Genomic DNA, 57,399 nt, shown 5'->3' with positions numbered 1-57,399 from the left:
GGCTGGCACGCGACCAGAGCCATATTCAGGAGAAGACACACATGATCAACGTATTTTCTGCCTCTTTCGGCACACGCCGTAAAAAACTGACCGGCACGGCCATGCTGGGTGCGGCCATGCTGGCACTGGCCGCGTGCCAGACGGCCCCCGCCACAGCCGGAGAGCCTGCAAACGGTTCCACCTCCGGCACCGCTCTGCCACAGGGCGTGACCACACAGACAGCCCCTGCCACAGGCACCACGACCACGCCCGCCGCGACCTCCCCGCAACGCAGCAAGCTGATTGGCATGGCAAACCCGGCCTCCGTCCACTGCATCAACGCAGGCGGCAAGCTGGAAATCCGCACCGGGGCCTCTGGCGGGCAGTATGGCATCTGCCACATGCCTGATGGCAACAGTTGCGAGGAATGGTCCTTCTTCCGTACGGGCAAATGCACGGCTGAAACCCTGAAAAACCGATAACATTCTGCACCGGGAGATATTGAAAAAATCTCCCGTTCATCTCATTTCTTAGTTCATGCAGGAGGTGGCAGCGTTTGGCCTGATGGCAAAGGCTGCTGCGCTCATGATGCAGTATGACGCATGAATGCGGGGAATGAGATGACTGAAACAGCCACGGGCGCCACGCCCGCACAGGGCAGCGAAACACGGGAATTCAGCGCGGAAGTCGGGCGGCTGCTCGACCTTGTTGTGCATTCGCTCTATTCTGAACGGGAAATTTTTCTGCGTGAACTGGTTGCCAACGCAGCCGATGCCACAGACCGCCGCCGTTTTGAGGCTCTGACCGATGGCGCCCGCGCGCTGCCGGAAGATGCCAAAATCCGCATCAACCCGGAAAAAGACGCCCGCCTGCTGACCATCAGCGATGATGGCGCGGGGATGAGCAAGGAAGAGCTGGTCTCCAATCTGGGCACAATCGCCAAATCCGGCACGCGGGCCTTTGGCCAGAAGCTGGAAAGTGCAAAGCCGGAAGACCGCCCGAACCTGATCGGCCAGTTTGGCGTGGGCTTTTACGCCGCGTTTATGGTGGCGGACAAGGTTGACGTCGTCTCCCGTCGCGCAGGTTCGGACGAGGCCTGGCGCTGGACGTCCGACGGCAAAGGCTCCTACACGCTGGCCCCCGCCACGCGGGAAAAAGCCGGGACGGACATTACGCTGCATATCAAGGAAGACGCAGACGAGTTCCTTGATAGCTGGCGTCTGGAAGCTGTTATCCGCAAATGGTCTGACCATATTGCATGGCCTGTCACCATTACAAAAGACGGCAAGGAAGAAGCCGCGAACGAGGGTACAGCCCTGTGGCGCAAGCCGCGCAGCGAAATTACGGACGATCAGCTCAACGAATTCTATCGTCACCTGACCCATAATTTCGATACGCCGTGGGATACGCTGCACTGGCGCGCTGAAGGCACCATTGAATTCTCCGCCCTGCTGTTTGTACCGGGCAGCCGCCCGTTTGAATTTGCCGAGCAGACGCGCGAAAGCCGCGTCCGGCTGCATGTCCGCCGCATGTTCATCACGGATGAAGCCGAGATCCTGCCCACATGGCTGCGCTTTGTGCAGGGCGTTGTGGATACGGAAGACCTGCCGCTGAACGTCTCGCGTGAAATGCTTCAGGCCACCCCGGTTCTGGCCCGTATCCGCAAGGCCGTGACCAACAAGGTGATGGGCGAACTCAAAACCCGCGCCAAGGATGAAGAGGCCTATGCCAGCTTCTGGGAAAACTTCGGCCCGGTGCTGAAGGAAGGCATGTGGGATGACCCGGCACACCGCACGGAGGTTGCAGCCCTCAGCCGCTTCCGCTCCAGTGCTGTCGAAGGGCTGATCTCTCTGGATGCCTATATCAGCCGCATGAAGCCCGAGCAGGACGCAATTTATTATCTGACGGGCGACAACGCGGAAACACTGGCGGCGTCCCCGCAGATTGAAGGCTTCAGGGCGCGTGGCGTGGAAGTCCTGCTGCTGTCTGACGCGGTGGATTCCTTCTGGCCGGAACGTCTGGGCACGTATGAAGGCAAAGCCCTGCGCAATGTGGCACAGGGCCAGACGGACCTTGAAAAATTCGGTGCGCCAGCAGAAAGCGATGCAGAAAAAGCCGACATGGAAACACTGGTCCCTGCGCTGAAAACCGCGCTGGGTGAAACCGTGTCCGACATTCGCGCCACAGACCGTCTGGTCAACAGCGCCATGGTGCTGACAGCACCAGAAGGCGGCCCGGACCTGCAACTGCAAAAGCTCATGCAGCGCAGCGGCCAGAGCCTTCCGCCTGTCACGCCGGTGCTGGAACTCAACCCGGCCCATCCGATCATCCACCATCTGGCGGGACTGGTTAAAGACGGAAAATCTGTGGACACACTGGCCCATATCCTGCTGGATGTTGCCAGCATCCAGAATGGTGAGCCGCCGAAAGACGTGAATGCGTTCTCCCGCAGGCTGATGGACTATCTGGCTGGCGGCGTCGAAACCGCAAGCACGGAAGCGCCGTCCAAAGACTGATCAGCCCACCCTCTGTTCACATGCTAAAAACCGGCTCCTTCCGCAGAGGGGGCCGGTTTTTTACATTTTAAATCCCCTGTTCAGCCTTCACGCTTTTTAACGCGGTCCCAGACATCATCCAGATATGCCACCGGTTCATCCTGCATGGACCGGCCTTCTGCCGCCAGTTCCGCCTCCACCGCCTGAAAGCGGCGGGTAAACTTGTCACACGCCTGACGCAGGCAGGCCTCCGGGTCCAGCTTCAGCCGTCTGGCCAGACTGGCGAGCGAGAACAGGACATCCCCCAGTTCATCCTGCATTCTGGCGCGGTCATTTGCCTCCATTTCCACGGCAAACTCTTCCATTTCCTCATGCACCTTGGCCACAACGCCCTGCACATCCGGCCAGTCAAACCCGACGCGGGCCGCCCGAGACGCAATTTTTGAGGCCCGCAGCAAGGCGGGTAAGGCGGGTGGAATACCGGCCAGCGCGCTGGACTTCTGGCCCGGCGCACTCAGCGTCTGTCGCTCTTTTTCTTTAAGCTGCTCCCACTGTCCCGGCATCGCGTCGGCCGTTGTCCGGACGGCAGCTGCCTGCTGCCCGGAACCCAGCACATCCGGCCCGAACGTCACATGCGGGTGGCGACGGATCATTTTCTCGGTAATCAGGCGGGCAACAGTCGCAAAATCAAAATGCCCTTCCTCTTCCGCCAGACGCGCCTGATAGACCACCTGCAACAGCAGATCCCCCAGTTCATCCGGAAAGGCGTTCCAGTCCTGCTTCTGGATGGCATCCAGAACCTCATACGCCTCTTCAATGGCGTAGGGGGCTATGGTTTCATGCGTCTGTTCTTTATCCCACGGACAGCCATGCTCCGGGTCCCGCAGGCGGGCCATCAGCGCCACAAGGCGCGTCAGCTCACGGGCGGCATCCGTCTGGCCGACTGTTTCAGGCAAAACAGCCCCTGAACTGGCAATATTTTTTGCGACCATGCCCCCCTGCGCTCCCTTCAATTCTGTGTGTTTTCCCGCATATCAGCCCTGCACCGGCAAGGTGTTTTTCACGCATCCCCCTTCCGCCACAAGGGACTTACCCCGTATATGCGGAAGCAGAGAGACCGAACAGCCCGCACGCCACAACTCCGTGGACAGGGCGGAGACAGGGAGCCTCCCGGTATCAGGGTGGAGGATAAAGGCATGACACAGCAGCCCGTTATTTTTATCGATGGGGAAGCAGGCACCACCGGTCTGGGTATCCGGGACCGTCTGTCTGCCCTGCCCGTGCGCATCCACTCCATTGACCACACCCGCCGCAAAGATCCGGCCGCCCGTAAGGACGCCATGGCAGCGGCGGATCTGGTTGTGCTGTGCCTGCCGGATGATGCATCCCGTGAGGCCGTGACAATAGCCGAAACGCTCGGGGAAAACGCCCCCCGTATTCTGGACGCCAGCACGGCGTTCCGTACAGCGCCGGGCTGGGTCTATGGTTTTCCGGAGCTTTCTGCCGCACAGAGCGAGGCCATTCAGGCTGCCCCCCGCGTTTCAAACCCCGGCTGCTATCCTACGGGAGCCATAGCACTTCTGCGCCCGCTGATTGAGGCGGGCATTATGGAGCCGCATTATCCGGTGTGTGTAAATGCGGTCAGCGGCTATTCCGGCGGTGGCCGCGCGATGATTGAAGCGCATACGCGGGACGGTGGACCGGCGTTTGAGCTCTATGGCCTCGGGCTGGAGCACAAGCATGTGCCGGAAATCCACCTGCATGCCGGTCTGACGCGCCGCCCGGTTTTTGTGCCCTCTGTCGGGCATTTTGCACAAGGAATGATTGTTTCCATCCCCCTGCATCTGGATGACCTGAATGGCGGCGTGACGGTGGAGGACCTGCACACCGCACTGGCGGCCCGTTATGCGGGGCAGGACCGCGTGCATGTGCTGGCCGCGGAGCCAAAACTCTCGGCAGAGGCTCTGGCGGGGCGTGACACAATGGAACTGCGGGTGCATGGCGCCCCCCATTCCCGTCAGGCAGTGCTGACAGCGCGGCTGGATAACCTTGGTAAAGGGGCCTCCGGCGCGGCGTTGCAGAATATTGCCCTCATGCTCGGCCTCCCGCAGGCCTGAGCGTTCATCCCCTTCTTTTTTTCAAACAGGAGTTCTGAGCATGACACAACGTGTAGCACTGATCACTGGTGGTAGCCGCGGCATCGGGGCCGGTATTGCGGAAGCTCTGGCTAAAGACGGGTTTGATATCGCCCTGACCTATGCCCGTAACGCAGACGCCGCCGAAGCCACGGCCGCGAAGGTCCGCGCGCAGGGGCGTAAAGCCCTGTGTATTCAGGCTGACGGCACCACAGTGAAGGGCAACCAGACAGGCGTTGCTGAAACGGTTAAGGACTTTGGCCGTATTGATACGCTGGTCTGCAACGCCGGGACGTATCCGTATGGCCCGATTGGCGAAATGAGCGTTGAGCAGATTGAGCATGTGCTGAACCTGAACGTGCGCGCCGTGATGGTGGAAACCATGGAAGCGGTGAAGCACATGAAGGAAGGCGGGCGCATTATTTTCATCGGGTCCGCTTTTGGCGCACGCGCGCCCTTCCCCGGTATTTCTCTCTATGCCGCTACCAAGGCAGCCCTGCGCGGCTTTGCACAGGGCGTTGCGCGGGACCTTGGCCCCAAAGGCATTACCGCCAACGTGGTGGAACCCGGTCCGATTGATACGGACATGAACCCCGCAACAGGGGACGTTGCCAAGCTGATCAGCAGTTTTGTGGCAACTGGCAAATACGGCTCGGTGCAGGATATTGCCAGCATGGTCTCCTTCCTCGCCAGCCCGCAGGCTGGATACATCACCGGTGCAGCCCTGCCGGTGGATGGTGGTCTGGAAGCCTGATTTCCAGCACTGACGTTTTTAGACGATCAGTTGAGAATACCGGGGAAGCAAAAGCCGCTTTCCCGGTATTTTTTTATGTCTGCCTTGCGCGCCCTTACCCGGCGTTTTCAGGGGCAGCCAGTCTGACCAGAATGCGGCCTCTGATTTTGCCGTCCAGAAGATCCGCCGCCGCCTGCTTCACGTCCGGCAGCGTGATTTCTGTCAGAATACCGTTCAGCTTTTCCGGGTCGATCAGCTCGGCCAGTTGCTGCCATGCGGCGAGACGCTCTTCCTTCGGGCAATAGACGCTATCAATCCCTACCAGCGTGACCCCACGCAGGATGAAGGGCGCAACCGTCGCGGGAAAATCCATGCCCGCCGCAAGACCACAGGCCGTCACCACACCCTGATATTTCATGGACGCACAGATGGCCGCCAGCACGGCTCCCCCGGCCACATCGACCGCACCGGCCCATTGTGCTTTTTCCAGAGGGCGTGTCATCCGCAGCAGCGTCTGACGCGGCAGAATATCCGAGGCCCCGAGCTTCCGCAGCACCGGTTCTTCTTCCGGGTGGCCGGTTACGGCCGTCACTTCATACCCCAGCTTGCTCAGCAGCATCAGCGCAACACTGCCGACACCACCGGACGCGCCCGTCACGACAATCGGGCCGCTTTTGGGCGTCACGCCTTCACGGATCAGGGCGCGTACGCACAGCATGGCGGTATACCCCGCCGTCCCGAGCGCCATGGCCTGCCGGGCACTCAGCGCGGAGGGAAGCGGAATCAGCCAGTCTCCCGGCACGCGCACCCGCTCAGCCAGACCGCCCCAGTGACTTTCCCCGGCCCCCCAGCCATTCAGCACAACACGCTGGCCAGCCACCAGACCGGGATGGGAGGACGTCTCAACCGTTCCCGCACAGTCAATGCCCGGCACCATCGGGTAAGACCGCACAATCGGCCCCTTGCCGGTAATGGCGAGGGCATCCTTGTAGTTCAGGGTAGACCACTCGACCCGTACCGTAACATCCCCCTCGGGCAACTGAGCGTCTGACAGAGACTGCTCTCTGACATTCTGGGCACCTTCGGACATTTTTTCGATGAGCAAGGCTGGGAACATGGTCTATCTCCTTCAAAACGCTCAACGCCCTTTTTGCGTTGAAGATCACCCCACTACGCTCTTTTTTAGAAAAGGGTGATCACAAAGCCGCTGGGCGCTCAGGGCTGCTCGGCCAAATCTGGGAAAATAAATTAGGATTTTAAAAAGGCCGAAGGTATAACCTTGCCCAATAAGCTGTTTCTTATTGAACCCCGAGCGTGTCTTGATCCTTTTTCTTTCCGGTTTTCTCGCCCTCTTCCTGCTGATTGCTGTCAGTATCCTGATTTCTCTCTCCGAGATTTCCTTTGCCGCCGCCCGGGACGTCCGTCTCCGGTCCCGGGCAGAAGCGGGTGATAAGCGGGCACAGGCCTTTCTGGCCCTGCGCCGGAATAGTGGTCAGGTTATTACTGTTCTCCAGATCTGCCTGAACGGGGTGGGGATTCTGGGCGGTATTGTCAGCTCGGAAATGCTCTCCCCGCCCTGTGGTGCGCTGCTGCGCTACTGGGGCCTGCCGGACGGACTGGCGGAAAAAACCGGCTCAGCCGTCAGCTTTATTATGGTCACGGGCCTGTTCGTGCTGTTTGCCGATCTGCTGCCCAAACGCGTCGCCATGAACGCGCCGGATAAAGTCGCGCTGTCCATCGGCTGGTTCCCCAAGCTGGCCCTGCGGGTGCTGTATCCGTTTGTATGGATCTTCTCCAAAGTCTCGGATGCTGTTCTGCGGGCCATGAAAATCCCCGCGGCATCCGCTGTGGAGCCCGTCACTCCGGAAGACCTGCGCGCCATTCTGGCGGCTGGCACGGCCTCGGGCGTGCTGCTGGAGCAGGAACACCAGATGATCCAGAACGTACTGGGTTTGCAGGACCGTTCCGTCACATCCGCCATGACCCCGCGTGATGAAATTGTCTATCTGGACGTGCAGGACAGCGCGGAAAACAACCATGAAAAAGTGCGGGCCAAACCCTATTCCCGCTACCCGCTGTGTGACGGCGGGCTGGACAAGGTTATTGGCTCCATCCGTGCGGAAGACGTTCTGGCTTCTGTGGTGGACCCGGCCAGCATTCCGGAAGGCCCGGCCCTGCGCGGCAACCCGATTTTCCGGATGCGGCGGGATGTGCTGTCCGTGCCGGAAACGCTCAACCTGTGGGATACGCTGGCCCAGTTTGATACGCATGGCGTGGGCTTTGCCCTGATTGTGAATGAATACGGGCTGGTTGTTGGGCTGATTACGTTCAAGGACATCATGGGCGCGCTCATGGATGGTCTGGCCAACCCGTTTGAGGAACAGGCCATTGTGCGGCGTGATGAAAACTCCTGGCTGATTGACGGCGCCGCCCCGATCGGGGACGTCATGCGGGAACTGCATGTGATTGAACTGCCAGACAGCGCCCAGTTTGATACCGTTGGCGGGTTTGTCATGCACCGCCTGCGCCGCATGGCCCGCAAGGCGGACCGCGTGGATGCGGGCGGTTTCCGGTTTGAGGTGGTGGACGTGGAAGGCTTCCGCATCAACCAGCTTCTGGTCACCCGCCTGACCTGAGCAACCCTGTCCGGGGACAGCCGGACCTGAACCATCAGTGCGGCCCCTTATGCGTGCAAAAACGGAAAGTCGGGCCAGCGTCCCCTGATGCACTCAGTCTGTGCTATGCAGACTTATGCTTTCTGTCCGCTTTCTGTCCTGCCTGATCCTTGCAAGCTGCGCCGTCAGCCTCACCGCGCCGTTCAGCGCCCATGCCGAGCCTGCCCGGGCTGCGGCCCCCTCTTCCGGCGCAGTGCTGGAAAAAGTCCTGCTGGTTTCCCGGCATGGCATCCGCAGCCCGACCAAACCCCTTAGCACGCTGGAAAAGCAGACAGGCCGGGTCTGGTCTGTCTGGCCCGTTCCGCCGGGTGAACTGACGGACCATGGTCGCGCCAATCTGGCCGTGATGGGCACGTTTCTGCACCACTGGTACGCGCCTCTGATCACGCAGTCTTCCACACCCTGCGCCTCTGCCGCCGCCATTTTTGTGTGGGCGGATGCCGCAGACAACCGCACCCGCCAGAGCGGCGATATTCTGAGCCATGCCCTGACGCAAGGCTGCACCAGCACGGCGCACAGCCTGCCTGCTGGCCAGCATGACCCGCTGTTCAATGCTCTCGCCGCCGGGCAGGCACGCCTTGAGCTGCAGGACGTCATGCCGCCCCTCGCCCAGGCATTCCAGCAGGCCACCACACCGGGCAGCCCAGAAGCAAACGCTGAGGCAGCCCTTCAGGCGGTCTTTGCGCCCGCCGGGTGCCAGCAGCGCACCGGCCCCTGTTTTTCAGCCCCGGCTGTACTGTCATGGAAAAAGGATCAGCCGCACACCACTGGCGGCCTCACTCTCAGCAGTTCCACGGCGGAAAATCTGTTGCTGGAATATGTGGAGGGCCTCCCCTCCACAGCCTTTGCCAACGCGGCTTTAACACCAGAGGACAAGGACGCCAGAACGCGCCAGCTTCTCGCCACTGTTCTGCCTGCTCATGCCCTGCTGAGTGACAGACTCAGGCGGCTCCCGGCCATTGTCGTGCCCCGCGGGCATGTTCTGGCTGAAGGCCTGCTTAAAAGCCTCGCTGACGAGCCTGTGCCATTGCCAGACGGCTCGGCTCTGCCACCCTCTGCCCGCCTGATCCTGTTTGCCGGGCACGATACAACGCTGGACATGCTGGCTACGCTTTTTGGGCTGGACTGGTCCTTTACGGACCAGCCGGACCGGACCGCCCCGGATACCACGCTGGCCTTTGAACTGTGGCGGTTACCGGATGGGCAGAAAGATGTGCGCTTCCGGGTCTTCCATCAGTCTCTGGAACAGTTACGGCTGGCCCGGCCCATACGCCCGCAGGCGGGAGAAGGTGCGCCACTCCTGCTGCACAGCCGGTTCTGCTCTGCCGCTGCACAGACGCCGTGCAGCCCGGAGGCACTGGCCCTCAGCCAGAAAAGCCTTACGGAACAAGCGTGCAGGCCGTCCCCCGCGCGCCACAGACAAGCTGCTGCGGCTGCTCATTAAATGATTTGCCTGTGCTCAAAAAAATGCCAGAATCTGGTGTTTAACACGTGTCCAATTTCAACAAGAGTGTGTGTCATGAGCTTCAAAAAAGCGTCTCTCGTTCTTCTTCCGGCGCTTCTGCTGACTGCCTGCGCAGAAACACCGATGGGCCCGACCGCCATGGTGCTGCCCGGCCCGGGCAAGAATTACGCCACGTTCCAGCAGGAGCAGAATTTCTGCCGCTCTCAGGCTAGTGCCGCTGTGCAGGGGCAGGCCGGCAGCCAGAACCGTAAGGCTCTTTACGGCGGTCTGGCCGCAACGGCTCTGGGTGCTGGTCTGGGCGCTGCTGCGGGCGGCGGGGCTGGCGCCGGTATTGGTGCCGGTGCGGGTGCTCTGGGCGGCGCGCTGGGCGGTGGGGCGTATTCCCGCAGCCAGCAGGGCGACATCCAGACCCAGTACAACAATGCCTATGTGCAGTGCATGGTGGCATATAAGAACGTCCTGCCCCGCTAAAACCCGGCCAGCGTCCGGTTTATTGGGCTTTACGGTCAGGTGGCTCGCGTCAAGCGGGCCACCTTTTTTATGCGGCGGAAAAGCCCTTGCCTCCCCAAAGCAACAGGCCGATGCTCCGCACTATGAGCGCCTCTCTCCCTCTCTCCCGCATTGCGGCCCTTGTGCTGGCAGGTGGTTCCGGCTCCCGCCTTGGCGGATGTGATAAGCCCCTTCTCCCCCTTTCCAGGACTCAAACGGTGCTGGATTACGTGCTGACAGCACTCCGCCCCCAGTGCAGCGCGCTGGCCATCAGCGCCAATGGGGATGCCGCGCGTTTTGCACCGTGGAACCTGCCTGTTTTGCCAGACACCGAGGCTGACATGGGGCCACTGGCAGGTATTCTGGAAGGCCTGCGCTGGGCAGAGACCTTAAACTGTTCCGTGCTGATCACGGTCCCCGGAGACACGCCGTTTATTCCGGCGGACCTGCCCCACAAATTGCTACCTGCCCCGGCTGTTGCCGTCACACAGACCCGGCGGCATCATCTGGTGGCAAGCTGGCCCGTGGCGTGCCGGCCTGCTCTGGAACACTGGCTTGAGCAACCGGACAGTCCGGACAAACGCCGCATCCGCTGTTTTGCCGCATCGCTGGGGGTGCAGGACGTTGTGTTTCCTGACCACACTCCGGATCTGTTTTTCAATATCAACACACCCGATGATTACGCCTATGCCCGCGCACTGGCCCATGGAGGCCTGACCCGTGTCTGACTTTGTCATGACCCACTGGCCTGTCACCCGTTTTACCGAGACGGAAACAGAGACGACCACACTGGCCATTGCGGAAGAAACCCCGGTCAGCTTTGTGTTTAACAGTGTGCCCTACGCGGTGATGATGGCAAGCCTTCAGGATCTTGAAGACTACGCCTATGGGTTTTCCATTACAGAGCGCCTTGTCTCGCACCCCTCCTCCATCAAAGCTGTCAGAACAGAGATCGGGGAAGATGGCGTAACCCTCTTTCTTGATATTGCCGGGGAGGACTTCCGGCGGCTGTTACAGTCGCGCCGCGCCATGACGGGCCGGACAGGCTGCGGTGTTTGCGGGAGCGAGGATCTGAAAAGTCTGCACACGGCCCTGCCGACTGTGCCCGCCATGCCCCCCATCCCTCTTGCCGCTATCCGGCACGCCGTCAACACTCTGGCCGGGCATCAGACGCTGAACGCACAGGTGCATATGGTACATGGTGCCGCATGGTGCGCGGCAGATGGCAACCTGCGCATGATCCGTGAGGATGTGGGCCGCCACAACGCACTGGATAAACTGATTGGTGCAGGCCTTCGTCAAAATGTCTGTTTTTCTGAAGGATTTTGTCTGATTACCAGCCGCTGCTCTTTTGAAATGGTGCAGAAAGCCATTCTGGCGGGTTTTTCAACGCTGGTCGCTATTTCCGCGCCAACCACCCGCGCTTTGCGGCTGGCGGAACAGGCTGGTCTGACTATTGTGGCGCTCGCACGGCGGTCCTCCCAGTCTCTGTTTACAGGGACTGTTAGATAAAGCCTTTTTCCAAAATACTATTTTCAACAAGATCATTCTAAAAAACAGACCATAAAAAACCCCCTTCAGGCGGCCCTGAAGGGGGTTTTTATCATTCGGTCAGGACAATCGTGCTGAAAGAGCCCCGGTCAGGCCTCTTTCAGACCGTGTTTTAGAAACCTGCCTGAATACGGGCAGCAACGGAGTTACCCGTGCGGCCGTAGATGTTTGTGGCCTGCATGCTGCGGGACACGATGAAGTGGCTGTAATCAAGCATGATGCGGAAGTGGCGGTTGGGATACCAGTTCAGGCCACCCGTCCAGACCGTCTGCTGACCACCACGCACAACGTTCTTCGCGTTGGCATCGTTCAGGCGGCTGTTGAGGTCGATCACACTGTAATGGCCGACAACTTCCAGCGCACCCCAGTGGTTACGGGCGGGGTCAAATTCCTGAGCTTCCGGCACACCCGGAGCACCGAAAGCACCTTCTTTTTCATTATACAGACGCGGGTTGCCGAACAGCGTGTAAGCCGCAGAGCCATACCAGCCCTGGAAACCAGCAGATTTCAGGCCCGGCGCGTCACGCTGAACACCCACGTGATAGTATTCACCCTTCACAATCAGGCGCTTCCAGCGAACACCCAGTTCCGGACCAGCAGCCCAGACCTGTGCGGCATTGCTGATGCCACCGGTTGCAGCCAGGTTGGCTTCACCAATGTCAAACTCAGGACGCTGGCCGAAAGATGTGGAGCGTGAGCAGTGATAGGCATCCGTGGAGTTACAGGCCAGACGGAAGGCAGAAATCCCGGAAGCGCCCATATGCACATCCCAGTTTTTCGTCGCAACCGGACGCCCGGCAACACGCAGGGTTGCACCCGTCTGGCTGTCCACCGTAGAGCCGCTGCCACCACCGTAATACGTGCTGCTCATGTCAGATGCGTTGCGGTGACCCCATTCCTGACCGGTGAAATAGCCTGCAATCCACCAGCGTTTTTCATAGTGCAGACCACCAACGCTAAAGCGGGCGTCACCCGCGGCGATGTTACGCACCATGTCGGTAATGCTGGGACGCTCAAGCGTGAAGAAGTCGTTGGAGCTTTCGGAATCTTCTTCCGTCACGCGCGGCTGGAAGTAGCCTACCGTCAGGATGGTGTTGTGCAGGCCGGTATAGTTCAGGTTGCCTTCATACAGGCCGACATATCCGTCATTATGGTTTGCGCCAAAGTCAGGTGTCACAGCCGCAACAAAGTTTTTGTAGCGGAAGGTGAACGGGATACGCAGGCGGCGCATGTTGCTGGTAAAGCTGTTGAACGCGCCACGCGCTTCGTTCCCGCGCGGTCCGGAATTAAAGAAGCCGCCGAAATCTTCATGGAACGCAAGACCGATGGACAGGCCGTAAGCACCATCTTCAGACGCAACCGTGAAACGACCTTTCGGGAAGCCGACGATCATGCCGCCGACATGCACGTTTTCATCACTCTTGGTGGCAGCGCGGAAAGATTTCCAGGACATGACGTCCCCGCGGTCAGACGTCGGGGTGCCGGCATTGGCCAGATGAATGCGGTTTGCAAAGGGAGCGGGTTCATTGAACTGCACGCTCGGGTCAACCGGTCCGGAGGCAATCTCACGATGAGCACGACCGCCATGAGCTGATGCGGTGCTCATGTGGTCCTGTTTGTGAGAGACGCTTTCTGTGCGGGCGAGACGGGATTTCAGCGTTGTGATCTGCCCCATCATCTCTTTGCGCATTTGCGCCATTTCAAGGCGAAGAGCGCGGATCTGCGCATCATCAGAGGAGGATGCCATTGCGACGGGGGCTGCGCCACCCATCAGAAAAGAAGCAAACGCAAGAGATGAAATAACCGGTTTACAGCGCATCATTGCCATTCCAGAGGAGAGAAGATGAACGCTGAATATCCCGGCGAACGCACTTTGTGCGTGATGGTTTCGTGATGCTTTCGTTACAGTTGTATGACAAAAAAGGCGGGCTGAATAATTCAGCCCGCCTTCACATATCAAAAGACTTTATGAACAGGATTTTTTATAAAGTCTTCTAAAAAGTATTTATAAAATAAGGGAAGGATTATTTTGCGCTTTTCCATGCGGACAGGATGCTGGTTTTAACAGCCTGCGGCAGAGCAACATAATCCAGCTTCTGTGCTGTTGCATCACCCTTTTCAAACGCCCAGGTGAAGAACGTGCGAACGGCTTCACCGCGTGCAGCATTTTTCGGAGCGATCGGAGTCAGCACATAAGTTGCGGAAACAATCGGCCAGGCCCCTTTACCCTGCGTATCGAGCAGGTTGACCGCAAAGTGAGACGCATGCTGCCAGTCGGCGGCTTCTGCTGCGTGGGCAAAACTTGCCTGATTTGCAGCAACATCTTCACCCGCACGGTTGTGCAGCTTGACAGTCGTCAGATGGTTGCGGCTGGCATAGGCATATTCAACATACCCGATAGCGCCTTCCGTGTTCTGCACAGTTGCAGCAACACCATCATTCCCACGGGCACCCAGACCACCGGGCCATGAGATGGAGGTGCTGGCACCCAGAGAATCGTGCCATGAGGCAGAAGCCCCGGCCAGATAGGACGTGAAGACAAACGTGGTGCCAGACCCGTCCGCACGGTGCACAGGGGCAACCGGCATATCAGGCAGTTTTACACCCGGGTTGAGGGCTGCAATTTTCGGGTCATTCCATTCCGTGATTTCACCGGAATAAATGCCAGCCAGCACAGCACCGCTCAGGCGCAGCGCATCAGCCTTGATGCCCGGGATGTTAATGACGGGCACAATGCCGCCCATAACCGTGGGGAACTGAAAGAGACCGGCGGATTCAATCTTTTTTGCATCCATCGGCGCATCGGAGGCACCGAAATCAACCGTTCCTGCCAGAACCTGATTCTGTCCGGCGCTGGAGCCAACGCTCTGGTAGTTTACCGTCACGCCAGCGGCGGTCTTGGCGGTCTCACCCCAGGCTTCATAAATCGGGGCGGCAAAGCTGGAACCCGCGCCAGTGACGCTTTCAGCCCGGGAGATGCTCGGCAGTGCAGCGGTCAAGCACGTTGCAGCAAGCAGACACAGAGCAGGCCTGAAGGAAAGACGCATTTCGGTTTTATCCCTGGACATCATAAATAACGACGCAAATCGTTACGTCGGGGACAAGCCTTAGCGGGTTTAGCTTCGCCACGGCATGACATGTTCAAGACTATTTTATGAAGGTTTTGTGACAGCGGACGCAGCCGCAAGCGGCAGCCAGATTTTGCATGTTGTGCCCTTGCCCACCGTGCTTTCCACCGCAAAGCGACCGCCATGCCGCGTGACCACATGCTGCACAATGGCGAGCCCGAGTCCGCTGCCCTGCACGGAGGCGGCTGTCTTGGGCACACGATAAAAATGCTCCGTCAGCCGGGGCAGATGCCGTGCGGCAATGCCCGGCCCGTTATCCGTCACACTCAGCACAACCCCCGGCCCGGCTGGCCAGCGTGAATCGGGCGGAGCAAGCGTGCAGGAGACTGTTACGTGCAGGGCGGGCGATGCGCCGCCATCATGCGGCAAGGAGCCATATTTGACGGCGTTTTCAATCAGGTTGATCAGCACCTGCACAAGCTGGCTGGTATCTGCGGCAACGCACCATGCCGGGTCTGGCACAGACTCAATGGTCAGCCTGACTTTTTTTAGCCGGAACAGCGCCTGAGACTCGGCCTTCAGGCGGGCCAGCAGATCCGCCAGCGCCACAGACCCGCGCGGGCGCTGATGCTCTACACGCTGTACGCGGGACAGATAGAGCAGATCATCCAGCAGATGCTGCATCCGCTTGCCCTGTGCGGCCATGATCCCCAGAAATTCCTGCTGGGCTTCCGGGTCATCCGCCGCCGGACCTTGCAGCGTTTCCACAAACCCCATGAGGGCAGCAAGCGGCGTGCGCAGTTCATGGCTGGCATAAGCGACAAAATCCGTATGCTGGCGCTCGGTATTATCGGCTTCCGTTTCATCACACAGCGCGACAAAAACCAGTGCGTTGTGCGCGCGTTCTGTCGAGGCGCTCATACCCCGCGCACCAGTAAACAGCACAGCAGGCAGAACATGCTGCTGGAAACGGGCCTGTATGACCCTGTGATGCGGGACATCCAGCACAATACGGGCCGTTTCCGACGTGACAGCAGCCTCTGTGCTTCGCTCAGCCAGCCGGTCCAGCGCCGTCTGGAAAGCGGGGTGCCGTTTGATACTGCCCAGCGTATCCGCAAAAATCCGGTGTGCCTCTGGTGAGGCATAATGCAGCCGACGCTCCTCATCCAGCACCATCGTCGCCGCGGGCACACAGGCCATGACCTGTTCCACCCCTTCCGGCACGGCGGTTCTGGAAAACTGAAGCGTATCGTCCTGAGTGTAGCGGGGCGTTTCTGTTTTTTCCGGCCGGAGCCGGGCTGCCAGCAGGCTTGCGGTCAGCCCGCTGCCAACCAGCACGCCTGCAACAGCAACGAGTGCCTCATGCATGATCAGGCACTCCGCTGCGTCAGAACGCTCTTAGTCCTGTGGCATATCAAGTGCATATCCCCGGGCGCGGACAGTTCTGATCAGGTCTTTCTCATCCCCTGCGTTCAGCGTCTGCCGCAGCCGTCTGATATGCACGTCCACAGTGCGCAGTTCCACACAGGAGCTGCGCTCCCATGCCTGTTCCAGCAGTTCCTCGCGCGAGAAAACCTGACCGGGATGCGTCATCAGGAATTCCAGCAGTCTGTATTCCGTCGGCCCCAGAGGCAGGAGACGCCCGTTGCGCTCCACCTTGTGCGCCACGCGGTCCAGCACCAGAGACTCAAACTTGAGCACATTGCCTGAAGGGGGCAGCCGCCGCAGCATGGCTTTAACGCGCGCAAAAAGCGTTTCCATGCCAAATGGCTTGATCAGATAATCATCCGCGCCAATTTCCAGCCCGCGCACGCTGTCCGTCTCCTGCCCGCGCGCACTGAGCATGATAATGGGGATGGACTTTGTTTTGGGCTGCTCTCTCAACTGCCGGCAGACTTCCAGCCCGGAAATATTGGGGAGCATCCAGTCCAGCAAAATCAGGTCCGGCGCACGGCGGCTGATCTGGTCAAGAGCTGTATGGCCATCCCCCGCCAACCGCACGTCATAGCCCTGCTTTTCCAGATTATAGCAGATCAGCCGGGAGAGTGCCGGGTCATCCTCAACAACGAGAACACTTGCATTGTGTGTCATGAACACCCCATAGCGATTCGCGCGCAGAATAAGCCGGGGGACTGAGGAAAAACAACCGGTGTCACAAAAGTTACACACTTTACGACCTCTGCCGGGAAAGCTCTGCTGGGGTGCAAAATCATTCTATGCAAGCTCCGGAATTCTGGATTATGGAGCGCTCAGGAGCCGGACCGGCAATTGTGCCGGATGCGCCTCCAGGAAACGCTCGCATGAGTATTTTTCGCACATTTCTGCCGCAGCGCTGCAGAACCTTTTTCCAGACCCTGCAAAACCAGATCTCCCGCTCCTTTTCTGAACGCGGACTGCTCGAACTGGGGATGCTGGAAGGCATCTGCACCACGCTGGAAAACAAAGCCCAGCAGGAGCGTATCCGGGCACTGTATCCGGCGTCTGGTCTCTTCGGGGCGTTTGCAGACGCGGATACCGCGACGGCCATGCAGCAAAACCCGATGCACCCTACGCCCTGACGGCGGCGCTGGCTCCAGACAACACGGCGTCTGGCACCGTTCAGGAACATTTACGGGTTTTGCCCGGTTACAAGGTTTGCCGGTTGCACGGGTTCAGGTGGCAGGTGCTTGCGTAACCTGCCTGTAAGCCCCGCATCCTGCCCCCTCACTCCTGCTTGCCCGAACTGACTCTCCGCTTTTAAGCTGACAAAGAGCCGCGTGCTGCTTCGTCCGGCACGGCGCAGACAGGGGGAGAGCAGGATGGCGCATATCAATTTTGTTGAATTACCAGCCCGGAATCTGAAAGAAGCCAAAGCGTTTTACGAGAGCGTTTTTGGCTGGAGCCTGACAGACTTTGGCCCGGACTATGCCTGCACCATGACAGGTAACGTAGATCTGGGCTTACAGGGCGACGCAACAGAAGCCCCTGCGGCACCCCTGCCTGTTGTGTGTGTCGAAAATCTGGAGGCCGCACAAAAGGCCGTCATTCAGGCCGGAGGCACTCTGAGCAAAGCGCCGTTCAGCTTCCCCGGTGGCCGCCGCTTCCATTTCCGGGACCCCAACGGCATGGAAATGGCCATTATGCAGGCCGACTGACGGCCCCCTGCCGTTCTGGATAAAAAAGACCCGCCTTGTGCCCCCGGCATCCTCAGATAAGAGGAGGCCGAAAATCACGTAGCGGGTCTGAACGCCGTTTTCAGAATGGATGTTTAATCAGTCTTCAAACGGGTCACGCATCAGGATGGTATCATCGCGGTCCGGGCTGGTGGACAGCAGGGTAACGGGCGCTCCCACCAGTTCTTCAATCCGGCGCACATATTTAATGGCTTGAGCCGGCAGGTCGGCCCATCGGCGGGCACCGTGCGTGGTGTCTTTCCAGCCTTCCATGGTTTCAAAAATCGGCTTGATCCGGGCCTGCGCCGCCGGGGAGGACGGGAAGCGGTCGGTTTTTTCACCATCCAGATCATAGCCCACGCAGATGCGGATTTCATCGAACCCGTCCAGCACGTCCAACTTGGTCAGCGCCAGACCATTCACACCGCCCACGCGCACCGCATGGCGCACCAGAATGGCATCAAACCAGCCACAGCGGCGCGGACGCCCCGTCACCGTGCCAAACTCATGCCCGCGCTCACCAATCTTGCGGCCAACATCATCAAACAGTTCTGTCGGGAACGGCCCTTCCCCCACGCGGGTGCAATAGGCTTTAGCAATACCCAGCACGAAACCGGCGGCGTTCGGCCCCATGCCAGCCCCGGTGCCTGCATTGGAGGCAACAGTGTTGGAACTGGTGACGAACGGATAGGTCCCGTGGTCCACATCCAGCATCACAGCCTGAGCGCCTTCAAACAGGATCCGGCGGCCACCGCGACGGGCTTCATCCAGAATATCCCATGTCGGCGCCATAAACGGCAGCACCTTGGGGGCAATTTCTGTCAGGAAGGCCATCAGCTCTTCCTTTTTAAACGTCTCGGCACCCAGACCAGCCAGCAGCGTGTTGTGGTGCAGCAGCAGCTCGTCCAGCTTCCAGTCCAGCGTTTCCGGCTCGGCCAGATCACACAGGCGGATGGCGCGGCGGGCCACCTTATCTTCATAGGCCGGGCCGATCCCGCGGCCTGTGGTGCCAATCTTACGGTCCCCACGGGCAGCTTCACGCGCGCGGTCCAGCGCACCATGCACGGGCAGGATCAGCGGAGCGTTCTCCGCAATTTTCAGGGTGTCCGGCGTCACCGTCAGCCCCTGTTCCTGAATACGGCCAATTTCCGCCAGCAGCGCCTGCGGGTCCACCACCACGCCGTTGCCGATAATGCCCAGCTTGCCGCTGACGACCCCTGAGGGCAGCAGGGAAAGCTTGTAAACCTGATTGCCGACAACCAGCGTATGCCCGGCATTGTGGCCACCCTGAAAGCGCACAACAATGTCTGCCCGGCTGGCCAGCCAGTCTACAATTTTACCTTTGCCTTCATCGCCCCACTGGGCGCCGATCACCGTGACGTTGGACATAAACGGTCTGCTCCTGGAAAATCTGCCTGAAAACCTGTGGGGAGGCTGAGCCATGCCCCGTGGTGGAAAGGGTCAGTCAAGCTTTGTGCACGTTGCACCGGAAAGAATGTGGCTGCACCCCAGACGCTGCGCCTCGGCCCGGTTCTGTTCGGGACTTGCGGCGTGAGACGTGGAGGACAGGGCCGCCAGCGTGGCATGCCCTTCCGCCCGCAGACGCGCTGCAACCTGTGCATCCGCATCCGGGGCAAGATAAACGCGCGGGCAGGGCTGCGCAGGCGGAATGGTGCGGAACAGCACATCCGGCCGGAACGTCAGCCCGCAGGCGGGTTCATTATCACTGGAGAGGTAGCGGCCACCACGGCCAAGCTCTTCGGCGCGGCCGACGGCAAACACCGTCACACACACGCCGGTATGATATTTCCAGCCACGGAATTCGACCGGGTCAACCGTCAGCCGCAGAGCCGGCGCGGTTTTGCGCACGGCGGCAACCGTTGCGGCCAGACGCTCACTAAAGGCGCGGGCACGCGGCGGCAGGCTGATATGGGCAAGCTGGTCAAGCGCCTGCTCCGCCGGGCCTGCGGCCCGCAGCAGGGCAATCAGCGTCTCGGAAAGCGAGCCGCCGAGTTCCGCCACAGCGGCGGCATCCTTACGGTCCAGAGCGCGCATCAGTACAGGGCGCACGCTGGGGGAAATGCTCGCTTCTTCCAGCAAAGCGGGCACCAGCGGCGGCATTGTCAGGTCAAACGAGACCTCCGGCACCCCGAGCTGGGCAAGGGCTTCCGCCCCCACGGACATCACTTCCGCGTCCGCCTGCGGGCTGTCCGGGCCAATCAGCTCAATCCCGGCCTGCATGATCTGCCGCCCGCTTTCTTCCGCAGCGGCAGGCATCACCACCACACAGGCCCCGGAATAGGACACACGCAGGGGGCGCGGGGCGGCACCAAGCCGAGTCGCAGCCATACGGGCAATCTGCGGGGTGATATCGGGCCGCAGGACCATCATCTTGCGGGTATCCGGGTCCATCACGCGGAAGCTCTGGTCCGCCAGAGTCGCGCCCGAACCCGCCAGCAGGGTCTCCTCAAACTCCATCAGCGGCGGCCTGACACGGTCATAACCATGTGAGGCGAACACGCGCATAAGGGTCGCAACCCCTTCTGCCTCAGTCCGGGCATCGGGGGTCAGGAGGTCTACAAAGCCAGCCGGGAGCAGAGCCGGGCTAAAGGGCGGGTCATCCGTCATGCTTCGGCCTATAGCACCGCACGCCACGCCCGTCATGCCCGCACACCAGCACTTTTTTAAGGAGTTTCACCCCTGAGGGACGCCGGGCAGCGTCTCCCACCCCGGACCAATGACGGTAATGACGCGCCGGCCCATCCCGTCAGCCCGCAGGACAATGATATTCCGGTCTTCCAGCCATTCCACCAGACGCCGGGCGCGCGCCTGCGAGACCGTGCCGTAGACGCGGGCAATTTCCGCATCGGACGGGCACGGCAGACGGCCAATGGCCGCACGCGCCAGAAACAGGAAAACGGATTGCAGGTCTTCCGGCAGGGCGTTGGCCAGCGCCTCCGCCTGCTGCCAGTCCGGCGTGGTGGACATATCCTCGCTCACACCGCTACGGGCCGTGGCCAGCGCGCGATTGAACGCCTTGAGGTCCAGTGCATTGCGGCCCAGCCCGGCAATCCGGCAGCGCACCAGAAAATCCTGATACAGCACGGCAGGAGCCCGGAAAGATGTTTCATCATCCGCCAGCATGTCCCGCAAAATGGCGTTCATGCGGGCTTCCCGCTCGGCCTGATCTTCCGGCGGTTCCTCCTGCTGCTGCTCTTCCTGCAGGGCGGTGGCCTGTGCCTCGCCATGCGCGGCAAGCTGGCTCAACAGGTCCGGCGGGGGGGCGGCAGGCGGCTTTCTGGGTCGGGCAAATGTTTCTGCCTGCGGCACAGGGGCCAGAATCAGGTCATGCACCGGGGCTGAGGCTGGTTCAAACGGTGTCAGCACCGGGCCAGCGGACCGGCTTTCCGTCTCCACCGCGCCAACCCGCACGGGGATTGGCCTGCGGCTCAGCGCCGGACCAAGGGCGACAAAGGTGCCCCGCGCCAGATCCCGGAAGGCTTCCGCCTGTCGGCGCTCCATGCCCAGCAGGTCCGCCGCGCGGGCCATGTCGATATCCAGAAAGGTACGGCCCATAAGGAAGTTGGAGGCTTCCGCTGCCACGTTCTTGGCCAGCTTGGCCAGACGCTGCGTGGCGATAATGCCTGCCAGACCACGTTTACGGCCACGGCACATCAGGTTGGTCATCGCGCCAAGCGAGGCGCGGCGGGCTTCATCCGTGACCTCACCGGCGGCAGCAGGCGCAAAAAGCTGGGCTTCATCCACCACCACCAGCACGGGGTACCAGTAGTCTCGCGGGGCCTCGAACATGCCGCCCAGAAACGCCGCAGCCCACTTCATCTGCTGGTCTGCGTCCAGACCTTCCAGATTCAGCACGACAGAGGCCCGGTGCATGCGCATCCGTTCCCCGGCGGCATGCAGCGCCATTTCCGAACACTCGGCCCCGTCTATCACCAGATGGCCGAATTTTTCCGCCAGACTGACAAAATCGCCTTCCGGGTCAATAATCGCCTGCTGCACCATGCGGGCCGACTGCTCCAGCAGACGCCGCAGCAGATGCGACTTGCCGGACCCGGAATTGCCCTGCACCAGAAGCCGGGTGGCCAGAAGTTCGGCAAGGTCCATCCGTGCCGGGCCACCCCCCGGCACATCACCCATCACGATCATGTTGCTGCTCATAGGGGCATCCGATACCGCTCCGGATGGGTCTCCCGCAACCATGCAAGCGCACCCTGCGCGGCACCCCGCCCGGTTGCAAGGCAGGCGTGCAGCAGATAACCGCCCGTCGGCGCCTCCCAGTCCAGCATTTCACCAGCCGCAAAAACACCGGGCAGCACACGCAGCATCAGCCGGTCATCACACGCGGCCTGCGTAATCCCTCCGGCGGTGGAAATAGCGCGGGCCAGCGGCTCCACGCCCGTCAGCCGCACAGGCACGGCTTTAATTCGTGCCGCCAGAGCGGGCATGGACGCAGGCACAGGCCCGGCCTCCCGCAACAGGGCCACCGCTACCGGCGGCAGGCGCAGGGCCTTGCGTAATTTGTTGGACAGGCTCTCACGCGGGCGCACAGCAGCCAGCCGTTTTGCCAGATCCTGCACAGACAGATCGGGCCGCAGGTCACACAAAAGCTCCGCCGCCCCATGCCGGGCCAGATGCTCCCGCAGCGGCGCAGATAACGCATAGAGCGCGCCCCCTTCCAGTCCGGACGCCGTCACCACCAGTTCCCCCCGCACGGTCTGCCCCGCAAACGTGAGTGCGACCGGCTTGAGCGGTGTTCCGGCAAATCGTTCCCGGACAGGCTCTGACCACGCGACCTGGAAGCCACAATTCGACGGACGCAAAGCTGAGACAGCAACGCCCCGCTGTTCCAGCAGAGAAACCCAGCCGCCATCACTCCCCAGACGTGGCCAGCTTGCCCCGCCTAATGCCAGAATGACCGCGTCCGGCGCGGCAAAAAGCGAGGTGTCTTGTGCCTGCCCCGCTGCATCAGACACCCTCTCGCCTGCTTCAGACGGATTTTTGGCGGGAGACTGCGCAAACGTCAGATGCCCGGCTGCATCCCAGCCCGTCCAGCGGGTGCGCGGATGCAGCGTGACCCCCTGCCCCTGCAACCGCGCAAGCCACGCCCGCAGCAAAGGAGAGGCCTTCATGACGCTGGGGAAAATGCGGCCAGAAGAGCCGACAAAACTTTCCTGCCCAAGCCCTGCCATCCACTGCCGGATATCCTCCGTGCTCCATGCCGCCAGAAAGGGCGCAAGCCACGAAGCGGCCCCGGCATAGCGGGCCAGAAACGGTTCCGGAGGTTCAGAATGGGTGATGTTCAGGCCGCCACGCCCGGCCATCAGCATTTTGCGGCCAAGGCTTGGCATGTGCTCCACAACCTGCACGGCGCAGCCTGCGGCAGAAAGGACTTCGGCGGCGGCCAGTCCTGCCGGGCCGCCGCCGATCACACTCACACGGAAGGGGTGCGTCATCCCTGCAAAGCGGATGCAAAAGCGTAAAAATGCTGCAAAAGACGAGTCATCCCGCCTTTTTCTCCCCGGCGCGCACGGCGGCAGCCAGCCCTTTAATCTGCTCCAGCACGCGGGGGAGTGTCTGATCTGTCGCCTTGCCGTCCGTATCCAGTGTGTCAGCCAGAGTAGACAACAGGGCAGACGCCACAACGGCCCCATCCGCAATACCGGCCGCCGTCGCGGCCTGCTCAGGGGTGCGGATACCAAAACCGATGGCAACCGGCAGGTCCGTCGCGGCACGGATGCGCAGCAGAGCCGCCTGCAAATCTTCCGCGCTGGCCGTGCGCGTGCCCGTAATGCCGGTAATGCTCACATAATAAACAAAGCCGGACGCATGAGAGAGCACGTAACGCAGCCGCTCATCCGACGTTGTGGGAGCCACCAGACGGATAATATCCAGCCCGGCGCTCTGCGCAGGGGCTTCCAGAATATCGGCTTCCTCTGGCGGCAGATCGACCAGAATCAGGCCGTCCACCCCGGCAGCAGCAGCATCCTCGCAGAAGCGCGCATGGCCGTAGGCTTCTACCGGATTGAGGTAGCCCATCAGAATAACAGGTGTGGCCTGATCATCCTTTCGGAAATCCGCAATCAGGTCCAGCACACCCGCAAGCGTTGCCCCGGCCTTCAGGCCCCGGCGCGCGGCGAGCTGAATGACCGGGCCGTCGGCTGAGGGATCAGAAAACGGCATCCCGACTTCAATCAGGTCCGCACCCGCGGCAGGCATCGCCTTGAGCAGCGCCAGAGACGTTTCAAAATCCGGATCAAAGGCTTCCAGATACGGGATGAGTGCACCGCGCCCTTCTGCGGCCAGTGTTTTAAAACGGGCGGCAATACGGCTCACAGCTTCACTCCCAGATGCTCGGCAACGGTGAAAATATCTTTATCGCCCCGACCGGAAATATTGATCACCAGCAGGGTCTCTTTCGGCAGGGTCGGCGCAATTTTGGCAGCGTAGGCAATGGCGTGCGCGGATTCCAGTGCTGGAATAATGCCCTCCGTGCGGGTGCAAAGCTCAAAGGCTTTCAGAGCTTCATCATCCGTCGCGCCAACATATTCCGCACGCCCAATATCGCTCAGCCAGGAATGTTCCGGCCCCACGCCCGGATAGTCCAGACCGGCACTGATGGAGTGGGCCTCATCAATCTGCCCATCCGCGTTTTGCAGCAGATAGGTGCGGTTGCCATGCAGCACACCGGGGCGGCCCCGCTCAATGGATGCCGCCGTCTTGCCGCTATCCAGACCACAGCCAGCAGCTTCCACGCCAATCAGGCGCACAGAGGGATCATCCAGAAACGGGTGGAAAATCCCCATAGCATTGGACCCACCCCCAATGGCGGCCACAATCACATCTGGCAGACGGCCTTCCTGCGCCTGCATCTGCTCTTTGGTTTCATCCCCGATCACGCTCTGGAAATCACGCACCATGGCCGGATAGGGGTGCGGGCCAGCAACCGTACCCACCAGAAAGTAGGTATCCGCGATATTGGCAACCCAGTCGCGCATGGCTTCATTCATGGCGTCTTTCAGCGTTCCGGCCCCGGCGGTAACCGGCACCACCTCCGCCCCCAGCAGACGCATGCGGAACACGTTGGGCTTCTGGCGCTCAACGTCCGTTGCCCCCATGTAAATCACGCATGTCATGCCAAACAGGGCACACACGGTCGCGGTGGCCACGCCATGCTGCCCGGCCCCGGTTTCCGCCACAATGCGGGTACGCCCCATGCGGCGGGCCAGCAGAATCTGCCCCATGACGTTATTGAGCTTGTGAGAGCCGGTGTGGTTCAGCTCCTCACGCTTCATGTAAATTTTAGCACCCCCCAGCTCTTCCGTCATACGACGGGCAAACCAGAGCGGGCTGGGGCGGCCAACATAATCGCGCAGGTAAAATTCCAGCTCTTTATGGAACGCCGGGTCCGCCTTTGCCGCCTCATAGGCCTGATCCAGTTCCAGCAGCAGCGGCATGAGGGTTTCCGCAACAAACCGTCCGCCGTACCGGCCACCAAAATGGCCGCGCGCATCCGGGCCATGCCGGAGAGAATTAGCCTGAGTTGCTGCTGTGCTGTGCTGTGCTGCCGGGTCCGCCATGGGGGATTCTGCCGCTCCTGATTTTTGCGTCTTATGCCGGGGCCGCCCTGCCCCAAAACAGAACGTCTGGCTTACCAGAAGCCACAAGCCCTTGCCCAGAGGGGAGGATGTCTAAATTTTGAGATAACCTTGAGGAAAAACCCCTGTCCTGTGTGAAGACCTTTCGTGATCCCACGCAGGTGTGCGCACGCTCTGAACATATCCCCGTGACAGAGAGCGAATAAGCGGATGCAAACAGGTGGTTGGGGGCTATTCAGGACTGTCACTTGTCACTGCCCGGCTGCTCTGGTCATATTTGCGCCGCCCGCGCCACCGCGGTCTGGCCGGGCGACACACGCGACTGCGCCCTGCTGCCACGCTCAAGGAGAAGTTCATGTTTCTGGCCCACAAGCCCGGTGCCCCGGCCCGGGCGATTGAGAGTGAGGCCGACGCCCACGGCGTAGCATGGATTGACCTGCTCAACCCCACGCCGGAGGAGCAGGATCTGGCTGCGCGCATCTGCGGCCAGCCGCTCCCTACGCTGGATGATCTGAACGAGATTGAAAGTTCCTCGCGCATCAGTGTGCGGAATGGCGCTGCATTTCTGTCCACGCCGCTGCTCAAGAAAACGGGGCTGGAGTTTGAGGCTTTCCCGGTCGGGTTTGTGCTGACGGCGGAACGCCTCATTACCATCCGGTATCAGCCCTACCCATCTTTTGAGAGTGTGGCGCAGCTTGTGGCGGCCCATACGCTGCCCCCCTCCCCGGCCGCCACACCGGCACCTAGCACGGTTGTCACCCCCAGGCAGGAGCAGAAAGAAGCCACCCCACCCAACGCCCCGCCACAACAACAGCCGCAGCCGCAGCCGCAGCCGCAAACTCTCGTACCCGCCCCCATTGGCCCCGGCGAAGTGCTGGTGGCCCTGATTGAAACCATTGTGGACCGGCTGGCGGATATTCTGGAAAGTGTCGGCATGCTGCTGGACAAGCTTTCCAGAGATATTTTCAAGCGGCGACAGAACAAGCCTGCCGTCCGCAGTATTGCCGCCTGGCAGCGGGAACTACTGGAGCGCGTCGGCAGTTCCGGGGATCTGTGTTCACGCGTGCGGGACACTCTGCTGGGGCTGGAACGCATCACCATTTTTTTAAGCGAGAGCAAAAAGGACGGCATGGCCCCGGCCTCCGGCCTGCCCGTCACATCCCGGCGGTTTGAAGCTGGCGTCACAACCCTGCCCACAGACAACGCGCCCTATGCTCTCTCCGGCGCTCTGCGGTCCCGCATGGCAACCGCAAACCGCGATCTGTCCTCCCTGAGTGATTATGTCTCTCAGGCGGCCAGCAAGGTTGAGTTTCTGCTGGATGCCACGCTGGGCTTTATCAGTATCGAGCAGAACGGCGTGATGAAGGTGCTGACCGTTGTCAGCTTTATCGGCGTGGCCCCCACCCTGATTGCCGGGGTGTATGGCATGAACTTCAAGGATATTCCGGAACTTAACTGGTCCTTTGGCTATTGGTATTCACTGGGGCTTATGGCGGCGTCCGTCGCGCTGCCGCTCCTGTGGTTCTGGCGCAAAGGATGGCTTGGAGGCATTAAATGACACAGCGCACACTGTTTTCCCGCTCTCACTGCGCAACACAGAGGCAGGCGGCCAGAACGCTGCGTAATGCACTGGCCGCAGCGGGTGTCTGCCTCCTGAGTGTTGCCTCCTCCGCCACCGGACTGGCGGCGGCGAGACCAAACCCGGCCATCAGTCAGGCAACCTATCAGGCTCTTTTCAACCAGCTCAGTGCGGAACCCCTGCGCTATGGTGGCCTGGCCTCCGCGCATAACCGCCGCATTCTGATCGGCCTGCATCAGACCGGCACCGGCACCGTCGCAGGGGAGATGATGCGGCTGGATTCCGCCATGCGCCCTCTGGATGCCGGACCGGTCACAGGGACCCTCACCGCTCCCGGCTCCGCACAGTTAAGCCATTGCCACCTGAACGTGACCCTTTCTGACCGGGATATCACGCTGGATGGCCCCTGCTCCGCCACCCTGCTGTCCGGCGCGCTGACCACCCGCCCCAGACCCAGCCAGCTCTGGTCTCAGGTGACCAATTTCATCTCGCCCGATACCTCGGTTTCACAATACTGGCTCAGCCGGGACACCTGGCAGGCCGCTGTCACGCCAGCCGCTGCCCCCTGATACACCCTGACACCCTTTGGGCGCCTGTAAAGTCTGGTTGACGAACCAGACTTGCGGACTTATTCTTCGCCCCCAGAACTGGCTGACTTCACCTGTCCAGTGCTTTCCCTCATGTCAGGATCATCCTGCTATCCGGGCCGCCGTGGCGCACCTGTGCTGTGCCACCCCGTGCTTCCGGGCTTTGCGCAAGACTGGTCCGGACCTCCCCATTTCTGAACTATTGCCAGTCAGGGCATTCCTAAATGCATCTTGCGGAACTCAAGGCCAAGTCTCCGGCCGATCTTCTGGCCTGTGCCGAAGACCTGAATATTGAAAACGCATCATCCCTGCGCAAGCAGGACATGATGTTCGCCATTCTGAAGACACTGGCCGATAACGATCAGGCGATCTACGGTGATGGCACACTCGAGATCCTGCATGACGGGTTCGGTTACCTCCGCTCTCCCGAATCAAACTACCTCCCCGGTCCGGATGATATTTACATCTCCCCCGCTCAGGTGCGCCGCTTTGGTCTGCGCACGGGTGATACGGTTGAAGGGCAGATCCGCGCCCCGCGGGATGGCGAACGCTATTTCTCGCTGCTGAAAATCAACAGCATCAATTTTGAAGCGCCGGAAGCCGTCCGGCACCGCATCAATTTCGATAACCTCACCCCGCTCTATCCTGAGCGCCGCCTGCAGATGGAAGTGGAAAACGCTGCCCCGCCGGTGAGTGAGGCCAAAGGCAAAAAAGGCAAAAGCACGCAGGATTTCACGCCCCGCGTGATTGATCTGGTCGCCCCCATCGGTATGGGCCAGCGCGCCCTGATTGTGGCTCCGCCGCGCACCGGTAAAACGGTCATGCTGCAGAGCATTGCCTCCTCCATTTCCGCCAACCATCCGGAATGCTTCCTGATCGTGCTGCTGATTGACGAGCGGCCGGAAGAAGTGACCGACATGGCCCGCTCCGTGCGCGGTGAAGTGATTTCCTCCACCTTTGATGAACCGGCCCACCGCCATGTGCAGGTGACGGAAATGGTGCTGGAAAAAGCCAAACGTCTGGTGGAACACAAGCGCGATGTGGTGATCCTGCTGGACTCCATCACCCGTCTGGCCCGCGCTTACAACACGGTTGTGCCGTCCTCCGGCAAGGTGCTGACCGGTGGTGTGGACGCCAACGCCCTCCAGCGCCCCAAGCGTTTCTTCGGTGCGGCGCGTAACATTGAAGAAGGCGGCTCTCTGACCATTATCGCCACGGCGCTGATTGATACCGGCAGCCGCATGGATGAAGTGATTTTTGAAGAGTTCAAGGGCACGGGTAACTCCGAGCTGATCCTTGATCGCAAACTGGCTGACAAGCGCACCTTCCCCGCAATTGACATCACCAAGAGCGGCACCCGTAAGGAAGAAATGCTGGTGGACCGTGCCACCCTGTCCAAAATGTGGGTCCTGCGCCGTATTCTGGCCCCTATGGGCACGATGGACGCCATGGACTTCCTGCTGGACAAGCTCAAATACAGCAAATCCAACAACGACTTCTTCGAGGCCATGAACAACTAGGCCTGATCCCTGACTTTCAGGGCAGGGCGCGTTCTCAGACCCCGTCCGGCGGCTGCCCTCAGCCTGCCGGTGCGGGGTCTTTTTTCTGGACTGTCAGCACGATGCTGCCATCCTCTGCCGCCTGCTCAGCCAGAACGGTGTGCCCCAGCGCCAGCACGGACCGGCAGACATTTCTGTGCGGTTCTTCCCCCCTCAGCCGCACCACCAGCACACGCCCTGCCGCCATCCCGTCCAGCGCCAGACGGGTGCGCACAAATGTCATCGGGCATTTTTCATGCGTGATATCCAGCATAAGCGCTGCGGACGGCGCCGAATCCGCATTCTGCTTTTCTGACGGGCCTGCCGGGTTTTCCATAGACACTCCTCCTGAACGGCCGCACAGGCCGGGTATAGAAACCATTTGAAATCAGAGCTTAAAAAACCTGCGGGTCTGTGTAAAATTGGACAACCCTCCCCCTTTTCGGCTACCTGATGGTTCATGAACGCAGGTGGTAACAAGCAGGATTTGCGCCCTTGAAGTCACAGTCGACAGAATCACGGATTGCGCAGCTGTGCATCGAACATGGCCTGAAGATGACGGGGCAGCGGCGCGTTATCGCACGCGTTCTGTCAGACGCGGATGATCATCCCGATGTAGAGGAACTCTATCGTCGCGCCTCAGCGCTTGATTCCCGCATTTCCGTCGCCACAGTCTATCGCACTGTGCGGTTGCTGGAAGAAAAAGGTATTCTGGAACGGCGTGACTTTGGCGGGGGCCGCGCCCGCTATGAAGCCACGGAACATGGCCGCCACCATTATCACCTGATTGATGTGGATAATGGCAAGGTTATTGAGTTTGAAGACCCTGAGCATGAAGAGCTGATGCGGCGCGTGGCCGAACGGCTGGGGTTTGACTTTGTATCCATGCGGCTTGAACTGTTTGGCAAAAAGCGCCCGCAAACCGCGCAGGCAGGCAAGGCCCCTCAGGCTGCAAAGCGCAAAGGAGCCGCCTCTTGAGCACGGACCAGTTGCCCTCAGGCTCCCTCTCCACGCTGGATCTGGAACGCAAGGGCTTTCCGGAACTCCGGGGCGGCAATCTGAGCGTCCGCATTGCCACGACTGACGATGAACGCGACGCCGCACAAGCCCTGCGTTACCGCGTCTTTTATGAAGAAATGGGCGCGCACCCGGACGCAGAAACCCTGCGCCTGAAGCGCGACATTGATGAATTTGATGCCGTTGCCGACCATCTTCTGGTTATTGACCACGCCATTGCGTCCGACGCACGCGGCGTGGTGGGCACCTATCGGCTTGTGCAGGGCGATGCCGCGGCCAAAATTGGCCGCTTCTACTCCGCCAGTGAATATGACATTTCCCCCCTGACGGAATTTCCGGGGCGTCTGCTGGAAGTTGGCAGATCCTGTGTGGATAAAGACTATCGCGGCCGCGCTGCAATGCAGCTTTTGTGGCGCGGGATTGCCTCCTACATTTTCCTGCACCGCATTGATGTGCTGTTTGGCTGCGCCAGCCTGCCGGGCACCAACCCGGATTCCATCGCCAATGAGCTGACCTATCTCTACCACAACCATCTGGCTCCCCCCGCTCTGCGCGTGAAGGCCTTGCCGGAACGGCGCGTGGACATGCTGCGGGTTGATCCGCATTCCATCGACTTCCGCAAAACACTGGCCCGCCTGCCGCCGCTGATCAAAGGCTATCTGCGTCTGGGCGGATATGTGGGTGACGGCGCGGTGATTGATCCGCAGTTCAACACCACGGACGTTGCCGTTCTGGTGAAAAGTGAACTGCTGGCTGACAAATATTACCGCCATTATGAACGCCGCCTGCGTGATGCGCTCGACTAAGCAGGTTTTATGGGCTGATCCGGCCTTCCCTGCTTTTTCGCCCCTAACACTTCCGTGCATCCTGCCAGCTCAGTGCTGACCCGGCTGGCGTTCTGGCGCGCTCCGCAACGCAGCCTGCCTGCGGCCAGCCAACAGGCCCCACATACCCGACCTGCCCGCTGGCGTCAGGCAGGCCTGATGCTGGGCATGGGCGCACTCTCGGCCCTCGCTCTGCCGCCAGTCCATTGCCTGCCGGTTCTGCTCATAACGTTTCCTGCTCTGGGCCGCGCCATAAACCGGGCATCAGGCTGGAAAAACGCCGCGTGGGCCGGAGCACTCTTCGGCTTTGCCTTCTATACCGCCAACCTGTACTGGCTGGTAAACGCGGTGATGATCCGGGCTGAAGAATTCTGGTGGTTTGTGCCGTTCCCTTCACTGGGGTGCGCCCTGATTCTGGCCCCCATGGTCGCGGCTGCGGCAGCATTCAGTTACCTTGCCCCGGCGGGACCGCGCCGCCTTCTGGCCCTTGCCGCAAGCTGGACCCTCTTTGATATGGGTCGTGTGTTTCTGTTCAGCGGGTTTACATGGAACCCGCTGGGCAGCGCGCTGGCTGTTCCCGGTGCGGTAGGAGACGTGCTGATCCAGCCTGCCGCATGGATTGGCGTGGACGGCCTGACGTTTTTTGTGGTTCTCGGCGCTTTGTTTGGTGGTCAGGCCCTGCAAGATACAGTGCGGGTCCACATGGGCCGTTCCGCACTTGTCTTCCCACGGCGCGCTGACCGCCTGCGCATTGCGGCCTGCGCAGCTTTTATGCTCTGCGCAAGCCTGACAGCGAGCATTATCCGCCTGAACACGGTTCACCCCGCCGGAGAGGCTGGACCCGTGACCGTACTCGTACAGGGCAACGTGCCGGAAACGGAAAAAGTCGGGCACCTTAACCCGCGTGATATTTTCATGCGCTACCTGCATCTGACCGCAGACGGGGTCCTTCAGGCGCGCAAGCTGCAACCACAGCCAGCCTTTGCGGATGCCTTGACGCGGCCGATTGTCTTTTTGTGGCCCGAGACCGCCTTCCCCGGTTCCGGCCTGTTGCAGGACAGCCCCCGCGCCCGCCAGATGATTATGGACTGGGCACAGGGGGCTGATGCCGGATTTATTGGCGCGCTGCGCGTGGATGATAACGGGCGTTACCGGAACTCTGTTATCGCACTGGCGCCCGGTGGCGAGATGACGGCGTTTTATGACAAGGCCCGGCTGGTACCCTTTGGCGAATATCAGCCCCCGTTCATCCCGCTGCAAATTGTCCCCCAAGGCGGCATGGCCGCAGGTCCCGGTGCGCAGACATGGCATCTGCCGGGCATCCCGGCCGTCGGGCCTCTGGTCTGTTATGAAGTCATTTTCTCCGGACTGACAGTAGACCGGCATGACCGCCCGCGCTGGCTGGCGAACGTGACGAATGATGCCTGGTTTGGGGACAGTGCCGGCCCGCGCCAGCATCTCTCCTCCGTCCGGCTGCGCGCGGTGGAAGAGGGGCTACCCATTGCCCGTGCAGCCAATACCGGCATTTCCATTGCCTATGATGGTTTTGGGCATGAACTCGCCCGCCTTGGCTGGGGAAAAACCGGCACTCTGGTTGTCCCCCTGCCCGCAGCACTCCCTGCACCTCTGTTTGCGCGCTGTGGCCGCAGCCTGCCAGTCCTGTTGAGTCTTGCAGTTTTTCTGGCTGCTCTTGTTCGCATTCAACGCAAACCTGTAAAATAAACAACCCTGTAAAGTATTCCCCGTTCTAAAATAAGTTTACATAAAAAATGAATCGAGGCATTAATTGATCTATATTTAACTATGTTAATTATTAACAAACAATATTTACAAAGAAATTAATAATATTGAAACTGTTTTTATTTTTATCAGAGTTTTTTCTATTCAAAAAATAATATGTCTTCCAGATCTAGAAACTTTAACAAATGGTTTATAATCTGTCATTTAACCGGCTTATAGACTACGCCCTTCCCTTGGTGAGAAACCGCGTGACAGCAACTGCCTCCCCCCGCCCTGATCCAAAACCGTCCACCCCGCGGGCGGGTTCGGTCGATATGCATGTCGGGCATCGCATCCGCCTGAGGCGTACCTTGCTGGGACTTTCACAGGAAAAGCTGGGGGAAGCGCTAGGCATCACATTTCAGCAGGTGCAGAAATATGAACGCGGCACAAACCGCGTAGGCGCATCCCGGCTTTATGATCTGGCCGCTGCCCTTGATGTGCCCATCAGTTTCTTTTTTGATGATATGCCCCCTCCGGGGCAGACAGAAGGGCAGCCATCCCAGTCGGCCTATCACTCCGGGTTTTCACAAAGCCGGAAAGCGTTTGAGACCCCGTTTCAGACCGGGATATCATCCGTTTTTTCAGATCAGGACGCGTCTCTCTTTTCCCGCAAGGAAACAGTTGAGCTGATCCGCGCCTATTATCGCATTCCTGACCCGGTTGTACGCAAACGTGTGCTGGAACTCGTGCGCTCCATGGCTCCGGCAAATGAAGCCGACACGCATGGCTAAATAAAAAAGGGCGACCGAAGCCGCCCTTTTTCTCTCAGGTAAGCGGATCAGAATTCCTGATCGCCGCCCCAGTCCCCGCCTGAATCGCCACCGGCGTCCCCGCCCCAGTCATTGCTTCCGGCATCAAAGCCCGGATCAGCAGAGGTTCCGGCTCCGGCAAACGGGTCGGCCCCGGCTCCATCGCCATAGTTGTTATTGATAATCGTCTCGCTCGGCTGGCCAGCGCCCCAGCCGGCATCCGCTCCGCCACCATGATGCCCGCTGAACAGATCCGTCAGCGCATTTGCGGCCAGCATCCCGCCCGCCACGCCGGTCGCGGTAGACAGCGCGGTGCCGAGAAAGCCAGAGCCACTCCGGAACATACCGGGCTGTGCGCCATAGGGCAGAGGCTGCGGCTGATATTGCGGCGCGGCGGCCGGACGGCCACCCCAGCCCGGAGGTGCTGACTGCTGCGGCTGACCCTGCTGCGGAGCACGCTGACCACCGCCAAACAGACCGCCCAGAAAACCACCGCCACCGGCAGGCTTCTGCTGTGCCTGAGCCTGCTGCAACGCCTGTTGTGCCTGCTGAAGCTGGAACTGGAGCTGCTGGATACGGTTCTGCGCTTCAACCAGCGCCATTTCCTGCACAACCGCCATCTGCGTGATGCGGTAGCGGGCTTCCGGATATTGCTGGAATTCCTGCACCAGAAATCTGTCTGCTTCCGGGTCGATCGGCGGCAGATTGGGCTGCGTGCTGGGCACACTGCCAAAACCGGACTGGGACGCACCGCCCACTCTGGCCACAAATTTCGCAATGAGGTCGCGTTCCTCGTTGGTCATCGTCTTCTTTCCCTGCCTGCGGCATATGCTGCCAGCGTGATGCACTGGTTTGCAGCCTTAAAGCGCCACTCTGTCCAAGATGTGGCGAGGCGGCAAGAGCGTTGCAAGAGGCAGGCCACAGGGAGTTGCATGCCTTCTCTTCCTGAATGGTGTCTGCGCCTGTATGGTGTGCCGCATCGTGCGCACTCAGCGCATAGTCTGACTGTCCTACTGCGGAGTTTCACCCTGACCATGGACCCGGCGTCTCCCCGCCCTACCGAGCGGCCTCTTTCCTTTCAGGACCTGATCCTGACCCTTCACCAGTTCTGGTCAAAACAGGGGTGCGCCATTCTTCAGCCCTATGATCAGGAAATTGGTGCGGGCACGCTGTCCCCCCACACCACGCTGCGGGCGCTGGGCAGCACCCCCTGGAAAGCCGCTTATGTGCAGCCCTGCCGCCGCCCGTCTGATGGCCGCTATGGGGAAAACCCCAACCGGCTCCAGCATTATTACCAGTATCAGGTGCTGCTGAAGCCCACGCCGGAAGAAAGCCAGAAACTGCTGCTGGACAGCTACCGCGCCATCGGGATCGACCCGGACCGCCACGACATCCGCTTTGTGGAAGATGACTGGGAAAACCCGACCATCGGCGCATGGGGTCTGGGCTGGGAGGTCTGGTGTGACGGGATGGAAGTCACGCAGTTTACCTACTTCCAGCAGGTTGGCGGTATTCCGGTGGTGCTGCCCTCCACGGAGCTGACCTACGGGCTGGAACGTCTGGCCATGTATGTGCAAGGGGTCGAGAACGTCTATGACCTCGACTATAACGGCACAGGCCTGACCTACGGGGATGTGTTCCTGCGTGCTGAGCAGGATTATTCGCGCCATAATTTTGAGCTGGCAGATACGGAGCTGCTGTTCCGCCATTTTGCTGATGCAGAAAAAGAAAGTGTGGCACTGGCAGAAGCCGGTGTTGCCCAGCCTGCCTATGACCAGTGCCTGAAGGCCAGCCACCTGTTCAACCTGCTGGATGCGCGCGGCGTGATCAGCGTAAGTGAGCGTGCAGCCTATATTGGCCGCGTGCGGACACTGGCAAAACTGTGCTGTGAGACCTGGCTGGCTGGCGAGGACAAATAAGATCATGCCCGAACTGCTGATAGAACTTTTTTCAGAAGAAATTCCCGCCCGCATGCAGCAGCAGGCCGGTGAGCATCTGCTCCGCCTGCTCTCTGACGCACTGGCTCCGCTAAACCCGCAGGATGCTGTGGCCTATACCGGCCCGCGCCGCATTGCGGCCTCCTGCACGCTGGACGCACATGTGCCGGGACGCACCGTGTCCGAGCGCGGCCCGCGTGAGGGCGCTCCGGAAAAGGCGCTGGAAGGCTTCACCCGCAAACATGGCGTGACGCAGGATGCCCTGACCCTGCAAAATGGCTTCTGGGTGCTGGAGCGGGAAGAACCTGCCATCAGCGCCAGAGAGCATATTGCCGCCACCATGCCGGACCTGCTCCGCCGCTTCCCCTGGCCCAAATCCATGCGCTGGGGGCAGGGCAGCGCCTTTACATGGGTCCGCCCGCTGCGCCGTATTCTGTGCATTCTGGATGGCGAGACTGTGCCGTTCTCGCTGGCTCTTTCCGGGGCTCTTTCCGGTACGCAGGGCGACGATAACGGCCACCATCTCCAGTCAGGCAACCAGACGGAAGGCCACCGTTTCCTCTCTCCCGGCGCGGTTGCCGTCAGCAGCGTTGCGGAATGGCAGGATACGCTGCAGGGCCGCCATGTGCAGGTCCATGCGGCCGAGCGGCGGGAAACAATCGTCTCCGGCCTGACAGCCCTTGCCGCCTCGGAAGGACTGGCTCTGGTGCCGGATACGGGCCTTGTGGAGGAAGTTGCCGGACTGGTGGAATGGCCTGTGCCGTTCCTTGGCCGGATTGACGAAAAATACATGGATCTGCCCGCCGAGGTGATGCAGGTCTCCATGCGCGTCAACCAGCGGTATTTTGCCCTGCGCAACGGGGACGGCTCCGCAGCGCCACGCTTTGCCTTTGTGGCCAATATTGTCCCGGCGGATGATGGGACCCTGATTGTCACCGGTAATGAGCGCGTTCTGCGCGCCCGTTTTGCCGATGCCCGCCACTTCTGGGATCTGGACCGCAAGCAGACGCTCGCCTCCCGCCTTGGTGCGCTGGATGCCATTACCTTCCATGCCAGACTGGGCAGTCAGGGGGACCGCACGCGCCGCATGGTGCGTCTGGCCGGACTGATTGCCCCTATGGTCGGGGCCTCTAAAGCCGAGGCCGAGCGGGCCGCGGACCTGAGCAAAACCGATCTGACCACCGGCATGGTCGGGGAGTTCCCGGAACTTCAGGGCGTCATGGGCGGATATTACGCCCAGCATGATGGTGAGGCTCCGGCAGTCTGTCAGGCCATTACCGAGCAATATATGCCCCGCGGCCCCGGTGACACGGTGCCGACGGCCCCGGTTTCCGTCGCACTTGGGCTGGCCGACCGGTTTGATATGCTGGCCGCATTTTTCGCCGCGGGTGAAAAGCCGTCCGGCTCGGGTGATCCGTTCGGCCTGCGCCGCGCGGCACTGGGCATTATCCGCCTGATCCGTGAGAACAGCCTGCGGCTTGATCTGGTAAAACTGTTCCTGCTGGCGGCGGAAGCCCTGCCGGACTCCCTGCGGGACGCACCAGATCTCGCTCTGCTGCCGCAGTTTATGGCGGAGCGTCTGCGCGTCCAGTTACGCTCGGAAGGGGCGCGATATGATTGCCTTGCCGCGATTTCCACCGGCAACACGGATACAGACATCACCCGCCTGCTAGCCCGTGCGCAGGCTCTGGAAACCATGCTGGAAACGGAAGACGGCAGGAACCTTCTGGCCGCCACCCGTCGGGCGGCCAACATCCTGCGGATTGAAGACCGTAAGGATGGACCGCATGATGGCGCACCGGATGACGCCCTGTTTGTCCAGCCGGAAGAACAGGCTCTGGCCGCAGCGCTGGACCGGGTTGAACCCACTGTAGAAAAAGCGTTTGCAGAAGAACGCTTTACCGATGCCATGCGGGACGCTGCCAGCCTGCGGGAACCGCTGGACGCCTTCTTCGGGCCTGTGACCGTCAACGACCCTGACCCTGCCCTGCGCCTCAACCGCCTGCGGCTACTGGCGCGTCTGGGCCGGATGATGCGCCTGATTGCAGATTTCAGCCAGATTGAGGGGTAAGACCCTTTTCCTGAACGGACATTCAACGCGAAAAAGGGAGGCAGGGCACTTTGCCCCGCCTCCCTTTTTTATGAAACTTGTCTGGTCACAGAGAGGATTTAGGAAAGCAAACCAATGTTCTGCTTTCAGCTCAGGCGCGTGCCGTTGGGGACTGCCCTTTCCAGAGCCGCCAGCACCACGCCTTCCTCCGTTTCAAACCCAGATAACAAAAACTGGGAACGAAACGGACCAACCTGTTTTTCCGGAAAATTGATGATCCCGATAACCTGCCGCCCCACAAGTGTTTCCGGTGTGTAAAGGCGTGTGACCTGCGCGCTGGTTTTACGCTCCCCATACGGCCCAAAATCCACCCAGATTTTATAGGCCGGCTTCCGTGCTTCCGGAAAAAATTCAACGCGCAGAATAGTCCCTGCGACCATCATGATTTTTTCAAAATCTAACCAGACAATCTGCTCCATAGCGCTTTCTCCGCCTTTTGCTCTCGGATCTCTTTCTCTTAAAACTCTCTAAAAGGTTCAGCAGATCAGGCAAGCGGTTCTCTTCTCACTTGCTTCTCCGCAAGACCACCAACCCGTTCTTTATAAGATAACGCCACATAAAAAAGCGTGTGATCCAGAAGGACCACACGCTTTCCATTTTCTGCCACCATCAGAAATCTTCTGAAATATCTGGCCGTTTTATCAAAAATAACCAGATAGCCTCATGCTATACGCGCGCACGACCAAAGAAGAAGCTGACGACCAGCAGAACAACAAAAACAAACAGCAGAATTTTCGCCACACCGGCAAAGCTGGACGCCGCACCGCCAAACCCGAACAGGGAGGCAATCAACGCCAGAATCAGAAAAGTCAGAACCCACCGTAAAATAGCCATCTCGTCTCTCCTCAAAAACACCGCAGCGTCTCCGGAAAAGCATCCGGGCTTTGCGCTTCCTCACCCTAACGCGGCAAAATCCGGAAAATTCTCTCGGTTCAGAAACGAGATGGGCCGTAAAAACTGCTGATCAGTGACCTTCAGACCCCGGAATAATATCATACCCGGCACTGCCCGGAGCCGGGCCGGGCGGGAGCGCACTGCCCCCGGCAATCCCGACCATCTGGTTGGAAGCCGGGCCAATTTCCCGTGCATCAATGGCAATGCCCAGTTCCCCGCTGCTACCCGTGCCAACGGCATACAGGGTCTGCCCCGGCCGGAGCCAGGCGGCCAGCCGTGTGGCCTCACGCGGGGGGAGGTAAATAACGGAATGGTCTTTCAGCACCGCGCCGTTCAACTGGCCGTCCAGATCATAGAGCGGCATCCAGACCTCACCGTGCAGCACCAGATCCGGCCCGGCAATCATCTCGGTGGACTGGCGCGGCATGGCAATAAACGTATCCTGCATGCCCCGGCCACGCGGGCTGGTAATGCCAAAGGCGCGAATAATGGGGAGCGTGCGGCCTTTCAGGCCCCGGATCTCGACCGTATCACCGGGTTTGATCAGCCCGGCCAGCGTATGCCCCTGATCGGGGGAGACAAAAACCTGCGTGCCATCATTCAGCACAAACCCGACCACGCTGCCATGAGATGAAGGCAGAAACTGCGCCACCTGACCGCTAAAGCGCGGCAGGCCGGACAGGTCATACACACCTTCAGCCTGCTTTTCCGTCATCGTCTGATGAGAGGCATAAGTGGCTGAACTCTGCTGCCCGGCAGACGCCTTGGACGCAGGGGCCGCGAGGGCTGCTGAAGAAGCCAGAAGAAAAGCCGGTAGAAAGAACAGAGGGCGCATGGATCAACCAGTTAGAGAAATCCAGCCTGAGGACGACGGACCTCAGGCCAGAATAAGGAAGACTATGCACCATTGTTCGTCAGGAAAGCGCATCCGGCAAGAGCCGGAAAAGCGTGTCAGTGGCGGAAATGACGCATACCGGTAAAGACCATGGCAATGCCTGCAGCATCGGCTGCGGCAATCACCTCATCATCCCGGATGGAGCCACCCGGCTGAATAACGGCCGTAGCACCCGCCGCGACAATGGTCTCCAGACCATCCGCAAATGGGAAAAACGCATCAGACGCCGCGACAGACCCCTGCGTGAGCGGGGCATCCAGCCCGGCAGCCTTGGCGGCTTCCCCGCTTTTGCTGGCAGCGATGCGGGCAGAGTCAACGCGGCTCATCTGCCCTGCGCCAATGCCAACCGTTGCGTTATTTTTGGTGTAGACGATGGCGTTGGACTTCACATGCTTGGCCACACGGAAGGCAAACATCAGATCTTCCATTTCCTGCGCAGAGGGGGCGCGTTTTGTCACCACCCGCAGGGACTCGGGTTTGATCTGCCCGTTATCCCGCGTCTGCGCCAGAAAACCACCGGCCACGGACCGCACCACCACACCTGCCGCAGCGGCGTCCGGCAGGCCGCCCGTCAGCAGCAGACGCAGGTTTTTCTTGCGGGCCAGAATGGCTTTGGCCTCTGCATCCGCATCCGGGGCCACAATGACCTCGGTGAAAATACCGGAAATTTTGGTCGCGGTTTCGGCATCCAGCGTGCGGTTAAGCGCCACAATGCCGCCAAAGGCGGAGACAGGGTCGCACCGCAGGGCATTATCCCAGCAGGCAGAGAGTGTTTCACCCACAGCCACACCGCACGGGTTGGCGTGTTTGACAATCACGACAGCCGGGCGATCAAACTCGGCCACAGCCTCGAACGCGGCATCCGTATCATTGATGTTGTTGTAGGACAGCGCCTTGCCCTGCACCTGCACAGCCGTCGCTACGCCGGGGCGTGTGCTGCCATCTTTATAGAAAGCCGCCTGCTGATGCGGGTTTTCACCATAGCGCAGCACTTCCGCGCGCTGGCCTGCCAGCACAAAGCGTTCCGGCAGGGTATCCTGCGCCTGTGCTGCAAACCATGCGGCAATAGCGGCATCATACGCAGCAGTCCGGGCGTAAGCAGCACCTGCATAGGCACGGCGCTGTTCAAGCGTACTGCCGCCCTGCCCCAGCGCCTCAATCAGCCCGGCATACTGCGCCGTATCCGTCAGCACCACCACATGGCCGTGGTTCTTGGCTGCCGCGCGGATCAGCGCGGGGCCGCCAATATCAATATTTTCAATGCAGTCTTCAGCGCCAGCTCCGGACGCGACGGTTTTTTCAAACGGGTAGAGATTGACCGCAACCAGATCAATCGGTGCGATTTTGTGCTCTTCCATCTGCGCAACATGCGCAGGCAGGTCACGCCGCCCAAGAATACCGCCATGGATCTGCGGCACGAGCGTCTTCACGCGACCATCCAGAATTTCCGGGAAACCGGTATGGTCAGAAACTTCAGTAACAGGCAGACCGGCCTCACGCAGAGCGCGGGCAGAGCCGCCGGTGGAAAGGATTTCCGCGCCGTGCGCAACCAGCGCGCGCCCGAGGTCAAGAAGCCCCGTCTTATCGGAAACAGAAATTAACGCGCGGCGCACAGGTTGCGTCGTCTGGCTCATGGGGCGGACCTTTCGCACGGCTAAACCGGATTTCAAAGCGGCTCATTAGCCAACAAGCGGCCCAAGAGCAACCTTGCGCGTGCCGGAAAAGGCCTTAGCGGCGCGTAAAGGTCCAGTAGAGCGGCTGGCGGCCAGCGGCAATCGCCTTGGCTTCATAACGGGTGGGGAACCAGCCATCCGGCCGTTCGGCCACGGGCGGCGGGGCTTCAAAAAAGGACTGCGCAGCCATGACTTCTTCAACCCATGCCTGATAGGTCGGGTCATCACTCGCAACACGCCAGACGGCACCGGGCTTCAGCACGCGTGCGACCAGCGCCACATTCTCGGGGTGCATAAAGCGGCGTTTGGCGTGGCGCGCCTTGGGCCACGGGTCCGGGAACATCAGGAACAGCCGGTCCACCGAGGCATCCGGCAGGGCACGCAGCAACACGCGGGCATCATCATCCCACAGCCGCAGCATGTCCGGGATGGCGGACGTTGCTTCCTCCCCAACCGGCACAAAGCGGGTCAGCAGAGAACACAGGCCGTTATCAAAGACTTCAGAGGCAATATAGCCAACATCCGGGTGAGCATTATGCTGCCCCACCACATGTTCCCCACCCCCAAATCCGACTTCAAACCAGATCTGCTGGGGCGGGCGGCCAAAGGCTGTGGCCGGGTCCGCTGCGCGATCCAGCGGAAAGCGCAGACGGGGCAGCGCCTCATCCAGAAGGCGCTGCTGACGGGGACGCAGCGAATGGCCGCGCGGTCGCCCATAAAGTCGTTCGGGCGACGGCTTAACGTCCGGTCCGCTTACTTCCTCCGTCATGATACGCTCAGACCTTAGCGGTTGAACGCGCCGCGCAGGGCATCCACCAGATCGGTGCGCTCCCACGTAAAGTCATCACGCGCATCATCCGGCGTACGGCCAAAGTGACCATAGGCAGAGGTCTGTGCGTAAATCGGGCGGTTCAGACGCAGGTGCTTACGGATACCGCGCGGTGTGAGGTCCATGACTTCACGCAGCACAGCGCCCAGACGGGCTTCATCCACGTCCTTGCCGGTTCCATCCAGATCCACATACACGGACAGCGGATGAGACACGCCAATGGCGTAGGAAACCTGAAGCGTGCAGCGGTCTGCAAGACCAGCCGCAACCACGTTCTTCGCCAGATAGCGGCAGGCATAGGCTGCGGAACGGTCAACCTTTGTGGGGTCTTTCCCGGAGAATGCGCCGCCGCCATGCGGAGCCGCACCGCCGTAGGTATCCACAATGATCTTACGGCCCGTCAGACCGCAGTCCCCGTCCGGACCACCAATCACGAAGATACCGGTCGGGTTGACGTAGAATTCGTCTTCCGGCGGCATCCAGCCTTCAGGCAGCACGTTACGCACAATGTCGCCCAGTTCTTCACGCAGCTTCTTCTGGCTGATGCCTTCATCATGCTGGGTGGAGATCACCACGGACGTGGCGCCAACGGGGCGGCCATTGGAATAGCGCAGCGTCACCTGGCTTTTGGCATCCGGCTGGAGGCCAGCGGCACGCGGGTCACCCGCACGGCGCAGGTCACGGATTTCGTGCAGGATGCGGTGTGCATAGTAAATGGTGGCCGGCATCAGCGTGTCGGTTTCGGTAGAGGCGTGACCGAACATGATGCCCTGATCACCAGCGCCTTCGTCTTTATCGCCAGCGCTGTCCACACCCACTGCAATATCAGCAGACTGGGCATGCAGGTAGTTGGCGGCCTCAGCCTTACGCCAGGAGAATCCTTCCTGATCGTAGCCAATATCTTTCACCGCATCACGCGCGGCCTGAATCAGGCCTTCGGATGTGATGGAAGAGGGGCCGCGCACCTCACCTGCCAGAATGATCCGGTTTGTGGTCACCATGGTTTCACAGGCCACGCGGGCTTCCGGGTCCGCTGCAAGATAAGCATCCAGAACAGTATCGCTGATCCGGTCTGCAACCTTGTCGGGATGACCTTCGGAAACAGATTCCGAAGTGAACAGGAAATCGCCGTCTTTACGCATGATGGTGCCGTCTGCCCCACGCACTATGAATTAGGAATTGTGACCGCCACCTTTAAGAAAAGGCGACGGGACCGTGTGGCGGAATAGTGGCCGATGGTCAAGTGTATTGCGGCTATGCAGCCATCCGGAGCAGTTTTCTGCGGGCCTGCTACCGGGCTTTTACCCGCATCCGGCCGGGGCCACGTTGCGCGCGCGGACCGCAGAATTCAGCCTTTTACAACCGGATAACCCAAAAAACCACGATTGCAAGCGTGTATAAAGAGGCTGTTCAAAAAAAATGATACCCGGTCAGCACGGGGGCAGCCCGAGCACTTCTTCCATCCCGTAATAACCCGCCGCACGGGTGCGCAGCCAGAGCGCCGCCCGGACAGCACCCGTCGCGAACACACGGCGGTCAAATGCACGATGCGTCAGCGTAATCTGCTCATCCGCCGAGGTGAACAGGACCTCATGTTCCCCAACAATCTGTCCGCCCCGCAGAGCGGCAAACCCGATAGCGCCCGGTTTACGCGGGCCGGTATGGCCGTCGCGCCCGCTCTCCTTCACATCCGCCAGCACCACGCCGCGGCCTTTTGCCACAGCCTCACCAATGGCCAGCGCGGTGCCGGACGGCGCATCCACTTTCTGCCGGTGATGCATATCCACAATCTCGGCGTCATAAGACTCGGCGGGGAGCGCCTGCCCCATCATCTGCGCCAGACGCCGCACAAGCGTGACACCGGCGGAAAAATTAGCAGCGTGGACAATCCCGATTTTTTCCGCTGCCTGATGGACCGCTGCCTGCTGCGCATCGGACAGGCCCGTCGTCCCGAGGACCCATGCCGTGCCATGGTTTGACAGAGCCTGAGCGTGCGGAATGACCGTATCGGCGTGCGTAAAGTCAATAACCACATCGCTCACCGCGGCAAGACCCGCCATATCCGGGAACAGAGCCAGTCCCTCCGGCAGGCCCGCCGCTCTGGCCTGATCCCGCGCCGTGCCCCCGGCCAGAACAGCCCCGGCGGCCTGCACCTCTTCCACCAGCAGGCGGCCCACACGGCCGGTAATGCCTGCAATGCCGATACGCAGCCCATGCTCTGTCATGTGGAGGGTTCCTTATTCTTTACAGACGTCGTCATACCAGAAAGCCGGACACACAGGGTGCCCGGCTTTTGCAAAAACCATCAGGACTGATGCAGACCCCGCATCACCCTTTATTTTCGAAAAAATCCCGCACCCGCGCAAAGAACCCCGTATGTTCCGGGCTGCCCTTTACGTTCTCACCGGCTTCCTTCTCAAACTCTTCCAGCAGCTCTTTCTGGCGTTTGTTCAGGTGCTGGGGGGTTTCCACCGTCACCTGAATATACATATCACCCCGTGCGCTGGAACGCAGGACGGAGAAGCCTTTCCCGCGCAGGCGGAAATGTGCGCCTGTCTGGGTTCCGGCCGGAATTTTGACCTTGGCACGGTTCCCGTCAATCACCGGCACTTCAATTTCCGTACCCAGAGCCGCCTGCCCCATGCGAAGCGGCACGCGGCAATAGATATTCGCGCCATCCCGCTGGAAAAGACCATGTTCTGAAACAGAAACATGCACATAGAGGTCACCCGCAGGCACGCCCTGCCCGCCGGACTCGCCCTCGCCGGTAATACGGATACGGGTGCCATCCTCAACCCCGGCCGGGATCTGCACGGCAAGCGTGCGCTCTTTCTCGACCGTCCCTTCCCCGTGGCAGGCCTTACAGGGGTCTTTCACAACTCGCCCGGCACCGTGGCAGGTGGGGCACGGCCGTTCCACCACAAAGAAGCCCTGCTGCGCCCGGACCTTCCCGGCACCATGGCAGCTCGGGCAGGTTTCCACACCGGACTCGCCTGCGTTAGAGCCCGTGCCGTGGCAGGAGTCACACGCCACACGCGTGATGATTTTTACGTCTTTTTTGACGCCGGTGAAGGCTTCTTCCAGCGTGATTTCAACATGGGTCTGGATATCGTTACCCGTGCGGGCACGGCCACCGCCACGGCGGCCACCCATCATATCGCCAAACATCTGCTCGAAGATGTCGCCCAGACCGCCACCGCCGCCAAAACCGTTGAAGTCAAAGCCACCCGGACCACCGCCGCCGTTTTCAAAGGCAGCATGGCCAAACCGGTCATAGGCCGCGCGCTTCTGTTCATCTTTCAGAACATCATACGCCTGATTGATTTCTTTGAATTTTGCTTCAGCAGCTTCATCTCCGGGGTTACGGTCCGGATGGTACTTCATGGCCAGCTTACGATAAGCCTTCTTGAGTTCATCGGATGAAACCGTCCGGGTAACTTCAAGGATTTCGTAATAGTCAATTTTGGTGGCCATGGACGTCCTCTTGCAGGGGGCTGCCTTTTACAAAAGCGCAGCAGATGTCTGAAATGACAAACGGCGCCCGCCTTCCAGGAAGCGCGGACGCCGGAGAAAAAAGCCGGTGCCACCGTGCGTTACACACAGTGGCGCCGTTTAACAGCGTCCGATCAGGACTTTTTGTCGTTCACGTCTTCAAAGTCCGCATCGACGATTTTTTCGTCGTTCGGCTTGGCACCAGCGGCACCGGCCTCTCCTTCCGGAGCGCCTTCACCAGCCTGACCAGCTTTGTAAACGGCTTCACCCACCTTCATGGCAGCCTGCGTCAGACGATCGCTGGCAGTCTTGATGGCTTCAGCATCCGTGCCTTCCAGAGCGGACTTCACCGCAGCGATTGCACTTTCAGCTTCCGTCTTGTCCGCAGCCGGAACTTTATCACCGGATTCAGACAGAGACTTTTCGACCTGATGCACGAGGCTTTCCGCATTGTTACGGACTTCAACCTGCTCACGCTTGGCTTTATCGGCTTCAGCATTCGCTTCAGCGTCTTTCACCATTTTTTCGATATCGCTATCGGACAGACCACCAGACGCCTGAATTTTGATCTGCTGTTCTTTACCGGTCGCCTTGTCTTTAGCAGACACGGACACAATGCCGTTGGCGTCGATATCAAACGTCACTTCAATCTGCGGCACACCACGCGGCGCCGGAGCAATCCCCGTCAGGTCGAAGTTCCCCAGCAGCTTGTTATCAGCCGCCATTTCACGTTCGCCCTGATAGACCTTAATGGTCACAGCGTTCTGGTTATCTTCCGCCGTGGAGAAGGTCTGGCTCTTCTTCGTCGGGATCGTCGTGTTACGGTCGATCAGACGGGTGAAGACACCTCCCAGCGTTTCAATACCCAGAGACAGCGGCGTTACGTCCAGAAGCAGAACGTCTTTCACATCACCCTTCAGAACGGCACCCTGAATAGCGGCACCAATGGCCACTACTTCATCCGGGTTCACGTTACGGGCCGGATCTTTGCCGAAGAATTCCTTAACGGCGTCGATCACCTTCGGCATACGGGTCATACCACCGACAAGGATGACTTCATCCACTTCGGAAGCAGACACGCCAGCGTCTTTCAGAGCAGCTTTACAGGGTTCCAGCGTGCGCTGGATCAGATCATCAACAAGGCTTTCCAGCTTTGCACGGGTCAGCTTCAGCACCAGATGCTTCGGACCGGAGGCATCAGCGGTGATGAACGGCAGGTTGATTTCCGTTTCCTTGGAGGAAGACAGTTCGATCTTTGCTTTTTCAGCCGCTTCCTTCAGGCGCTGGAGAGCCAGCTTGTCGGAACGCAGATCAATGCCCTGCTCACGCTTAAACTCGTCAGCCAGATAGCTGATGATACGGTTATCGAAGTCTTCACCACCCAGGAACGTATCCCCGTTGGTGGATTTCACTTCAATCACGCCGTCAGAAATTTCCAGAACGGAAACGTCGAACGTGCCGCCACCAAGGTCATACACAGCCACCGTGCCACCGCTTTTCTTTTCCATGCCATAAGCAAGGGCAGCAGCCGTCGGTTCGTTGATGATACGCAGGACTTCAAGACCAGCAATACGGCCTGCATCTTTGGTGGCCTGACGCTGGGCATCGTTAAAGTAAGCCGGAACCGTGATCACGGCCTGCGTCACTTTTTCACCAAGGTACGCCTCGGCGGTTTCTTTCATTTTACCCAGAACGAAAGCGGAAATCTGGGAGGGGGCATAGCCTTTGCCGCGCGCCTCAACCCATGCATCCCCATTGTCACCTTTGACAATGGCGTAGGGCACCATTTCCTTGTCTTTCTGGACGGTCGGATCGTCATACCGGCGGCCAATCAGACGCTTTACGGCATAAAGCGTGTTGGTCGGGTTGGTAACAGCCTGACGCTTTGCAGCCTGCCCGACCAGCATTTCACCGCCTTCAGTGAATGCGACCATGGACGGCGTTGTGCGTGCGCCTTCGCTGTTTTCAATAACGCGGTTTTCATTCCCTTCGCGCACTGCAACGCAGGAGTTGGTCGTGCCGAGGTCAATACCGATAACTTTGCTCATGTCTGCTCCTTTAAGCGACCCTGTCTGGCCCGAAGCACCGGACGGGGTCCTATCTCTTCCGGCCTGCTTTCACTCTGAAAACCGGCCGTGAATGTTAAGTCAGATGTATGGTGCTCCAAAACCTCTTTCAAGGCCCGGACACCGGACGGGAAACAATTTTTTCCGTATCCCGCCCCATGCCGGAGCACCCTGCCCCGGAGTTTCCGCTCCGGGCTTATTCTCCGGCCTTGGCCACCACCACCATGGCCGGTTTCAGCAGGCGGCCATGCAGGGTCCATGTGGGGGTCCAGGCCTGCATGACAGTCCCCGGCGCGTGTTCGGCGCTGGGCTGTTCCGCCATAGCCTGATGCAGGTTGGCGTCAAACACCTTGCCGGACGGATCATCACACTTGATGCCGTGGCGTTCCAGAATAGAGACAAAAGACCGTTCGGTGCTTTCAATCCCTTCCCGCATTTTGGTGATCACCGTGTCTTCACCCTCCTGCGGCGCGGGCAGGCTGGTGAGGGCGCGGCGCAGGTTTTCAGCGGCTTCCACCACATCGCGCGCAAATTTCTGCACGGCATACTGGCGGGCATCGTCCACTTCACGCTTGGCGCGGGCACGCAGATTCTGGTTTTCAGCTTCGGAACGCAGCCACTTTTCTTTCAGCTCGGCAGCCTCCTGCTCAAGCTCGGCAATGCGCTGCTCTGCGGGGGACTGGGCTGTGGCCTGTTCTGCCCCGGCTTCGGCGGCGTCCTGAGGCGGGGTGACATGGTCGGGCGCAGCCGTTGCGGCCTGCGTCTCAACCTGTGTGGGGTCTGTGTGTTGGGTCATGTCTGAAGAAGTAAGCAACGAGACGGGACGCGACAAGACCCGCAACGCCTGCCATGCTGATTTTGCAACCAATTTTACAACCACGCCGGAACGTGTTCAAAAATTGGACAAACTGAAAACCGTTGCCCGTAGCGCACCGGCACTGATGCGCGTATGCTGAAGGGCTTGCGCTGACCGCGAGGAAGGAAAACGCACACCATGGCAGACCGCACCAAGCAGACGATTGCTCTGGTTGATGACGACCGTAATATTCTGACATCGGTCCAGATGACTCTGGAGGCGGAAGGGTTTCACGTCCGCACGTATACAGATGGCGAATCGGCTTTACAGGGGCTGACAGCCTACCCGGTTGATCTGGCTGTGCTGGACATCAAGATGCCCCGCATGGATGGCATGGAACTGTTGCAGCGCCTGCGCGCCCGCTCCCATCTGCCGGTGATCTTCCTTTCCTCCAAGGATGAGGAAGTTGACCAGCTGATGGGCTTGCGCCTTGGCGCGGATGACTACATCACCAAACCCTTCTCCCAGCGGCTGTTACTGGAACGTATCCGCGCCCTGCTGCGCCGTAATGAGGCCAGCCGCGCGGAAGCCAGCGGCACGCCCGCGGGCGGTGCGCTGGTGCGTGGCGCGCTGTCTCTGGATGAGCTGCGCCATAAATGTACATGGAACGGAGAAGATGTTCCGCTGACGGTAACGGAGTTCCTGCTGGTCAAGACCCTCGCCATGCGTCCCGGTCTGGTCAAATCACGCGACCAGCTGATTGATGCCGCCTATGGGGATACGGTGTATGTGGATGACCGCACCATCGACAGTCACATCAAACGTGTGCGGAAAAAATTCCGGCAGGTGGATGATAATTTCAACCAGATTGAAACCCTGTACGGCATTGGCTACCGCTATAAAGAAGACTGAGCCCGGCGCATGACCAGCCGGAAACGCATTTCTGTTTCTTCCACATTGTCCTCCGGGCTGCGGCGCATCCGCATTCCCGGTCAGACCCCGCGTAAGGGCGGAGTGGAAGCCACAGCTGCCTATGAGGCCTCCCGCACACGGCTGATTTCCCCCCTGATGCGGCGCATCATGCTGGTGAATGTGCTGCCGCTGGTGCTGCTGGCCATTACCATGCTGTTCCTCAATCAGTTCCGGAACAGCCTGCTGGCCACGGAAGTGACCGGCCTGCGGGAACAGGCCCGGATCTATGCGGGCGCACTCGGCCAGATTGCCGTGCGCAGCACGCGCCTGAAAGGCACCGGGCCGGACGGCTTTACGCTGGAATCAACCCTCGCACGCCCCCTTCTCCTGCGCCTGACGGAACCAAGCCCCAACGCGCATGCCCGTCTGTTTGGTCCGGACGGTCAGGTTCTGGCCGATAATCTGACAGATCTTCAGGAAACCGCGCCCGCCCCCCATGCAGACCAGCAGGGACGCGCCGAGGACCATCGGCCACCGCCGTTCCGGCACAGGCACGCCTCACCCGGCCTTTATGAGCGGATTCTGACATGGCTATGGAGCCCGCACAGTTCCGGCATTGTCACGCTGGATACGGATGAAGCGGATGTTCCCGCGGACCCTGCGCGCCCGACCGATGCCAACAGCCCCTTCCCGCGCCCCCCGCCGGAAGCGCCGCCTTATATCCGGCGTACCGCCAACGGACGGCTGATTATTACGGTTGCTGAGCCGGTGATTCATGAAGGCCGGACAGTTGGCATCATCCAGCTTACCCGCGCGGCTTCTCAGGTTGACCGGGCGCTGTTTGCCATCCGCTCCTCCATTCTCTCCCTGTTCCTGATGGTGCTGGTCATTACCGTGCTGCTCTCATGGTATCTGTCCCTCACCATTGCACGCCCGCTGCTACGGCTGGCGGCGTCAGCGCAGATCATGCGGGACTCATCGGGCCGCACCGGCACCGTACCCGCGCGCCTGCTGGCCCGGCGCGATGAAATTGGTGATCTGGCGCGGGCCCTTCAGGCCAGTGCGCAGGCTCTGTGGAAACGCATGGACGCCATTGAACGGTTTGCCGCTGATGTCAGCCACGAAATCAAAAACCCGCTTTCCTCCATCCGCTCTGCTATTGAGACGCTGCTGCGCATTGAGGACCTCAACCAGAAGCGCCGCCTGCTGACCATTATCAATGATGATGTGCTGCGTCTGGACCGCCTGATTACCGATATTTCTGACGCAAGCCGACTGGATGCGGAAATGTCCCGTGCGCAGACGGAAGCGATTTCAATCGTGCCGCTGCTCTCCGTGCTGGCGGAAATCCATCAGGCCACCCGTAAGGAGGGCGAGCCAATTATCCTCACGCATAGTGAGGGTGACTCTCCGGACCATCCGCTCCGCGTTCTGGCTGTGGAAGATCGTCTGGTGCAGGTGCTGCGCAACCTGATTGGCAACGCCATTTCCTTCTCGCCTCCTAATGGCCGCATCCTGCTGGAAGCTGTACCGGCGGGAAATATGGTGGCGCTCTCCGTGTCTGATGAAGGGCCGGGGATTCCTCAGGCCAAACTCGATTCCATTTTTGACCGTTTTTATTCAGAGCGTCCCAAGGAAGAGCATTTTGGCCAGCATTCCGGTCTGGGCCTGTCGATCAGCCGCCAGATTGTGGATGCGCTGCACGGAACCATTTCCGTGGAAAACCGGCATGATGCGGAAGGCCATGTGGCCGGGGCACGCTTTACAGTGCGCCTGCCGCGCGTGATGGCCTGACAGAGCGCCTGACTGCCAGACGTGTCGAGGACGCGGCACAATGGGGGGAACGGGCGGTCGGCGTCAGGCCTGATCCGGCTCGACACCCAGTTCAAACTCGATTTTGACGTGTGGGTTGGAAAATTTTCTGACCCACATCAGCGTTACAGACGGCGAGATGGACGAAAAAACATGCCGCAACGTGGGGAAGCACGAGGGAAAATCCCGCGTGTCGGACACAAGATACGTCACCCGCGTCACATCCTGCATGGAATAGCCATAATCAGCCAGCAAGGTAGCACCTGCTTCCAGAGCGGTGCGGCACTGCTCTGCAATCGTCTCGCCTTCCGGCCGGGGTGCACATAAGCCGGAAATTCTGATCCCGCCAGCGGTGCGGTCTACTCTGGCGTGCTGTCCAGACCGGTGGTCTGCACTGTTTTGAACGATATTGCCCATGACCGCAAAGCATAGTGCCGTGCGCGCATGGACGGCAAATTTCTCTTTCGTAACAAACAAATAGCATCTGATCTGCTATAGTCCATCGCTTTTGCGCCATGCCACCTGCAGGCATCCCTGTATGGTTGTATGTTGCGAAATGATGGCTGAGCAGAGCATAATGCATCTGCAAAAGTCAGGGAAAAGCTTTATATCTGGCCCCTGACGAGTCCAGAAGCGTCACGACACTGAAGGGGATACAGCTGTAATGCGCACGGTGGATGATACCCTTGTCCCACGCCGCATCCTGCTGGTCTCTGGCCTGTCCGGTGCCGGGAAGTCTTCCATTCTGCGGATTCTGGAAGATCTGGACCACGAAGTTATTGATAATCCCCCGCTTGGCATGCTCGACGATATTGTGGCCAGAGCAGAGCGCCCGGTTGCCATCGGGGTCGATTCCCGCACCCGTGGGTTTGATGCGTCCGCCGTGCTGGAAGCCATTGCCCGCCTGCGCATGAACCCTCACCTGCGGGTGGAGCTGATTTACGCTACAGCGGAAGAAAGTGTTCTGCTGCGCCGCTACACGGCCACGCGCCGCCGCCACCCGCTGGCACTTCACGGCAGCATTAAAGAAGGCATTGAGGAAGAAACCGCCCTGACCGCCCCGCTCCGTGCGGCAGCGGATCTGGTGATTGATACCTCCGACATGCCGCCGCCGGAGCTGCGCCAGTTTGTGGAAAGCCGCTTCAGCCCGTGGGAAGGCGCTGCGGGAGAAGGGCTGACTGTGGCCCTCATGTCCTTCGCCTATCCCGCCGGTCTGCCGCGTGAGGCCGATATTGTTCTGGATGCGCGCTTCCTGAGAAATCCGCATTATGACCCAGCTCTGGCACCCAAAACCGGGCTGGATGCGGACGTTGCGGCCTATGTTGCGGAAGATCGGGATTATCTGCCGTTTCTGAACCAGATTCATAGCCTGCTTCAGCTCGTCCTGCCGCGTTTTGTGCAGGAAGGCAAAAAATATGCTACCATTGCCATTGGGTGCTCAGGGGGCCGCCACCGGTCTGTCACACTGGTGGAAGCTCTGGCCAGACGCCTGTCCGCGCCGGACGGCATGGGCAGCTTTGAAGGATCGGGCCAGTGGCCCATCATGATCATGCACCGGGAACTTGCCCGGCTTGGTCTGGGGTCCTGGCAGTGGGCCCGCAGGCCCGCTGAACCTGCTTCAACAGAACCGGTCAATCCGGTTTCCTGACCTGCCCCGGCGCATCCCGCGCCAGCCTTCGGGGCCGCGTCCCGCATCTGCCGGACACGTCTCACAGAACCCATCCGCGCATCATGCGTCTTTTCTGTCAGGAAACGCGCACGGCATTTTCACGCAACCGCCCCTCTGCGGGGCTGGCGGCGTTCATCATGTTGCCAAGGATAATTTTTTTCTTTTCATGTCTATTTCAGAAACAGCCCTGACACATGATCCTTTTGCCAGAACACTCCAGAACCATCTGACCCCAACGGTCACTTTTTTCCGGAGCTGGCTGAGCTGGCTGCCTGCGTCGCTTGTGTCCCTGCTGGTGCTGTTTCTTGTCGGGCTGGTGGCGGCCATCCTGAGCAGACTGGTGACGGACCGCATCCTCATGCGCATCCCCGGTGCGCGGCGTGGCGCGTTTGTACGGTCTCTTACCAGGTCTCTCCGCCGCCCCGTCCGGCTGACAGTGGTCATTATGGCTATGGGGCTTGCCCTCCCCGCCTGCGGCCTGCACGGGGACCTGCTGGACAGTGTGACCCACCTGCTGCTGATGACGTTTGTCGCCGTGATGGGATACGGCACCATTGTAACGGTCCGGCTGATTTCAGACGCTTATTTATCCCGCTTTTCAGAAACGGATCAGGATGATGATATTCTGGCCCGCAAACACGCCACACAGGTCCGCCTGTTGCGGCGCGCGGCTGAAATTCTGATCGGCACGCTGACAGTCAGCGCGGAACTCATGACGTTTGAGCCGGTGCGGGAATATGGGCTGAGTCTGTTTGCGTCAGCCGGTGCGGCCTCACTGATTGTCGGTCTGGCCGCCCGCCCCATTCTGGCCAACCTGTTTGCCGGTGTGCAGATTGCCATGACGCAGCCCATCCGCATGGGGGATCTGATTGCGTTTCAGGGGGACTGGACATGGGTGGAGGAAATTACATCCACCTATGTTGTGCTGCGCTCATGGGACTGGCGGCGGCGCATTGTGCCCATTGCCTATTTTCTGGACACACCGTTTGAAAACTGGACCTACAATTCGGCGGAGCTGATTGGCGCGGTTTATCTGTATGTGGATTACCGCGCCCCCATGGACCGCCTGCGCAGCAAACTGGAAGACATTGTGCGCGCCTGCCCGCAATGGACGGGCAAAGATTTCAGCGCACAGGTCGCGGACTGTAATGACCAGACGATGATGATCCGTGTGACCGCTAGTGCCCGCACTGCCATCCGGAGCTGGGACCTGCGTTGTGAAATCCGGGAAAAAATCATCCAGTGGATGTGTGAGGAATGTCCGGAGGCCCTGCCCCGCAACCGGTTTGCACTGGCTCCGGTGGGCAACGGGGAGCAGCAACCCGCCATTCCGTTCACGTCCGCCACCAGCGCGCCCGGCAGCCTGCCTTATGGTCCGTTTAACGCGCCTCCGGCATGGGCGTCCGCTGCCGCACCGGCGGGACGAGCCATGCCGGACATGCCCCCTCCGCCGCCTTCCGCGTTCAGGCCGTTATAAGCGGGCTGCTCTCAGCCCTGATAAATCTGGTCGAACACGCCACCTTCACTAAAGTGCTTTTTCTGGACGGCCGCCCAGCCGCCCAGACTGGCAATATCGAACGTGTCCACCTTTGGAAACTGCGCCGCACTGGCCGCAGCCACCGCCGGGTCAACCGGCCGGAAGTAATGTTTCGCGCCGATCTTCTGCCCCTCGGGTGAGAACAGGAAGTCCACATAGGCCTGTGCCTGTGCCTGCGTGCCATGTTTGGCAACATTGCTGTCCACCACGGCCACGGGCGGTTCCGCCAGAATGGTCAGCTTCGGCACAACAAGATCAAACCGGTCCGGCCCGATGTCTTTTGCCGCCAGCAGGGCTTCATCCTCCCACGCCAGCAGCACATCCCCCAGCCCCCGCTGCACAAAGCTGTTTGTTGCCCCACGCGCGCCGGTATCCAGAACCGGCACATGGCTGAACAGGGCTTTCAGATAAGCGCGCGCCGTATCCTCAGAGCCACCGGGCTGCCGCAGCGCCCAGCCCCAGGCGGCCAGATAGTTCCACCGTGCCCCACCAGACGTCTTGGGGTTGGGGGTGACGACTTTGACATCATCACGCACCAGATCACTCCAGTCCTGTATCTTTTTAGGGTTCCCCTTCCGCACGAGGAAAACAATCGTGCTGGTATAGGGTGTGGAATTATGCGGCAGACGCTTCTGCCAGTCCGCCGCCAGCAGGCCGTGCTGCGCGAGAATATCCACGTCATACGCAAGCCCCAGACTCACGATATCCGCCGGAGCGCCTTCCAGCACGGATCGCGCCTGTGCGCCTGACCCCCCGTTGGACGTTCTGACAAACACAGACTCGCCCGGATGGGCTTTGGCCCAGACTGCGGCGAACGCGCGGTTAATTTCCGCATAGAGTTCGCGCGTCGGGTCGTAGGACACATTGAGCAACTGGGCCGTGGCGGCGGAAGAGGCTGAACCAAGCAGGCCTCCGCCCGCGACAAGCCCACCGGCCAGAGAGGCGGCCCCCAGAAAGGCGCGCCGGGACAGAAGGGGGGATTTATAGGTCATGCCAACTCTCCATTATGCCTGATACCGTGCCCTTACCTCAGCGGAGGTCCGTGGCAGGGTATCCTCATTTCTTTAATTCACGATATCATGCGCGCTAATTTTCAGGACTTCAATATACATTTTATTTCGTTTTTTATTCTTCACGTTTTTGCGTCCGTTACCCATGCGCGCTTCCCCCGGAAAACCCGTGTTTCCCTTTATTTTTTAGATGGGTGATCTGTCCAGCTCTGCCGCTTTCAGGTCCGAAAATTTAATACGATATTTTATCGTTTCCTATATTGCGATTTTTATCGTGTTATGTTTAATTTACAAAATACGAATTTATTTCGTGCTTAAAAAATTCTCTCACTCCCGGCTTTTCCCGCTTTTTTCTGGACAGTCTCATGGGTCACCTCAGCTCTCGCGCCACGTTCGCCCGCATCCCGGGCCTGAACCGCACCCTCTTACTGGCTTCCGCTCTGGTGTCCTCCGCCCTGCCGCTGTCCTGTGCCAGAGCAGAACAGGGGGTGGCGTCTCCCGCCGCGCCACGCTCGCCCTCTGTTTATCTGCCGACTGACCATGAACATATTCTGGTTAAGCCCGCAGCCACGCAGCCACCGCCCCCGTTGCCGCCTGTGGTTCTGTACCCTCATGCAACGCCTGTGGGGCAGCCTGTGCGGACAACCGGCGTGCAGGGCCGCGTATCCGGCCACCAGTATGACTGGGGTGTCTTCAACCGTGGGAACGGAGAAGCCGCAGGTTTTGGCCCGGTTGGAGAATATGGTGTCGCCCCGTGGGCGGAAGACTGGAGCCGCCTGCGTGACAAATCAAAACGGAAAGACCCGTTTGATCTGATCAAATATATCGGCCTGAATGAAAGTGGCTCAATCTGGCTTAGCTTTTCAGGAGAAACCCGCCTGAGAAACTGGTTTGAAACCCGCCCCAATCTGGGCACGCAGCATAATAACGATTCCGGACGTTTTGGCGTGCGCAACCTGTATGGCGCGGATCTGCATCTCGGGTCACACGTCCGTCTGTTCGGGCAACTGATCAACGCGGACGCCGGGGGCTGGAACGGCTACGGCTATGGCAGCACCTACCGCAAACGCCTTGATGCCCAGCAGGCGTTTATCGAGACAAAATGGTCCATGCTCGGGGCTAAAAGCGGCTTCATGTTCGGGCGGCAGCAGTTTCTGGATGCTCCCTCCTACATGCTCTACAACCGGGAAACCCCGAACGTACCGCTCTCATGGAACGGGTTCCGCGCCTATATGGTCTGGCCACGCATCCGCATTGATGGCTGGGATTTTGTCCAGACCAATGACAGCCAGAACAAAATGTTCCATGACACGGAAAACTATAATACCCGCCTCTATGGTTTCAACATGACATGGGCGCCGCCTGACGGGCGCTTTATGGGCGACAGATACAACTCCTTTCTGGATGTTTTTTATGTGGGCTACAAACTCTCCGGGTCCTCCGGGGCGATTGCCACCGCCAAAGGCAACCAGAACGGCTCCAACACCCGCAACAATTTTGGCGTGCGCTGGCATGGCATTGCCGGTCCGTTTGAATTTTCTCTTGGCGGCATCTGGCAGGGCGGTGTTTTCAAATACGCCAAAACCAACCAGTCCCGTAACGTGAACGCCTATGCGCTCAACACACTGGTCGGGTACCGTATCCCGCATGACCGCTTTCACACGTTCGCTGGGTTGCAGACAGATGTGTATTCCGGCGGCAATGCCCGCAAAACATCCGGGGCTATTGGCACCTATATCTCGCCCTTCAACCCCCAGACCAACTATCTGGACACCACGACGTATATGACGGGGTCAAACCTGATCAGCGTCGCGCCGCTGGTGCGGGCGACGTTCTTCAAATCCCTCAGCTTTCAGGTCAAATACCCGCTGTTCTGGCGCTACAGCCCGAATGACCCGGTTTACAAATCTTCCGGCTCCTACAGCTTTCCCTACCAGTTCAAGGGCAAATTTGTGGGAATGGCCCCGCAGGCCTCGCTCGCCTGGCAGATCAACCGGCATCTGTCCTGGACGCAATATGTCTCCCGCTTCATGACGTCCAGCGCCCTTAACCGGGCTGGGGGGTCAAGCGGCACCTATTATCAGTCCAACTTCGTTTTTCGTTTTTAAGCCGCGTCAGGCGTGGCCGGCGCGCCCGGTCAGCCTGATAGGGTCAATATTGATTGAGGCCAGAGCCTGCCGCCATTTGGCCGCGTGATCATGCCCGAACACAATCTCACGGCTGGCAGGGGCCAGCAGCCAGGCATCATGCTGGAAAATTTCTTCTTCCAGTTGCCCGGCCTCCCAGCTTGCATGGCCCATGGCCAGCAGGGCATCCTGCGGGCCACCGCCTCC

At 60.0% G+C, this 57,399-nt stretch carries 53 protein-coding genes (2 of these 53 running past the window's edge); 26 read left to right on the top strand and 27 right to left on the bottom strand.

All coding sequences use genetic code 11. The features are described from left to right. Nucleotides 1-461 carry the 3' portion of a DUF333 domain-containing protein gene (locus KP699_RS16345; RefSeq protein ID WP_252346725.1) on the top strand. The gene continues 19 nt to the left of window position 1, outside the view, so the window shows 461 of its 480 coding nt (coding positions 20-480); the start codon falls outside the window, past its left edge; the stop codon is at nt 459-461. A 138-nt stretch (nt 462-599) separates the two neighbouring features. Next, nucleotides 600-2,495 carry a molecular chaperone HtpG gene (gene htpG, locus KP699_RS02420; protein WP_215761483.1) on the top strand — a complete coding sequence of 632 codons (1,896 nt, stop codon included), beginning with the start codon at nt 600-602 and terminating at the stop codon, nt 2,493-2,495. A gap of 80 nt (nt 2,496-2,575) precedes the next feature. On the opposite strand, the gene mazG is transcribed toward htpG, so the two are convergent. After that, nucleotides 2,576-3,466 carry a nucleoside triphosphate pyrophosphohydrolase gene (gene mazG / locus KP699_RS02415; RefSeq protein WP_215761482.1) on the bottom strand — a complete coding sequence of 297 codons (891 nt, stop codon included), beginning with the start codon at nt 3,464-3,466 and terminating at the stop codon, nt 2,576-2,578. A gap of 204 nt (nt 3,467-3,670) precedes the next feature. Between mazG and argC the strand changes: the two genes are divergently transcribed. Next, the gene (argC, locus tag KP699_RS02410) at nt 3,671-4,591 is read left to right on the top strand and encodes an N-acetyl-gamma-glutamyl-phosphate reductase (RefSeq protein WP_212353874.1); all 921 of its coding nucleotides are present in this window, start codon (nt 3,671-3,673) and stop codon (nt 4,589-4,591) included. A gap of 40 nt (nt 4,592-4,631) precedes the next feature. Then, nucleotides 4,632-5,363 (top strand): SDR family NAD(P)-dependent oxidoreductase, encoded by a 732-nt coding sequence (locus tag KP699_RS02405; RefSeq protein WP_215761481.1) that lies wholly within the window; start codon nt 4,632-4,634, stop codon nt 5,361-5,363. 94 nt (nt 5,364-5,457) lie between these two features. Here the strand turns inward: KP699_RS02405 and KP699_RS02400 are convergent, their stop codons facing one another. After that, entirely contained in the window at nt 5,458-6,459 is a 1,002-nt protein-coding gene (locus tag KP699_RS02400; RefSeq protein ID WP_215761480.1) for an MDR family oxidoreductase, read from the bottom strand. A 202-nt stretch (nt 6,460-6,661) separates the two neighbouring features. On the opposite strand from KP699_RS02400, the gene KP699_RS02395 reads away from it, so the two are divergent. The 5 genes from KP699_RS02395 to fdhD all read left to right on the top strand — a co-directional run bounded on the left by KP699_RS02395 (nt 6,662) and on the right by fdhD (nt 11,483). Then, a complete protein-coding gene (locus KP699_RS02395) occupies nt 6,662-7,978 on the top strand; it encodes a hemolysin family protein (protein WP_077931698.1) in 1,317 nt (438 codons plus the stop codon). A gap of 115 nt (nt 7,979-8,093) precedes the next feature. Further along, complete coding sequence (locus KP699_RS02390; RefSeq protein WP_252346724.1) at nt 8,094-9,461, top strand: histidine-type phosphatase; 1,368 nt, start codon at nt 8,094-8,096, stop codon at nt 9,459-9,461. 75 nt (nt 9,462-9,536) lie between these two features. Then, nucleotides 9,537-9,953, top strand: coding sequence for a glycine zipper family protein (locus KP699_RS02385; RefSeq protein WP_035373683.1), 417 nt, complete (start codon nt 9,537-9,539; stop codon nt 9,951-9,953). Between the two features lie 122 nt (nt 9,954-10,075). Then, nucleotides 10,076-10,699 (top strand): molybdenum cofactor guanylyltransferase, encoded by a 624-nt coding sequence (locus KP699_RS02380; RefSeq protein WP_215761479.1) that lies wholly within the window; start codon nt 10,076-10,078, stop codon nt 10,697-10,699. Further along, nucleotides 10,692-11,483, top strand: coding sequence for a formate dehydrogenase accessory sulfurtransferase FdhD (gene fdhD / locus KP699_RS02375; RefSeq protein WP_308164787.1), 792 nt, complete (start codon nt 10,692-10,694; stop codon nt 11,481-11,483). The genes KP699_RS02380 and fdhD overlap by 8 nt, the downstream gene beginning before the upstream one ends. A 151-nt stretch (nt 11,484-11,634) precedes the next feature. Here the strand turns inward: fdhD and KP699_RS02370 are convergent, their stop codons facing one another. The 4 genes from KP699_RS02370 to phoB form a co-directional block, all read right to left on the bottom strand. Further along, nucleotides 11,635-13,350 carry an OprO/OprP family phosphate-selective porin gene (locus KP699_RS02370; RefSeq protein WP_077930494.1) on the bottom strand — a complete coding sequence of 572 codons (1,716 nt, stop codon included), beginning with the start codon at nt 13,348-13,350 and terminating at the stop codon, nt 11,635-11,637. A 196-nt stretch (nt 13,351-13,546) separates the two neighbouring features. Beyond that, the gene (pstS, locus tag KP699_RS02365; protein WP_086656022.1) at nt 13,547-14,569 is read right to left on the bottom strand and encodes a phosphate ABC transporter substrate-binding protein PstS; all 1,023 of its coding nucleotides are present in this window, start codon (nt 14,567-14,569) and stop codon (nt 13,547-13,549) included. Nucleotides 14,570-14,674: 105 nt separating this feature from the next. After that, nucleotides 14,675-15,958 carry a cell wall metabolism sensor histidine kinase WalK gene (locus tag KP699_RS02360; protein WP_215761478.1) on the bottom strand — a complete coding sequence of 428 codons (1,284 nt, stop codon included), beginning with the start codon at nt 15,956-15,958 and terminating at the stop codon, nt 14,675-14,677. Between the two features lie 30 nt (nt 15,959-15,988). Then, the gene (gene phoB, locus KP699_RS02355; protein WP_077930497.1) at nt 15,989-16,681 is read right to left on the bottom strand and encodes a phosphate regulon transcriptional regulator PhoB; all 693 of its coding nucleotides are present in this window, start codon (nt 16,679-16,681) and stop codon (nt 15,989-15,991) included. Nucleotides 16,682-16,890: 209 nt separating this feature from the next. Here phoB and KP699_RS02350 point away from each other — a divergent pair, with 209 nt between their 5' ends. Further along, complete coding sequence (locus tag KP699_RS02350) at nt 16,891-17,148, top strand: hypothetical protein (protein WP_215761477.1); 258 nt, start codon at nt 16,891-16,893, stop codon at nt 17,146-17,148. A 240-nt stretch (nt 17,149-17,388) separates the two neighbouring features. Next, a complete protein-coding gene (locus KP699_RS02345) occupies nt 17,389-17,724 on the top strand; it encodes a VOC family protein (protein WP_215761476.1) in 336 nt (111 codons plus the stop codon). 117 nt (nt 17,725-17,841) lie between these two features. On the opposite strand, the gene KP699_RS02340 is transcribed toward KP699_RS02345, so the two are convergent. The 6 genes from KP699_RS02340 to trpB form a co-directional block, all read right to left on the bottom strand. After that, nucleotides 17,842-19,131, bottom strand: coding sequence for an adenylosuccinate synthase (locus tag KP699_RS02340; protein ID WP_215761475.1), 1,290 nt, complete (start codon nt 19,129-19,131; stop codon nt 17,842-17,844). Nucleotides 19,132-19,203: 72 nt separating this feature from the next. Beyond that, nucleotides 19,204-20,406 (bottom strand): ATP phosphoribosyltransferase regulatory subunit, encoded by a 1,203-nt coding sequence (locus KP699_RS02335; protein WP_215761474.1) that lies wholly within the window; start codon nt 20,404-20,406, stop codon nt 19,204-19,206. A gap of 30 nt (nt 20,407-20,436) precedes the next feature. Then, complete coding sequence (locus KP699_RS02330; protein ID WP_215761473.1) at nt 20,437-21,921, bottom strand: ATP-binding protein; 1,485 nt, start codon at nt 21,919-21,921, stop codon at nt 20,437-20,439. Continuing rightward, nucleotides 21,918-23,216 (bottom strand): TIGR03862 family flavoprotein, encoded by a 1,299-nt coding sequence (locus tag KP699_RS02325; RefSeq protein WP_215761472.1) that lies wholly within the window; start codon nt 23,214-23,216, stop codon nt 21,918-21,920. The genes KP699_RS02330 and KP699_RS02325 overlap by 4 nt, the downstream gene beginning before the upstream one ends. A gap of 46 nt (nt 23,217-23,262) precedes the next feature. Then, entirely contained in the window at nt 23,263-24,096 is an 834-nt protein-coding gene (trpA, locus tag KP699_RS02320) for a tryptophan synthase subunit alpha (protein WP_215761471.1), read from the bottom strand. Beyond that, the gene (trpB, locus tag KP699_RS02315; protein WP_212353897.1) at nt 24,093-25,340 is read right to left on the bottom strand and encodes a tryptophan synthase subunit beta; all 1,248 of its coding nucleotides are present in this window, start codon (nt 25,338-25,340) and stop codon (nt 24,093-24,095) included. The genes trpA and trpB overlap by 4 nt, the downstream gene beginning before the upstream one ends. Before the next feature lie 373 nt (nt 25,341-25,713). On the opposite strand from trpB, the gene KP699_RS02310 reads away from it, so the two are divergent. From KP699_RS02310 to rho, 3 genes are all read left to right on the top strand, one after another. Continuing rightward, on the top strand, nt 25,714-26,916 hold the full coding sequence (locus tag KP699_RS02310) for a magnesium transporter CorA family protein (protein ID WP_215761470.1): 1,203 nt from the start codon (nt 25,714-25,716) through the stop codon (nt 26,914-26,916). Then, entirely contained in the window at nt 26,913-27,506 is a 594-nt protein-coding gene (locus tag KP699_RS02305; RefSeq protein ID WP_215761469.1) for a hypothetical protein, read from the top strand. Before KP699_RS02310 ends, KP699_RS02305 begins: the two co-directional genes overlap by 4 nt. 242 nt (nt 27,507-27,748) lie before the next feature. Further along, nucleotides 27,749-29,044 carry a transcription termination factor Rho gene (rho, locus tag KP699_RS02300; RefSeq protein WP_077930506.1) on the top strand — a complete coding sequence of 432 codons (1,296 nt, stop codon included), beginning with the start codon at nt 27,749-27,751 and terminating at the stop codon, nt 29,042-29,044. Between the two features lie 58 nt (nt 29,045-29,102). Here rho and KP699_RS02295 read toward each other — a convergent pair whose 3' ends face one another. Further along, nucleotides 29,103-29,336, bottom strand: coding sequence for a sulfurtransferase TusA family protein (locus KP699_RS02295; RefSeq protein ID WP_252346751.1), 234 nt, complete (start codon nt 29,334-29,336; stop codon nt 29,103-29,105). A gap of 281 nt (nt 29,337-29,617) precedes the next feature. Here KP699_RS02295 and KP699_RS02290 point away from each other — a divergent pair, with 281 nt between their 5' ends. The 4 genes from KP699_RS02290 (at nt 29,618) to KP699_RS02275 (ending at nt 33,416) form a co-directional block, all read left to right on the top strand. After that, entirely contained in the window at nt 29,618-30,040 is a 423-nt protein-coding gene (locus tag KP699_RS02290; RefSeq protein ID WP_035373694.1) for a transcriptional repressor, read from the top strand. Beyond that, the gene (locus KP699_RS02285) at nt 30,037-30,885 is read left to right on the top strand and encodes a GNAT family N-acetyltransferase (RefSeq protein WP_025826283.1); all 849 of its coding nucleotides are present in this window, start codon (nt 30,037-30,039) and stop codon (nt 30,883-30,885) included. The genes KP699_RS02290 and KP699_RS02285 overlap by 4 nt, the downstream gene beginning before the upstream one ends. Before the next feature lie 177 nt (nt 30,886-31,062). Then, nucleotides 31,063-32,625, top strand: coding sequence for an apolipoprotein N-acyltransferase (lnt, locus tag KP699_RS02280; RefSeq protein WP_215761522.1), 1,563 nt, complete (start codon nt 31,063-31,065; stop codon nt 32,623-32,625). Between the two features lie 332 nt (nt 32,626-32,957). Next, entirely contained in the window at nt 32,958-33,416 is a 459-nt protein-coding gene (locus KP699_RS02275) for a helix-turn-helix domain-containing protein (protein ID WP_212375595.1), read from the top strand. Between the two features lie 47 nt (nt 33,417-33,463). Here KP699_RS02275 and KP699_RS02270 read toward each other — a convergent pair whose 3' ends face one another. Next, nucleotides 33,464-34,237 (bottom strand): DUF2076 domain-containing protein, encoded by a 774-nt coding sequence (locus KP699_RS02270; RefSeq protein WP_025826287.1) that lies wholly within the window; start codon nt 34,235-34,237, stop codon nt 33,464-33,466. A gap of 231 nt (nt 34,238-34,468) precedes the next feature. On the opposite strand from KP699_RS02270, the gene KP699_RS02265 reads away from it, so the two are divergent. Both KP699_RS02265 and glyS read left to right on the top strand, forming a co-directional pair. Continuing rightward, nucleotides 34,469-35,353, top strand: a complete 885-nt coding sequence (locus KP699_RS02265; protein ID WP_035373697.1) for a glycine--tRNA ligase subunit alpha — start codon at nt 34,469-34,471, stop codon at nt 35,351-35,353. 4 nt (nt 35,354-35,357) lie between these two features. Further along, complete coding sequence (gene glyS / locus KP699_RS02260; protein WP_215761467.1) at nt 35,358-37,442, top strand: glycine--tRNA ligase subunit beta; 2,085 nt, start codon at nt 35,358-35,360, stop codon at nt 37,440-37,442. Between the two features lie 125 nt (nt 37,443-37,567). Here glyS and KP699_RS02255 read toward each other — a convergent pair whose 3' ends face one another. The 10 genes from KP699_RS02255 to KP699_RS02210 form a co-directional block, all read right to left on the bottom strand. Continuing rightward, nucleotides 37,568-37,900 (bottom strand): tRNA-binding protein, encoded by a 333-nt coding sequence (locus tag KP699_RS02255; protein ID WP_215761466.1) that lies wholly within the window; start codon nt 37,898-37,900, stop codon nt 37,568-37,570. A 247-nt stretch (nt 37,901-38,147) separates the two neighbouring features. Beyond that, nucleotides 38,148-38,315 carry a DUF1328 domain-containing protein gene (locus KP699_RS02250; RefSeq protein WP_077930512.1) on the bottom strand — a complete coding sequence of 56 codons (168 nt, stop codon included), beginning with the start codon at nt 38,313-38,315 and terminating at the stop codon, nt 38,148-38,150. A gap of 130 nt (nt 38,316-38,445) precedes the next feature. Further along, entirely contained in the window at nt 38,446-39,210 is a 765-nt protein-coding gene (locus KP699_RS02245) for a hypothetical protein (RefSeq protein ID WP_215761465.1), read from the bottom strand. A gap of 116 nt (nt 39,211-39,326) precedes the next feature. Continuing rightward, entirely contained in the window at nt 39,327-40,904 is a 1,578-nt protein-coding gene (gene purH / locus KP699_RS02240) for a bifunctional phosphoribosylaminoimidazolecarboxamide formyltransferase/IMP cyclohydrolase (protein ID WP_077930513.1), read from the bottom strand. 94 nt (nt 40,905-40,998) lie between these two features. Beyond that, on the bottom strand, nt 40,999-41,712 hold the full coding sequence (locus KP699_RS02235) for a tRNA (guanosine(46)-N(7))-methyltransferase TrmB (RefSeq protein ID WP_025826293.1): 714 nt from the start codon (nt 41,710-41,712) through the stop codon (nt 40,999-41,001). A 14-nt stretch (nt 41,713-41,726) separates the two neighbouring features. Then, complete coding sequence (metK, locus tag KP699_RS02230; RefSeq protein WP_077930514.1) at nt 41,727-42,914, bottom strand: methionine adenosyltransferase; 1,188 nt, start codon at nt 42,912-42,914, stop codon at nt 41,727-41,729. 288 nt (nt 42,915-43,202) lie between these two features. Then, on the bottom strand, nt 43,203-43,997 hold the full coding sequence (gene dapB, locus KP699_RS02225; protein ID WP_215761464.1) for a 4-hydroxy-tetrahydrodipicolinate reductase: 795 nt from the start codon (nt 43,995-43,997) through the stop codon (nt 43,203-43,205). Between the two features lie 103 nt (nt 43,998-44,100). Further along, entirely contained in the window at nt 44,101-45,246 is a 1,146-nt protein-coding gene (gene dnaJ / locus KP699_RS02220) for a molecular chaperone DnaJ (protein WP_215761463.1), read from the bottom strand. A 152-nt stretch (nt 45,247-45,398) separates the two neighbouring features. Beyond that, a complete protein-coding gene (gene dnaK / locus KP699_RS02215) occupies nt 45,399-47,312 on the bottom strand; it encodes a molecular chaperone DnaK (RefSeq protein WP_077930517.1) in 1,914 nt (637 codons plus the stop codon). A gap of 214 nt (nt 47,313-47,526) precedes the next feature. Further along, on the bottom strand, nt 47,527-48,126 hold the full coding sequence (locus KP699_RS02210) for a nucleotide exchange factor GrpE (protein WP_025826299.1): 600 nt from the start codon (nt 48,124-48,126) through the stop codon (nt 47,527-47,529). Here KP699_RS02210 and KP699_RS02205 point away from each other — a divergent pair. Genes KP699_RS02205 through KP699_RS02195 form a run of 3 tightly spaced genes read left to right on the top strand, consistent with a single transcriptional unit; the run spans nt 48,125 to nt 50,832 of the window. After that, nucleotides 48,125-48,286, top strand: coding sequence for a hypothetical protein (locus KP699_RS02205; RefSeq protein WP_157762963.1), 162 nt, complete (start codon nt 48,125-48,127; stop codon nt 48,284-48,286). The two genes, KP699_RS02210 and KP699_RS02205, sit on opposite strands and share 2 nt — an antisense overlap. A 38-nt stretch (nt 48,287-48,324) precedes the next feature. Next, nucleotides 48,325-49,038, top strand: coding sequence for a response regulator transcription factor (locus KP699_RS02200; protein ID WP_025826300.1), 714 nt, complete (start codon nt 48,325-48,327; stop codon nt 49,036-49,038). A gap of 9 nt (nt 49,039-49,047) precedes the next feature. Then, on the top strand, nt 49,048-50,832 hold the full coding sequence (locus KP699_RS02195; RefSeq protein WP_212353911.1) for an ATP-binding protein: 1,785 nt from the start codon (nt 49,048-49,050) through the stop codon (nt 50,830-50,832). Nucleotides 50,833-50,895: 63 nt separating this feature from the next. On the opposite strand, the gene KP699_RS02190 is transcribed toward KP699_RS02195, so the two are convergent. Then, nucleotides 50,896-51,327 (bottom strand): Rid family hydrolase, encoded by a 432-nt coding sequence (locus tag KP699_RS02190; protein ID WP_215761462.1) that lies wholly within the window; start codon nt 51,325-51,327, stop codon nt 50,896-50,898. Nucleotides 51,328-51,514: 187 nt separating this feature from the next. Here KP699_RS02190 and rapZ point away from each other — a divergent pair, with 187 nt between their 5' ends. Together rapZ and KP699_RS02180 are read left to right on the top strand one after the other, a co-directional pair. Further along, on the top strand, nt 51,515-52,498 hold the full coding sequence (rapZ, locus tag KP699_RS02185) for an RNase adapter RapZ (RefSeq protein WP_025826304.1): 984 nt from the start codon (nt 51,515-51,517) through the stop codon (nt 52,496-52,498). Between the two features lie 187 nt (nt 52,499-52,685). After that, nucleotides 52,686-53,996, top strand: a complete 1,311-nt coding sequence (locus KP699_RS02180) for a mechanosensitive ion channel family protein (protein WP_215761461.1) — start codon at nt 52,686-52,688, stop codon at nt 53,994-53,996. Nucleotides 53,997-54,007: 11 nt separating this feature from the next. Here the strand turns inward: KP699_RS02180 and KP699_RS02175 are convergent, their stop codons facing one another. Then, nucleotides 54,008-55,048: a sulfate ABC transporter substrate-binding protein gene (locus KP699_RS02175; protein ID WP_215761460.1), complete on the bottom strand. Its 1,041-nt coding sequence runs from the start codon at nt 55,046-55,048 to the stop codon at nt 54,008-54,010. 383 nt (nt 55,049-55,431) lie between these two features. Between KP699_RS02175 and KP699_RS02170 the strand changes: the two genes are divergently transcribed. Continuing rightward, the gene (locus KP699_RS02170) at nt 55,432-57,174 is read left to right on the top strand and encodes an alginate export family protein (protein WP_252346723.1); all 1,743 of its coding nucleotides are present in this window, start codon (nt 55,432-55,434) and stop codon (nt 57,172-57,174) included. Between the two features lie 6 nt (nt 57,175-57,180). Here the strand turns inward: KP699_RS02170 and KP699_RS02165 are convergent, their stop codons facing one another. Beyond that, nucleotides 57,181-57,399, bottom strand: partial view of a YqgE/AlgH family protein gene (locus KP699_RS02165; RefSeq protein ID WP_035373701.1) — the 3' portion only. It continues 387 nt past the right edge of the window; only the last 219 of its 606 coding nucleotides appear in the window; its start codon lies beyond the right edge, outside the window; it ends in the stop codon at nt 57,181-57,183.

This window comes from Acetobacter sp. P1H12_c, from assembly GCF_018811975.1.
Taxonomy (GTDB): domain Bacteria; phylum Pseudomonadota; class Alphaproteobacteria; order Acetobacterales; family Acetobacteraceae; genus Acetobacter; species Acetobacter persici.
This window is presented reverse-complemented; position numbering and strand designations above follow the sequence as displayed.

Coding starts and splice junctions, on each gene's coding strand:
- KP699_RS02400 (WP_215761480.1), bottom strand. CDS start 6,459: ATGTTCCCAGCCTTGCTCATCGAAAAAATGTCCGAAGGTGCCCAGAAT.
- KP699_RS02330 (WP_215761473.1), bottom strand. CDS start 21,921: ATGAGCAGCAACATGATCGTGATGGGTGATGTGCCGGGGGGTGGCCCG.
- KP699_RS02340 (WP_215761475.1), bottom strand. CDS start 19,131: ATGTCCAACGTCACGGTGATCGGCGCCCAGTGGGGCGATGAAGGCAAA.
- KP699_RS02205 (WP_157762963.1), top strand. CDS start 48,125: ATGTCTGAAGAAGTAAGCAACGAGACGGGACGCGACAAGACCCGCAAC.
- rho (WP_077930506.1), top strand. CDS start 27,749: ATGCATCTTGCGGAACTCAAGGCCAAGTCTCCGGCCGATCTTCTGGCC.
- argC (WP_212353874.1), top strand. CDS start 3,671: ATGACACAGCAGCCCGTTATTTTTATCGATGGGGAAGCAGGCACCACC.
- dnaK (WP_077930517.1), bottom strand. CDS start 47,312: ATGAGCAAAGTTATCGGTATTGACCTCGGCACGACCAACTCCTGCGTT.
- KP699_RS02255 (WP_215761466.1), bottom strand. CDS start 37,900: ATGGAGCAGATTGTCTGGTTAGATTTTGAAAAAATCATGATGGTCGCA.
- KP699_RS02350 (WP_215761477.1), top strand. CDS start 16,891: ATGAGTATTTTTCGCACATTTCTGCCGCAGCGCTGCAGAACCTTTTTC.
- phoB (WP_077930497.1), bottom strand. CDS start 16,681: ATGACACACAATGCAAGTGTTCTCGTTGTTGAGGATGACCCGGCACTC.
- lnt (WP_215761522.1), top strand. CDS start 31,063: ATGCTGGGCATGGGCGCACTCTCGGCCCTCGCTCTGCCGCCAGTCCAT.
- KP699_RS02250 (WP_077930512.1), bottom strand. CDS start 38,315: ATGGCTATTTTACGGTGGGTTCTGACTTTTCTGATTCTGGCGTTGATT.
- dnaJ (WP_215761463.1), bottom strand. CDS start 45,246: ATGGCCACCAAAATTGACTATTACGAAATCCTTGAAGTTACCCGGACG.
- KP699_RS02390 (WP_252346724.1), top strand. CDS start 8,094: ATGCTTTCTGTCCGCTTTCTGTCCTGCCTGATCCTTGCAAGCTGCGCC.
- rapZ (WP_025826304.1), top strand. CDS start 51,515: ATGCGCACGGTGGATGATACCCTTGTCCCACGCCGCATCCTGCTGGTC.
- KP699_RS02345 (WP_215761476.1), top strand. CDS start 17,389: ATGGCGCATATCAATTTTGTTGAATTACCAGCCCGGAATCTGAAAGAA.
- KP699_RS02325 (WP_215761472.1), bottom strand. CDS start 23,216: ATGACGCACCCCTTCCGTGTGAGTGTGATCGGCGGCGGCCCGGCAGGA.
- KP699_RS02180 (WP_215761461.1), top strand. CDS start 52,686: ATGTCTATTTCAGAAACAGCCCTGACACATGATCCTTTTGCCAGAACA.
- htpG (WP_215761483.1), top strand. CDS start 600: ATGACTGAAACAGCCACGGGCGCCACGCCCGCACAGGGCAGCGAAACA.
- KP699_RS02310 (WP_215761470.1), top strand. CDS start 25,714: ATGTTTCTGGCCCACAAGCCCGGTGCCCCGGCCCGGGCGATTGAGAGT.
- KP699_RS02370 (WP_077930494.1), bottom strand. CDS start 13,350: ATGGCAATGATGCGCTGTAAACCGGTTATTTCATCTCTTGCGTTTGCT.
- KP699_RS02305 (WP_215761469.1), top strand. CDS start 26,913: ATGACACAGCGCACACTGTTTTCCCGCTCTCACTGCGCAACACAGAGG.
- KP699_RS02335 (WP_215761474.1), bottom strand. CDS start 20,406: ATGACGGGCGTGGCGTGCGGTGCTATAGGCCGAAGCATGACGGATGAC.
- KP699_RS02175 (WP_215761460.1), bottom strand. CDS start 55,048: ATGACCTATAAATCCCCCCTTCTGTCCCGGCGCGCCTTTCTGGGGGCC.
- purH (WP_077930513.1), bottom strand. CDS start 40,904: ATGAGCCAGACGACGCAACCTGTGCGCCGCGCGTTAATTTCTGTTTCC.
- KP699_RS02170 (WP_252346723.1), top strand. CDS start 55,432: ATGGGTCACCTCAGCTCTCGCGCCACGTTCGCCCGCATCCCGGGCCTG.
- KP699_RS02295 (WP_252346751.1), bottom strand. CDS start 29,336: ATGCTGGATATCACGCATGAAAAATGCCCGATGACATTTGTGCGCACC.
- mazG (WP_215761482.1), bottom strand. CDS start 3,466: ATGGTCGCAAAAAATATTGCCAGTTCAGGGGCTGTTTTGCCTGAAACA.
- trpB (WP_212353897.1), bottom strand. CDS start 25,340: ATGGCGGACCCGGCAGCACAGCACAGCACAGCAGCAACTCAGGCTAAT.
- glyS (WP_215761467.1), top strand. CDS start 35,358: ATGCCCGAACTGCTGATAGAACTTTTTTCAGAAGAAATTCCCGCCCGC.
- KP699_RS02270 (WP_025826287.1), bottom strand. CDS start 34,237: ATGACCAACGAGGAACGCGACCTCATTGCGAAATTTGTGGCCAGAGTG.
- KP699_RS02210 (WP_025826299.1), bottom strand. CDS start 48,126: ATGACCCAACACACAGACCCCACACAGGTTGAGACGCAGGCCGCAACG.
- KP699_RS02265 (WP_035373697.1), top strand. CDS start 34,469: ATGGACCCGGCGTCTCCCCGCCCTACCGAGCGGCCTCTTTCCTTTCAG.
- KP699_RS02405 (WP_215761481.1), top strand. CDS start 4,632: ATGACACAACGTGTAGCACTGATCACTGGTGGTAGCCGCGGCATCGGG.
- KP699_RS02275 (WP_212375595.1), top strand. CDS start 32,958: ATGCATGTCGGGCATCGCATCCGCCTGAGGCGTACCTTGCTGGGACTT.
- KP699_RS02245 (WP_215761465.1), bottom strand. CDS start 39,210: ATGCGCCCTCTGTTCTTTCTACCGGCTTTTCTTCTGGCTTCTTCAGCA.
- KP699_RS02195 (WP_212353911.1), top strand. CDS start 49,048: ATGACCAGCCGGAAACGCATTTCTGTTTCTTCCACATTGTCCTCCGGG.
- KP699_RS02385 (WP_035373683.1), top strand. CDS start 9,537: ATGAGCTTCAAAAAAGCGTCTCTCGTTCTTCTTCCGGCGCTTCTGCTG.
- dapB (WP_215761464.1), bottom strand. CDS start 43,997: ATGACAGAGCATGGGCTGCGTATCGGCATTGCAGGCATTACCGGCCGT.
- metK (WP_077930514.1), bottom strand. CDS start 42,914: ATGCGTAAAGACGGCGATTTCCTGTTCACTTCGGAATCTGTTTCCGAA.
- KP699_RS02200 (WP_025826300.1), top strand. CDS start 48,325: ATGGCAGACCGCACCAAGCAGACGATTGCTCTGGTTGATGACGACCGT.
- KP699_RS02290 (WP_035373694.1), top strand. CDS start 29,618: ATGACGGGGCAGCGGCGCGTTATCGCACGCGTTCTGTCAGACGCGGAT.
- KP699_RS02360 (WP_215761478.1), bottom strand. CDS start 15,958: ATGCATGAGGCACTCGTTGCTGTTGCAGGCGTGCTGGTTGGCAGCGGG.
- KP699_RS02380 (WP_215761479.1), top strand. CDS start 10,076: ATGAGCGCCTCTCTCCCTCTCTCCCGCATTGCGGCCCTTGTGCTGGCA.
- KP699_RS02235 (WP_025826293.1), bottom strand. CDS start 41,712: ATGACGGAGGAAGTAAGCGGACCGGACGTTAAGCCGTCGCCCGAACGA.
- pstS (WP_086656022.1), bottom strand. CDS start 14,569: ATGCGTCTTTCCTTCAGGCCTGCTCTGTGTCTGCTTGCTGCAACGTGC.